Source organism: Psychrobacter sp. PSi21 (assembly GCF_054960615.1).
Genome location: NZ_JBHNYR010000002.1, coordinates 57,672 through 114,322, shown reverse-complemented (window position 1 = coordinate 114,322; position 56,651 = coordinate 57,672). Strand labels below are relative to the sequence as shown.

Below are 56,651 nucleotides of genomic sequence, written 5' to 3'. Positions count from 1 at the left end.
CGACTGCCCTTGATTGATTTGTCTCAGAGTCATAAGGGTGACGACCCCATTCAACATGTGTTATCAGACTGTCAAAGCTGGCTGGACGAGGCTTTGATTTATGGCGAGCAGCGCCTGCCTAATAGTTTTTGGCAAACGCAGCGCCAGCTTATTGCACGAGCGCAGCAGGCAGGACTGAAGCAGCTGGCCAATAGCTTACAGAGGATTGATGACTCAACTGCAACTGTCTCTATGGCCGAGCCTCTATTGATGCTCGTGATACAACTGGCAGTTATGGATGAGGTGACAACAGTGGCATCTTACGAATAGACCATGCGGTGATGCTTTGATATACATACGACAATGGATGATTGGAATTTGACGCATTTTTACATGTAAGCCTACCCCTCATAAGTCCCCCTCTCTGTAACTTGCCAGCACGTGCGGCCATAAAAAAAGCCTTTTAAACGATAGGTGTCATCGTTTAAAAGGCGGCTGGCGGGTACGGTTTAGAGATAACCGTAGTCGCGCATCTAATCTAGTCTAGTCTTCTATGGCATCTGGCTCAAACAGACCTTTCTTCATACGCAGTTTTACCCACAGTGCGGCTATCACACCGATCACCACCAAGATACCACCAAAGACGGTGAAAATTTGCGAGGCCATTTCAGGCGTTGGTGAGCTATTGATGATGACATAGACCATCGCGATGATGCCCAATACCTGCGGTACTGGATAAAACGGTGTCTTATAAGGACGCGTACGGTTCGGTGCACGGCGACGCAAGACGATCACATCGATATGCGCAATGATATATGCCAGCAAATAACTGAGCGTGGCAGCAATCAGGAGCACAATCACATAATCAATGCTGAGCGCCAAGAAAGGAATCATGATCAAAACGGCCATCAGTAATATCGCCACCCATGGCGCGCCAAATAGGTTGACGTGTTTTAAGATAGGGAACGATTGGTTTTGTTCTGCCATACCGTATAGCATACGTGGCAAGGCCGCCAAGATGGTATTGGCACTACTAAAGGTCGCTGCCAGTGCCATTACCGCCGCAATCATCATACCCGTTGGACCAAATACCGCGATGGCATAGTCGATATACGGTACATCAGAAGTCGTCAACGTCTCAGCACTTAGGAAGTGTGTCGCACCAATGATAAAGATGACATACATCACAAAGATGAAGGTCACTGCGATATGCATCGAAGCGGGAATATTTTTGGTTGGGTTTTTGACCTCGTTAATCATCGGACAAATGAACTCTGCACCAACGAATAGCCACATAGATAGGGCGATCAGGCTAATAAAGCTGCCATTGGTCACGCCTTCCATCCCAAAGCTGACTTGCGTGCCAGTGATTTCAGGAATCGGGACCAAGTCGAAAATGGAGACGATACCAATCATTAATATGGCGCCCACCATAACCACAACAATGACATTTTGCACCTTAGCAAAGATATTCGCACCACATAAGTTGGTGATACATAACAGCACCAAGATTAATAGTGCAAAAAACTTGGGCGGCATGACATCTGGAAAGACCGCCTCAAGTATGGCATCGACCAAAAACAGCTCGACCGTCATACCCAATATGTCAACCAAAATGTAGCCGGCATAGACGGAGATGATGGCTGGAAAATGGCCAATGGCTTTTTGGGTGTAGGTGGCCAGTGTCCCCTCTTCTGGAAACATCAGCGATAATTCAGAAAAACTCATGGCATTAAAATGCGCGATAATCAGGCCGGCTACCATAGCGGCAATAAAGGCACTGCCGCCGATACCGATACCTTGTAGTCCAGAAATCATGGCGCCTTGAGCCACGACCAAACCCACACAAATTGAAATCATAGAGAGTAGGCCAATTTTTTTGGCGGTACTCAGATGTGAGTTGGTGCTGCCGACCTCGGCGGTGGTGTCAGTAGTATCTGTCATAATGGGGCCCTTTGGTTAACATAAAGGTGTTGTGAATACAAAATCCTGTTTGTTTGGTGTGTCCTACATTTCACATCTAGCAACCACAATGAATCAGGGCACACTCATAAAATCTCTTAAACCGTCATTAAGACTTAGCAATCTGCATCGTCTGTATCGAGGTAAACTCCTTTAACCCAACCTCACCAAAGGCCACGCCAAATCCTGAGTCTTTGACACCGCCAAAGGGTGCATTGGGCTGTACCATGGCATGATTGTTGATCCACACTGTGCCGCACTCCAAACGGGCCGCAATTTTTTGTGCGGCTTCAATGTCGGTTGACCAAACTGAGCCGCCAAGACCGACTGATAAACGGTTGGCACTGGCAATGGCCTCTTCGACATCGCTAAACTTGATAATCGGTAAAATAGGCCCAAACTGCTCCTCATCCACCAAACGCGCCCCATCTTTGATGTTGTTGACCAAAGTAATAGGATAAAAATAGCCCGTCTCATCCATCACCTCACCACCGCATAAGAAATTTGCCCCATTGTCTTTGGCATCTTGCGCCAGCGTTTTGACAATCTCTAGCTGCTTTTCGTTCTGTAGTGGGCCAAAGTCGGTATCAGCATCCATACCATTGCCTGTTTTCATGCTGCCAGCGATGTTGGTTAATGCCTCACACAACTGGTCATGTACCGCGTCATGCACATAAAGACGTTTTAGAGCCGCACAGGTCTGGCCATTATTGATAAAAGAGGTGGCGAAAATCTTGCCTGCAACCGCTTCAATATCAGCATCAGCGAGTACGATACCGGCATCGTTACCACCCAGCTCTAATGTCAAGCGCGTTAGGTTGTCAGCGGCGCTTTTCATGATGGCTTTGCCTGTTGGTGTGGATCCTGTAAAGACGATTTTGGCGATGTCTTCATGTGCCGACATCGCACTGCCAATCTCGCCAGCCCCAGCAACCACGTTGAGCACCCCTTTTGGCAAAATGTTTTTGGCAATTTTGCCAAAATACAAGGTGGTCAAAGGGGTCATCTCAGACGGTTTAATCACCACTGTATTGCCTGTCAGCAACGCAGGGATCACATGCCAAATGCCAATGAGCAGTGGATAGTTCCACGGGGTGATCGAACCCACCACGCCAAGGGCTTTGCGGTGGGTAGTGATTTGTACCGTCTCATCGTCTTGGATAATCTCTGGTAGCAGCTCCATCTCAGCGGTAGCGCGTATCCATGCGAGTGTGCCGCCAAACTCAAAACCTGCCCCTAGACCAGCAAAGCCATTGATCGGCTTTCCTTGCTCTTTACTCAGTAGCCGCACAAAAGCATCGCTTTTGGCTTCAAGCGCATCAGCAAGCTGTAACAATTGCTCGCGTCGCTCGGCGTATGTGAGTGCCGACCAAGCAGGAAATGCCGCCTTAGCAGCAGCGACAGCGGTATTTAACTGCTCAACACTGCCCTTTGGGCAGCCCGCAACCACAGACTTGTCGGCGGGATTGATGACATCAAAGTACTCAGTGGCTGCGACTTTTTCGCCATCGATAATTAAACTAAATTTTTGCATGGTACAAATCCTTATGATCAAAATTACGGTAATTGACAGACGTTTGTAGAATGCTGTTATAGGCAGCAGTCACAACGTGAGGCGGTGTTATTGACACGGAGGTATAAGCGGTGGCACCAGTGGCACCATCGGCCTGATCGACAGAGGCTAATGCACGAGGTATGCTGATTGTAAACAGTGATGTATCAATCAGGCGAACAACAGCTGCGCCTATCAGATCGCTATCTACCCCATCGTCAAGCGCGAATGGGTGAAGCCGGGTGCATTTTTGGCCATGCCTGCCTCTTGCCGTTTGGATGATGCCATGAGCGACAAAGACGTGCGCAAAGTCATGGACAGCATCGGTCTATATACCGCGTGGTATGAGGAATTACCGAAGCCTGCGCACAACCACATCCCATTGGTCGGTATGCGCTTTATGGACATGATTGAAGAAGGCTTAATGACCATGGACGAGCTAGAAGACCTTGGTGAAATCGTCTCTGGTGTCACCCCTGGTCGCCAAAATGATGAGGAGATCGTGGTGATGTCGGTTGGCGGTATGCCTGTTGAAGATGTGGCATGGGCCACCGTGGTCTATCGTAATGCACTAGAGCGCGGCATCGGCGTCAAGCTCAACCTATGGGACACGCCCGTACTGCGTTAATCCGTTACCCCATCTGCGTTGACGTTCTTAAAATGAACGTTAATGACAGTGATGCTAATGACGTTAGTGACATACACACCTATTGATACCTGCTGCTCCTCATGGCTGAACCCCTTATGGTTGGGTGGCAGGTACTACCCCCTTTATCACCTACCTCCTTTCCTTTTCCATTAACCCCTTTACTAATGATAAGAGTGTTTATATGACGACCGTAACCAAAGTAACCACAGGCTCGCCACTAGAAGAAAAAACCAGCTATTCACGTCTGGTCTGTGTCGATAACCTCATCTTTGTCTCAAATACCGCTGGGCGCTGTCCTGAGACCAAAGAGATCTCTGAGAACCTAGAAGAGCAGACATTGCAGGTATTCGACAATATCGAACGCGCCCTAAAAGCCGTTGATGCGTCACTGGCTGATGTGGTCATGACCCGTGTGTTTATCCAAGACCCTAAAGATGCGATGACCGTGATGACTATTTTTGGCGAAAAGTTCAAAGGCATCAGTCCTGCGACCACCGTCAGCTGCCCACCGCTCAGCTCTAATTCTTATAAAGTAGAGATTGAAGTGACCGCGCATAAAGGCGTGTCTAAAGTAGAAAGCAAGACGATCAACATCGGTCAAGCATAATCAGTAGCGACAGCGACAAGGAGTAGCGTTTTTATGGCACCTATCATCAACCCCATTAACAATCTGGAAACCGTATTGCCGATGTCCACCACGGTGGTCATCATTGGTGGCGGTATTGTGGGCCTTACTGCCGCGTTGACCCTTGCTGAACGCAACGTACCCGTTGTGGTACTAGAAAAAGGGCGCATTGCGGGTGAGCAATCCTCGCGCAATCTGGGCTGGGTGCGTAAAACCAATCGCCATCATAACGACATCCCTTTAGCACTCGCCGCAGACAGACTGTGGGAGGAGATGCCTGAGCGAACCAATGCCGATGTGGGCTACAAATGGCCGCGCCGAACCCACAATGGCGGCAAGCGCGATTGCCAATGCTGCCATTGCCAAAGGCGCGGTGATCCTCGAAAACTGTGCAGCACGGACTTTATCGACCGAAGGTAGGCGTGTCACAGGGGTGGTCACGGAGCAAGGCGAAATCGCCTGTCAAGAAGTGCTACTGACAGGAGCGCTGTGGTCACGCCGCTTCTTGGGCAATATGGGCATCAAACTGCCTACTCTACCTGTCATCTGCTCGGTACTTAAAACCAAGCCGATGGATATCGACTTCCATCCCGCCGTGGGCGCGGCTGACTTCTCATTCAGACGTCATGTGGATGGCAGCTATATCATTACCCAGCGCGGCAAGTTGGATGCGCCTATCACGCTTGACCACATTTTGATTGGTATGAAGTTTTTACCGATGCTAAAAGGTCAGCACAACTTCTTAAAAATCGGTGTGGGTAAGTACTTTTGGACCGATTTGATGATGTCACGCTCATGGAATAAAGACAGCGTCACGCCTTTTGAAAAGATACGTACCATGGATCCCAAAGTCAGTGAGGTGCTGAACCAAGCGGCATTAAGCAACTTACGCGCGGCGTGGCCTGATTTTGAAAAGGCGGAGATTGAGTCGCAGTGGAGCGGTATGATTGACATCACCCCCGACTCCAATCCCGTTATCGATCGTGTTGAGCAGATTGAAGGCTTGACCATTGCCACAGGGTTCTCAGGACACGGCTTTGGCACCTCGCCTGCCGCAGGCCAGTTGGCAGCAGACTTGGTCACACGTAGTGAAACACCACTCATTGACCCTAGCCCTTATCGGTTCTCACGGTTTTAAGCAAATAAGCCCAATAAAAAAGACACGGTAATCCGTGTTTTTTTTGTCTTTAGCTAATAAGTAAAAAGTTATGGTTTACACTTTACAAGCAGTACTGGCTGCTTGGGTTTCTTTATAGACGGCTTGTGCGTCATGACCGAGCGCTGTCACCTCGTCCAGATATTGCTGAGTACCTTGTAATAAAATACCGCGCCATGCTGGATTATTAAGCGGGTCTGGAATGTCGATCACCTCTTGTCCCAAGTCTTTGGCATGTTGCAGCGCCGCTTGGTCTTCTTTATCGAGTACCTCCCCTGCTTTTTTGGCCATCATCATGCCCGAGTTGTCATCCAGTACTTTTTTTAAGTCATCAGGTAGATTCTGATACTTTTGCTTGTTCATGGTCACCAGTGCCGCTGAACTATAAAACGGAATATTGGTATGGTATTGCACCAACTCATCAATTTTAAAGGTGTCTACTGCGCCCCAAGGCAAGCTTAGACCATCGATGACGCCGCGCTGCAGCGAGGTGTAAACGTCGTTAACAGGCAGACCAATAGGCGATGCGCCCATCTCTTCCATCAGGCTGGCAGCGACCACAGAGGGATGGCGCATGCGCAATCCTTTCATGTCTTCAGGCTTGCGAATGGGAGTATTGGTGGTGTGTAATGCACCAGGGCCTGCGCCATAGGCAAACAGCAAATGCGAGTCTTCGTATTCGCTGGCAATCGCGCCATTGTCATACAGGGTTTGTACGATACAGCCCATTTGCGTGGCTGAGCTTGAGATGCCGGGTAGCTCTGCGATTTGGGTTAAGGGAAAGCGGCCACTGGTAAACCCATGCGCCTGAGAGCCAATATCGACAATACCTTTGACGGTAGCGTCATAGGTTGCGGCAGGGTCGCTAAGGACCGCTGAGGGGTAGAGTTCGATTTTAAGCCGCCCGTTTGAGTCGGCTTCTATTTTTTTGGCCCATGGCTCGAATACGTCGGTATTCATGTTGGAGGTGGCAGGCCAGTAATAAGAAAATCGTAAGGTGGTGGTGTCTTGAGAGGCAGATGGGCTATCGGCAGCGTCATTGGCTTGGTTCGAACATCCTAGTAGACCAAAGCTTGTCAGCATCGATACTGCAAAAAATATAGTCCATTTCATTTTATTTAATTCCTTTTATTAATAACATTAAAAGCTGTGCACCTTGAGGCGTCACAGCTTTTCTTTCTCTATAAAAAACAGACTGCTACTTTTCTCTAGAATATAAATGACGTAACGTGTCCTTCATCTCGTTATAGTTATCGGCCCCCACACGATCAGCCAGATCTTTCTTATATTGTTTTTCGACCGCCAGCAGCTTACAGGCCACTTGTACCCCTGCCTCAGTCAGTTTTACGGTGTCGCCATCACATTGTACGTGTGCGCCCATGCTGTTCATCGCGTCCGACAAGGCACGCGTGGGCTGCATGACAAATGAACCTAACGTATCCAGCTCTAATGGGTTGCCATCGGCAAGACAGGCGTAAATGCGCCATACTTCAGGGCTGACGCCTGCCGCTTCGTTCAGACGGTCGTAGAACACTTGGCTGAGCTGGTTATACGAGGCTCTGAGCAAGTATAGGATGTGGTCTTCTAAGAATTCGTGCTGTCTTAATGCCTCAACTTGCTGGGTATTTGACACGTCATAATAAGGGCTGGCTTGTGAGTATGAGCCTTGAGAAAACACGAGTGGACGGGCATTGGGGGTCACGTTGTAATCGACCACTTCGCCGACCATAATCAAATGATCGCCGCCTTCGTACACATTCCAGTTTTTACACTGTAGCTGGGTCAAGGCTTCGGGGATTAAGGGGGCATCACCCAGACCATTGGTATAGTCAATACCGCCAAACTTGTCTTGACCGCGACCAGCAAAACGGTTTGAAATCGGAATCTGCTTATCGCTTAAAATGTTGACTGCGAAGTATTCACAGCTTTTAAACGCCTCTAGGCTGTGTGCGCCTTTGTCAATGCTCCACAAAATCAGCGTTGGGCTGATAGAGACGGTGTTAAAGCTGCTGGCAGTCACGCCAATCGGCTCACCGTCTGCGGTGCGGGTGGTGATAACGGTAACGCCTGTTGGAAACTGGCTAAACACTTGGCGCAGTTCTTTGGTATCAAAATTTGACATATCATTCTCCTTATTTAACGAAACAGATTCACTAAAGGTAAAGGGAGGAGGCACGCCGCCGCATACATTTTTATGATGGACGCATGCGCCATCAACCATCCCTCTGCTGTCCATAGCAATCAAATACTTACTGCGCGCCCTGCTCTATTGATAAAGGCGCGCTCAACCAATCAGATATCAAGCACCAATACGGGTGATTTAGAGCGTGAGCAGCAGACAGCAATCTGATCGTTGTCCTTTTTTTCATCATCGGTTAAAAATTGATCGCGGTGGTCAGGCTCACCTTCTAACACATCGACGATACACGTGCCGCAAATGCCTTGCTCACAAGACACTTCAACCTTGATGCCTTCAGCAGCTAGCGCTTGTACAATGCTTTGACCACTGGCGATAGGAATGGTTTTGCCGCTTTGCTCAGCAACCACGGTAAAGCCTTCGCCAGAGCTGTCCACTTCAACATTAAAGTATTCAAAATGAATCTGATTGTCTTGAAAGCCAAGCTCGCGTGCGCTGCTCATGATCCAGTCCATAAAGCCTGACGGACCACAGGTATAGATGTGCGTGCCCGCGTCAGGCGCACCAAAATCAGTCGCTGGATTGAGACGTTGCTCATCACCCAAGTCATCGCAGTGCACTTGTAAGGCATCGCCAAAGTCGCGTTGCAATTCGTCTAAGAACGCCACTTCTTTGTGCGAGCGTACGCAGTAGTGCAAGGTAAATGACTTGCCAGCGGCTTTGAGCGCATAGGCCATGGCAATCATGGGCGTGATGCCGATGCCGCCGCCTGCCAAAATGCTGTGCTCAGCAGTCATATCAAGCGGAAATAAATTGTTGGGGACACTGATGGTGACGGTATCGCCCACTTTGAGTTGGTCGTGGATGGCAATCGAGCCGCCACGAGATTTTGGGTCTTTTAGTATCCCTAAGCGATAAAACGCGGTCTCGCCAGGGACGCTACACAGCGAATATTGACGGATGGTGTCGTCATTAACATGCACGCTGATGTGCGCGCCTGCTTCAAAGGCAGGTAATGGTGAGCCATCGATAGTGGTTAGCGTTAAGGACACCACATCAGAAGACATCATTTGTCTTTCGGTAATGGTCGCTTGGATTAAGTTGTTCATAATTGATACTCCTGTCAAAAATCAGATTGCAGCGCTCAGCGTCCGTTGCCAACACCAATCACACCACTTGCAGAAATCGTCTTTTTAATGCGTAGCAGCTTTTGACCATTAGCCGTGGGTTTAGATCTATACAGCAAATATGGACACTCAAGAGATTTCTGTCATACAAGGCTTGAGTGCCCTATTGCCAACCGCATTTAACGCATTGACAAGCCGCCATTGGCATCCCATGTGGCACCAGTGACGCCAAAGGCTTGACGATCGACCAGTTGGGCGACCATCGAGCCGATAAAATCAGGGCTACCAAGGGCTTTTACGGGAATCACATTGTCAAGCAAATGCGCCAATTTCTCAGGCGACACCAGCTCACGCACAATGGGCAAATCCATTGGGCCGGGCGCGACGGTATTCACCGTGACGCCTTTGGCCGCCAGATGACCAGCGAACACTTTGGTCATGGTGATGATGCCACCTTTACTTGAGGCATAGTGCACCCCTGACGCTGTGCCGCCATTTTGACCCGCAAGCGAGGCCATATTGACGATGCGGCCGTAATTTTGCTCGGCAAAATAGGCACCAAATACTTGGCAACCAAACAAGGTGCCGCGCAAGTTGACGCTCAATACTTTGTCAAACTCTTCAGCGGTCACGTCCATGACCGGCGTGGTCAGTGTCATGGCTGCATTGTTTACCAGACCCTGCACGCTGCCAAAATGCGCCTCAATATCAGACAGTGCCTGCTCAAAGTCGGCCTTTTTGGTCACATCCAGCTTAAAGCCTGCGGCGATAGTGCTGTCGTCACTCAGACCTTTGGCGGCAGCTTCTGCCTTGTCTTTACTGATGTCAGTGATGGCGACACGAAAGTTGTTGGCAATCAAGGCCTTGGCGATACACTCGCCGAGCCCTTGACCTGCGCCTGTGATTACGATGACATCTTTCATAGTGGTGCGCTCCTAACCGATACGGTGAATTAAAGGATGTAGCTGATGGTACGTAGGTAGTCTTCAGCGTTGATCAGCTTGACCACTTTTTGCGCGATGGCAAAGCTGTCACCGTTGGCAACCAGCTTGTACTCAACCGTGGCAACGTATTGCTTCATGACGCCAAGGCGGCTTTCGTTAATCAATAACGCACAGCGCGCTTCGATCACATTTCTGTCGGTTTGGCTGTCCGCTTGATTGACGCGCAGTCGTGAGGTCAGGCGAATGGTGCCGCCATTACTCTCGACCGATACCGACTCGCCGCTGAGCAAACGCGCCACACGCATTCTGCGCATATCAGCATCATCGTAAGCGTAGTTGAGGCGGTTGCCATAATTGTCATCTGAGGTCTCAATCGGCACCACGTAATAGCCATCGTCTTGCCATAGGGTGAGCCACTCATCGTATTGCTTGGCATCTAGCAAGTCATTTTCGTAATCAATAAAGGCCGCAACGTTTACATATAATTCGTTATTCATCATTACTTTCCTTGTTCCCATTCGCCCATCATTTTTGCCCACTGCTGGTAAGCGGCTTTCATACCAATCTCTGAACACACTGTGCTGTAGTCATTGCCCAGCTCGTTCTTTTGCACCATTCCTTGACCACGGTTGACTAAGATCCACTCATTGGTGCCACTGCCTGAGCCTTTTTGTACACGCTCCCACGCTTCAGAGTCATCAGGTGTACCAAAGCCCATGGGCCCTTGGAAATGCTCATGCAAACGGATACGGGTTTTGTTAAAGGCGTCTGGTGCACCATCACCACCGATGGCAATGTGCTGAATTTCGGTTTCATTCACATTGATGGGCGCCAATACACGGAAGAATGCCATAGAGCACGCCACGTTCGGGAAGAGGTTGAGGTTAAAGCCTGAGCCTGCGGCAGCACGAACCAAACGGCGAACCTTGTCGTCATTATGACCTTCGGCGCGTAGCTCAGCAGCCAGCGCTTCAAAACGCGCAGGAATTGGGTCGTCTAGGTTTTCTTCCAAATCGACCAGTTCAGGAATCATCACCATCACACTGTGACCATTGCCCAAGTCTTCGACAAAACCATCGCCTTCTAAGAAGTCAAAAATCTCAGCGGTGTCACCATCAAGTGATGAGATGAATGATTTGTGAATGATGGGGAAATGATAGGCATCGGTGGTGTTCTCAAGCTGGATTTTCCAGTTGCCTGGGAAGCGGAAACGGTGCTCGCCCAAAGTCTTGATGGGATAGCCGCCGCCTTGTTTCATAAACAAGTCCATCCATTTTTTGGCACCGCCTAAGAAGTCTTCTAGCGGCTCGATATCATCGTTAAAGGTCGCAAAAATCATGCCGTTATACGATTCCATACGCAGGCTGATCAGCGGTAGCTCTTCTTTATCGACAACGTCCTCATATGGGCCTGCAATCGGAATGGCGCGCAAGGTGCCGTCTTGACCATAGCCCCAGCCGTGATAAGGGCACACAAAGCTACGCGCATTGCCTTTGTGCTTTTCACAAATGGTGGCGCCGCGGTGACGGCAGCGATTGACCAGTACGTGAATGTTCATTTTGCGGTCACGTGAGACGATGACCGAGTGGCGACCGATACGCGCGGTTTTGTAATCGCCCTTGTTGGCGATCTCGCTTTCATGGCCAACCCATACCCACGTCTTATCAAAGATGGCGTCCATCTCTTCATTAAAGACCTGCTCGTCGGTATACATCTCAGACAATACTTTGTCGCCTTCTGGGGCTACAAATTCATTCATCGGAATACGTTGTTTGTTTAACATAGGGATTTCTCCTTGATATTTTTGTTGGTCATTTCATGCTCACTTTGGGGTGGGCAGTTCCTTATCCACATCCCAAGGGGTGTCAACAGGACGATTAAACAGACTGTGGGTTTGAAAGTGCTGAATCTTCCACTGCTCGCCCTCAAGGGCAAAGCTGACCGTCAGGCGGGCGCTGCTCAGTTGCGAGCGGCCGTCCTGAAAGGTGGCGGTTTGCAGCAGCAGCCAAGACCCTTCAGCCGTTTGTTCTGATACGTCAATCAACTCATTGGTCAGATAGTGCGAGTTCAACACAAAATGCGCAGGCGGCAGCGTGTACTTTTCAAACATCTTAGTAATCGCTTCTTTGCCCTCGTATGCACCAAAGGTTTTTACATAGCGTTTGCCAACACCCTGCCAAACCGCATCGGCGGTAAACAGCTCCATGAGTACCGACAAGTCAAAGCCTGTGTCGAGTACATCACACAGCGCCATATAGCGCTGCATACATCTACGGACTTCTTTTTCTTGCTCTAGCACCCAGATCCGCTTACTGAGGCTGGCTACGGTTGGTTTTGTCATCATCATGCCTATATGGGTTAAAAATTTATTCAGGAACGACCAGTTTGCGGCCGATACGGGCTTCTACTTTGCAGTATTTCCACAGCTTGTACGTGCCATCGCCGACAGGGATGGTTCTAAAGAAATTACAAGCAGCAATGATGGTTTCGATATCTGGCACGTCAGCCATGATATAAGCCATCCACGGCGCAGATGCGGCAGCGCCAACTTGCAGACGGTCATCATCCATAATGCCCAAAATATCAACGCCGGGCAGCTCATCGACGTTTTGCATCATTTGGCTAAACGCCTGCCACACGTCTTTCATTTCAGCGGCGGGCGCGTCCATAAAGTTTTGGTTGATGCCGATGCAGAATAAGACGCGGTGTGTATCTAACTTTTCCATGGGAGTATCCTTTTTTGTTTGGTGTAATGGGTTCGTTGTGGTTGGTGGATGAAGTACAAACGAGGGTTTGCGTTATAAATAGCCAGGGTATGGCTCGTGACCAAAGGCCATCGCCCCTGCATTTCTGAACGTCACTTCGCCCATAAAGGCATGCTGGCCGACCAGTGACGCATCGCGATAAATGCGCGTCATGGCATGACAGTTATCTGCACTGGTCATCCCCATCAGCTTATATACGGTCTTGACGACGTCCACGCAGGTATGGGTCAGATGCGAGGTGGACAGACGCAATAGGTTGATTTCTTCATCACTTGGGGTGCCGCCTGCGACGATGGTCGCCCACGCATCATCAGTGGCTTCGTAGAAAAAGGCTTTACTGGCATGCATTTGCGCTTCGGCTTTACCAATAGCGATTTGCACATATTCGCGTTCACCGATATTGGGTGCGCCCGTCACCGATTTACGCCCAGCGGCTTCAGCGGTGATGATTCGTAAGGCTTCACGCGCCATGCCCAAGGTGGTGACGGCCAAGACTTGAGCAGCCAAAGACAGTGAGGGGTAGTTAAATAGTGGTTCGGTCAAGTTGAGCTTGCCGCCACGGATGAGCGTCCATTCGCTAGGGACTTTTACATCATCAACGACCACATCATGACTGCCTGTAGCGCGCATACCAATCATGTCCCACGTCTCATCAATGGTGACTTGATCTACTGGCATGACCGCGATGCGTGGTAGTGCTCCGTCGGTATCAGGCTTAATGCCCACGCCGATTAACGACGCGCCCATACAACCACTGGCAAACTTCCAGCGACCAGACACCACATAGTGATCATCGACTGCTTGCGCAGGGGATACTGGGAAGATGGCACCCGCAAACACCACATCAGGGGTATCTGCCCAGAGTTTATCAATGGTCTCTAACGGTAAGCCGCCCAAGTAAAATGGGTTCATACCAAAGCTTGCCACCCACGCCGCTGACCCATCCGCCATGGCAATGGTTTCAATCAGGCGCAAAAAATCGGTTGGGCTGCGCTCATCGCCACCAAAACGCTTGGGGATAAAGGCGCGGTAGACACCAAGGTCTTTAAAGCGCTCAATAATGTCTTGATCAATATGGCGCTGTGCTTCAAAGTCGTCGGCGCGCTGGCGAATGTCATCGAGCAGTGCTGGAAGATCGGGATGCTCGGTAAGTGGTCTGAGGTCGGTCATAGAAACTCCCTTTTCATTTAGGTATCAGTAATAGTTACAGTTCAAATCGCGTGTTTTACCGCATGTTTTAAGTCGCATTTTGGGTCAGTAACGCCGCCAAATGCTCGGCGAATGCGCATAAAAAAGCATCATCACCCTTGCGAGCGACCAGTTGTAGACTGATTGGAAAGTCATAGTTAGAAGCACAAGGTATCGCGTAGGCTGGATGACCTGAGAGATTAAACGGACGTACCAACTTTGAGATGGTCACATCGTTTTTACCCGCTAGCGCCTCGTCTATGGTCATCGGTGCATGTGGCAGTGTGGGTAGCGCCAGCACACGCGTCGTTGCCAATGCCTGATCCACTTGCGCGCTAAAAGCAGCACGGATGTCTTCAGCGTGTGCCACCTCGGTATCCGTGGTATGGCTGGCTTTTTCAAGGCGCGTGGCGACATCGTTCCCCAGCTTGCCTGTGGCATAAAAATCTTTGCAGGCCAACCATGTTTCGCGGTTGATGACACTCAGTCCTGCTTGGAAAGCGGCATCAAGATCAGGCAGTGTCACAGCGGTTAATTGAATAGACGGACACGCCGTCAGCGCCCCTTTAATCACTTCACTGATGCGCGCGTCGGCGTCAGCCTCTACCCAGCCCAGCGTGATGGCGTCTTGTGCTAAAAAAGCAGTCTCTTCTTCGCTAATCGTGCCCAACGTCGGCGCAATCGCCTGCATGGTGGTGGTAATGTGCTCAGGCGACTTGGCAAAAACGCCCACACAATCTAATGAGGTATCGGTCGGCCATACTCCATCGCGGCTGACCAAACCAAAAGTTGGCTTGATGCCATAGACATCGCAGCAGGCGGCAGGCATGCGTACAGAGCCACCTGTATCGGTGCCGATAGCGACATCGACTTGAGCGCCTGCCACCGCGGTCGCTGATCCGCAAGATGAACCGCCTGGAATCAATTTAGGATATAATGGGTTGATGGGTGTGCTATAACTACGATTTACCCCAGTCATACCAAAGGCAAGCTCATGCATGACCGTTTTGCCAACCATAGAAAAATGGTGTTTCTTTAGGAGGTCAACCACGGTGGCATCGTTCTTGGCAGGTAGTGCGTCAGCGCAAGCGTCGCTGCCCAACTGGGTAGGTACGCCTGCGACATCAATACTGTCTTTGATCGCGACGGTCAGCTGACCGTTATTTGGCGTAGAAAATGTGACTGTGAAATCGTTCATCTTGAATCCCTTCAAATATATCGCTTGAATTCAAGTATCTTTAAATTTAGTTGAAATGTCAAATAATTTGACTATATTTATTTTTATATGCGTAAAAAATAGAAACCAAAACCAAGATAAGAACTATAGGAAAAGCAATGAATACTGATAAATCTCAATATATTCCAAACAGCAATAAATTCAATCACGTTAAGTATCCATTTTATTGGGTTGCACGTATTGAATCACTCTATAACAATGAAATGGAAAAAACCCTAAAACCTATGGGTATGGATTCGTCGCGCTGGCGCGTGGGTCTACTGCTGCGCGAGCATGACGTGCTCACCATCTCAGAGATTTCTAACGAAGCCTTAATGAAAATTCCGACCACCACCAAAATCGTGCAGCGCATGGAAAAAGAAGGCTTGGTTCGGGTGTTTAAGCAAGAAAGTGACGGTCGCGTGCGACTGGTTGAGCTGACCAAACAAGGCAAAGATCAAGTCAATATGGTCGTCAAAAAAACCGCTCCAATGCTTGAAACACTGTTTGCTAAATTTTCAGCAGAAGAGTTAGAGACGTTTTTTATATTGAGTAAAAAATTGTTTGATAATTTGTCAGAAAATGCAGAAGAATAAAAATATATTTTTAATGTATCAATAAATAAAAAACAATATTAAGAGTAAAAAACCTCATAGATATAGTAAATGAATTTATTATATCTATGAGGTTTTTATAAAAAAAAAGAATGCTTAACTGTTTTTATATCAAATAATATAAACAGCTGCTGGTGATAAATGGAATTTTTAAGTAAGTAGCCATGCTATCCAATTAAAAACGTGAGCACGTACCCATTATGATGGTGCTGCACAGGCCGCGCTCGCCTCTTGCGCTTTTTGATATACATCTTGGGCATCGAGCCCCATGGCACTGACATCCGCTAAGTATTTTTTGGTACCCGCTTCTAAAGGTACTTTCCACTGCGGATCGTTTAGTGGATCAGGAATATCCACCATCACATCGCCTCTCGCCTCAGCCTCACTTCGATATTTCGCTGCTTCAGTATCGAAGACATTGGCTGCCGTTTCAGCCATCGCCATACCAGCATTGTCATCCATGACTTTTTTAAGATCATCAGGCAGTTGGTTGTATTTGTCTTGGTTCATGGTCACAACGAGCGCTGAGCTATAAAACGGCATATTGGTGTGGGTTTTGACAATGTCTGTCAATTTAAACGACCCTGTGGGGCTCCAAGGAAATGCCATGCCATCAATGACGCCGCGCTGCAATGAGGTATACAGGTCGGTTGCCGGCAAGCCGACAGGCGCGCCGCCAGCCGCTTCAATAATATCGCCGCCAATGGCAGACGGACGGCGAATACGCATGCCTTTTAGATCCGCAGGGGTGCGTATGGGCGTTTCAACCGTATGCAAGGTGGCAGGCTCACTACCAATCATAAACAGTAAATGGGTGTCTTCGTACTCACTTGCAATCACCCCATCATCATAAAGCGTTTGCAGTATGCAGCTCATTTGATCAGCGGAGCTCGACAGACCGGGCAGCTCTGCGATTTGGGTTAATGGAAACCGCCCATTGACGTAGCCCTGTACCTGCACACCCAAATCCACAGTCCCCTTAGCGACGGCATCATAAGTCACATCAGGCTTGCTCAGCGTTGCTGATGGATAAATCTCAATTTTGAGTCGTCCATTTGACTCTTCTTCAATCTTTTTAGCCCATGGCACAAACGCATCAGTATGCATCACCGCTGAGGTAGGCCATAAATGAGAGAATCGTAGCGTGGTGACGTCGCTTGCATTGCTAGCGGTGCTATCTTCTGTTGAACAGGCACTTAAACCCAGCATGGCGACGAGTGCGGCTGCGAGCGCAAAGGGCGTTTTCATCATAGAATCCTTTCTCAGTGTGTTGACAGCTCATGCGCTACGTAAGCATAAAAGAAGTAGGCATAAGAGACATAAACAAAGCATACCGATCATCATTCGATCTCATTTGTCTCAATCTGCAGTGTAAGTTGCTATAAAACACCCAAATTAATAAACAAAAGTTCTATAAAAAAAAGATCATGAATGATCGAGTCTTTATTATTAAGAGGCATTCCTATCTTGCTTTCATAATAAATACTTTACTTTTCAAATAAATTTAGCAGCCACTGACCTGCTTGTCAATTGCTAAAACCACAAAAGCGACTAAAAATATTGAAATGTCAACTTTTATCGGTAATATGTTTAATAAAATCAGTGCTTTGGGGTGAAAATATTTTATTTTTATGGTTAGATTGGCAAAATGTCGGCTCGGCTGCATCCGTTTTATTCTATTAGCGCAGTATACTTTTAAGGTAATTAGTATGCTGGTACAGTCAGTCGTATATCAGGACAGCATCAGCATCAATTGCACTTATCCTATTGTCTGCGCTATCGTGATGGTCAGTTACGCTGATGTAAAAGCCGTATAAATACCTTATAAACACAGCCAAGATATACGGCTTTATGCGGTGAGACTAAATAGACTCCCGCTTATGGACCACGTTTTCTTCCTCGTAAATTTGATACACCACGTCTAATAACGTGGTTAGTAATGCGGATTTGTCAAAGTGTCTGACATTCATAATCACAGGTGAAGTCAACAGGCCGTCCTCGAAAGGGAGGTACCCCACCTCTTTTTCCCGTAGGTGCTCAAGCGATTTGGGCACAATCGTAATGCCAACGCCTGCCGCGACCAAACCTAATGCCACATGCAGCTCACTAACCTCGGAAAACGACGTCAGCTCAATATTGCGCGCTTCAAATAATCCCAAAATATAATCAATAAAGCTGGGTCTGGGCGTCTTTGGATACAGTTGTAAGTTTTCATTGACCAAGTCTGCAATGCCAACCGCGCCGCGCTGCTGCATCAGGGAATGATCTAAAGGCACCGCGACCACCAAACTCTCTTCTCGTAGCACGATGCGCCTGACAGAGGCGTCATCGAATAGCAACCTACCAAAGCCCACATCGATGGTGCCATTGGTCAACGCTTGTGTTTGCTGCCACGAGTTCAGCTCATGCAGCTTGATTTGGATGTTGGGATAGACTTTACGAAAACGGGCAATCACCCGAGGCAATGTGCCGTAGAGTACAGAGGCCACAAAGCCAATGGATATGGAGCCATCAAAGCTCGCCTGACGCATGGTCATTTTTTGCAAGTTATCAGACTTTCTGATGATTTGTAGCGCATGTTCATAAAAGAAGATGCCCGCTTCGGTTAGCTTTAATGGCCGCTGGTCACGGTCGATCAGTACCACGCCCAGCTCTTCCTCTAACTGTTTGATCTGGCGGCTGAGCGGTGGCTGTGAGATATATAAGCGCTCTGCCGCTTTGTTAAAGCTTCTCTCTTCTGCCACCGCAATAAAATAGCGCAAGTGTCTGAGTTCCATATGATGCTCCTTTAAGGTTTTTCATTATTGTGCGATGACAACCAGTTGACGAGGTTGTTTAATCGTCTCCTTTGTCTAGTATACCTAAAAGGTATCAAATTGCATTATATTAGGTCTTAGACAAAATGAATCACAAATCCTATAGTAAATAACGTATTTAAGGGATTAATGACACAGGATAACCATAAAAATGATCCGTTCCATTCAAACATTACTGGTTCCGATACCGACGATTAGAACGCATAAATTGGCGTGCACGGTGATGAAAGAGCAAACATTAGTTCTTGTTCATATTCGGACAGAAGATGGTTATGACGGCTGGGGAGAAGCCACAACAATCGGTGGTTTGAACTATGCCGAAGAAAGCCCGCACAGCATCAAAACCAATATTGATACCTACTTCACACCCCTGCTGATTAAAGAAGCGCCCGCCTCAACTGCCAAAGCCATGCAGCTGCTAAACAAACACATCAGCGGCAATCGCTTTGCCAAATGCGCGATAGAAACCGCACTGCTTGATATCGAAGGCAAGCGTTTGGGCGTGCCTGTGAGTGAACTTTTGGGCGGGCGTGTTCGTGATGAGCTCGGTGTTGCATGGACACTGGCCAGTGGTAATACCGACAAAGACATCGCTGAAGCCAAACAGATGATTGAGCAAAAAAAGCACCGTATTTTTAAGCTAAAAATCGGCGGCAACCCGATTGATCAAGACCTTGCTCATGTCTTAGCGATCAAACAAGCGCTACCTGACTGCCGTATTACCGTTGATGTGAACCAAGCATGGACAGAGCTTGAGGCCATTAAAGGCATCAAACGCTTGCAAGCGGGCGATATTGATTTGATTGAGCAGCCCATCTCCATGCGTAACAAAGCAGGGTTAAAACGCTTAAAAGACACCTTTGATGTGGCCATCATGGCAGATGAGATCGTCCAAGACCCACAGAATGCCTTTCATCTGGCAGCGGAGCACTGCGCTGATGTGTTCGCGGTCAAAATCAACCAATCGGGCGGACTCAAGGCAGGCTGCCTGATCGGGCAGTTGGCGCAGTTGGCAGGCATTGATTTGTATGGCGGCACCATGCTTGAGGGCCCGATCGGCACCGCGGCGTCTGCGCATGTGTTCTCAACCTTCCCAAGCCTGAACTTTGATACCGAATTGTTTGGCCCGCTGTTACTGACCGACGATATTTTGGTGCAGCCACTCGACTACCAAAACTTTAATTTGACCGTACCGACCGCAGCAGGACTCGGTATCGAGGTAGACCAAGACAAGGTGTACCACTACGCTAAACAGCAGCAGGCATAAGACAGATAACGCCCACGTCCTTATCGCATCATCAGATAAGGCGCCGGCATTGATGAGAATGATGCAACACACTCAAGAATAAGGAGAGAGTTATGTTATACCACGTACGTATGGACGTCCTGATACCTACAGATATGGACGCTGACAAAGTCGCTGAGCTAAAGGCGACGGAAAAAGCGCTGTCGCAAGAGCTACAGAATCAAGGTAAATGGCGACATATCTGGCGTCTGGCAGGCGAGTATTCGAATTTTAGTATCTTTGATGTCGAGAGTAACGAAGAGCTGCATGACATCATGATGTCACTGCCCCTCTACCCGTACATGAACGTCCAAGTGACACCACTACTGCGTCACCCCTCATCAGTGCGTAGTGATGACAGCTAAATAGTGACCGCCAGATGAGGTAGTCCGAGTCGTTAGTCCGAACCATAATTTAGTTCGAATGAACGTTAAGCAATATCGCAGAACCCTAGAAAATTTTGAATAGTCCTCAACAAGGAGAGAGACATGGAACACAAAAAAATTGAAGCATTGGCCGAAAAATTCGTCAAAGGCAAAATCGACTTTCCTGAGCAAGTCAACCCGCGCGTGCAAGAGATCACCTTGCGTCTGGTCGGTGATTTGATGAAAGCCATCAATGATCTACATATCACCGCTGATGAATACTGGAGCGGCGTCGCTTATATTGGTGACTTGGGTAAAGAGGCAGGATTGCTATCGCCCGGTCTGGGACTCGATCACTTCATGGATTTGATGATTGAAGAAGACATGAAAGAGGCGGGATTAGAAGGCGGTACATTACGAACCATCGAAGGCCCATTGTACGTGGCAGGCGCGCCTGAAAGCACAGGCTTTGCACGCCTAGATGACGGCACCGACGACAAAGAAAGCACCGTACTGTTTATGCAAGGTACCGTTTATGATGACGCTGGCAAACCACTGCCTAACGCCAAAGTAGAAGTGTGGCATGCCAACAGCCTTGGCAACTATTCTTTCTTTGATGAGTCGCAGTCTGAGTTTAACCTACGCCGCACCATTATCACAGACGAAAACGGCCAGTACAGCTTTCGCAGCATCGTCCCACTCGGCTACTCGGTGCCCCCTGAAGGCATGACGCAAAAAGTACTGGGTGCGCTTGGTCGCCATGGTAACAGACCTGCCCACGTGCATTTCTTTGTGAGCGCGGATGGTATACGCAAACTGACCACACAGATTAATATCGATGGTGACGAGTACCTATGGGATGACTTTGCATTTGCCAGCCGTGAAGGCTTGGTGCCCGAGCTGACCATGATCGAAGATGCGGACAAACTGGCTGAAAAAGGACTGGATAAGCCTTACGCTTCGATTGATTTTGACTTTCATCTGCTAAAAGACACTCAGCCTGAAGTACAAGGCAGCGATGTGGATCGCCGCCGCGCCCAAGGCTAAGGGTTAACGGCAATACCCATGACCATTAAAAGCGTCTGGTCGGCAAAAGCCAAACGCTTTTAATATCGCTACCCTTCACGATTGAGTGCTACTTAATCGGGCTACTCGTACTTTATCCCGCCTAAACATGCCTTTATGCATTGGCAACTCAGCCCACTCGTTATGACACCTTTTTTCTACCTCACTTACAGACAAGGACGTTTTATGAAAACCGTATTGAATAAGGTTGTTTCATTATCCGCATTGATGGCTTTGAGCTTACCATTTATCGCCCATGCCTCTGACTCGCAATATGTCCCTGGTCTTGAAGGTATCAAGGGCAGTGTCTACCGCCACCGGGCGTGTATCATCGTGTTTATTTGGCCAATTATAGCGCAGATGAGAACGAGGCTGCGCCTCCAGGCAGTGACGTTGATGTGACCGCTTTGATCAATCGCGTTTTGTGGGTCACGCCGCAAAAGATTTTGGGTGGTGATCTCTTATTCGACGCCAACATTCCCATCGTAAAGACCGATATTGAGATCAAAGGTCAGGTACAGGACGATCGCACGGGACTGGCTAATATTTATGCTGGTAGTTATCTGACGTGGCACGGCGATCGTTGGGATACGATTGCGGGTGCAGGCTGGTACTTTGGTGACAGCGGTGATGCTGAAGTCAGAAGAATTGCCAGTCCTGCAAAAGATTATGACTCTTTGTCGTTCACCTTAGGCGGTAACGTCAAGCTGAACAAAGCCGCTGATATTGATTTTAGTGCGTTAGGGACGTATGAGATTCCTCAAGAAGATGGCTTTGATGAAGAGCTGATGATTGAGTGGGGTCTGAGCAAAAGCTTTGGCATGCTTGACGTGGGTCTGGTCGGTTATAATACCTTTGAGACAGGCGCAGGTAATGAAAAACGCAACGCGGTCGGTATATCAACCGCTTACTTCTCACCAGATCTATTGCTCGGCGGTGACGTTGGCGTCTATAAGGAATACTCGAACGAAAATACCTTTGAGGGTAACCTTATCAGAGGCTCATTGACCAAAGTGTTTTAAGACTGTTGATATGGGATGAAAGTTGCGTTGATCGCATTTAGCAAGTGCCCAAGCTCTGCTGGCAATCTGTTCTTTTTACATGCAACCCCCTTGACGGTCAGCCAAGGGGGTTTTATTGCCTTACTCACTACTCACTACTCACTATGTTATTTAACCCAGCACCGCCATTTCCTGCTGACTAAAAAACGAAGCGCCGTCTGGTAGCTCTGGCAATCGAAGGGTGTTTGCCGTCATGCGTACCTTACCGCTTAGCGCCCCACTGACCAGTATTCTCTCATGTCTACTGGGTAGCGGGTTTGGGGATAGTGCGTGTGCGTCTTCTGCGTTATAAACAGAGATAAATAAATATCTGGGCAAGTCACTATGATTCGGCCCTGATGAATGCAGTAACCTACTGTGCATAAAGCAAATAGACCCCGCTTTGCCAATACAGGGCACAAATTGTTGGCACTTCTCTGCTTCTATGTCATCACTCACCTTACCGACAAACTTTCCATTGTTCCAATGGGAAAACAGCTCACCTTTATGGCTGCCGGGTACAACCAGCAATGGGCCGTTGTCCATCGTCACCTCACCAATCATCAGCAGTGCCGTGAGCATGTCATCATTGGTATGCGGCGTAAATGGAAAGTCCTGATGCCATTTAACCGTGGTCGAGGTGTTGGGTAGCTTGGCGTTGATCTTGCTGTGGTGAAAGCAGGTACCCTGCCCGCCTATGAGCGCACTCGCCATCTCAGACATCGTGGATTTGAGCGCCATATCGGCAAAGGCCTCAGATATTTCCGTCGGTGAGGTGACCCGTCTTAAAGATGGGTTTTTGGCACTATGGTCTTTTGGATCGATATCAAACCGTGCTCTACCATCGAACGTTGACCCCCACGCTTCGCTGTGTCCTTTACTGTCATCCACCCAAGCCTGTATTTGCTTTAGTAATTCAGCGAGCGCCTTGGGGTCAATGGCATCGTCGACCACCAAATAGCCATCATCATGATACTGCTGGATTTGTTTGCTGGTTAACATATGCCGCCCCTTCCCTTCTTGTGTCTTGTTTGACCATCACGGTTTGGCTATCAGTTCATGACCTTGTCGATATCAGCTTGGCTCGGTACGGTTAGGCCATAAACGCTCAGGATTTTTTCTAAGTCGCCAGAGGCTTTCATTTGCTCGATGCCGTCTGAGATGATTTGATAGGTTTCGGTATCGCCTTTTTTGACACCCACACCGCCGACAATAGGCGCTATCTCTTGGGTTGAGGTGATTTTGACGCGGTCACCGAGCTTATCAGCGGCAGCTTGCATCACCGCGGCATCATCATACTGAATATCGACCGCTCTTGATAATAAGGCTTGAGAGGTTTGCGGTGAGGTTTCGTATTCACGAATTTCGATAGCGCCTTGGTTTTGTTCCACACATTTGGCTGATATTTTCCCCAGCTGATTGACAAACTCTGTCCCTTTCATCGCCCCTACTTTTTGACCACACAAGTCATCAGCACCTTGTGGTGCCATGTCTGAGTCGCCGCGCACCAATAGTGAGATGTCGGTTTTGTAATACGGAATCATATCAATCTGCGCCAAGCGATCTTTGGTGATGTACATTGATGAGTACAGCACATCAAACTTGTCTCCTTTTAACCCAGGAATCAGGTTTGCCCAGCGGGTATCTTCCCATTTTGGTGTGATCTCACCGTTGATCTCGGCGACTTTGGCCATAATTTCCACATCTACCCCGCCTGGATTGCCCTGCTCGTCCAGATACTCGTAAGGAGGAAAGGTCATATCAGACCCTACGGTAAACACGCGCTTTTCAGACCCTGCCTCGGCACTGGCGCTATCGGTAGTAGCAGCGCTGCTCTCTTGACTGCTGACAGGCGCTTCGCTCGAACAGGCATTTAATACCAAGCCTGCCGCAGCAGAAAGTAACATCAGTTTTAATGGCTTCATCGTAGTCATTCCTAGTGGGTTTTTGAGGGTAAACAACGCTATCAAAGGCGCTGACAACATCTTTATTGCTTAGCTCAGTTATACTAAATACGAGCTATTAAAAGCAATTTTGAAAAACCTACCCACTACTACTGCAAATCCTATTTAAAAAAATCGCTTTGTTTTCAATGCGCTGTGTATAGTAATTATTTTACATACTTACGATACATACTAAGGTGATTTATGAGCGATTTAAAAAATGACATGCAAAACCATGAGGCGCGGACGCGTATGGATCTTGCGGCTTGTTTTCGTTGGTTTGCACGGTTAAATATGCATGAGGCGGTTGCCAATCATTTTAGTGCGTCGGTATCTGAAGATGGCAGTCAGTTTTTGATCAATCCCAAATGGCAACATTTCTCCACCATCAAGGCGAGTGATTTGATCTTGTTAGATAGCAATAATCCTGACAGTGAGCTGTTGGCAAAAATTGACCCCACTGCATGGGCCATACACAGCCAAATCCATCTCTTGCGCCCAGATATCACATGCGTGCTGCATTTGCATCCGATTTATACCACTACCATCTCGACGCTAAAAGATCCGACCATCAAACCGATTGACCAAAACACGGCGCGTTATTTTAATCGGGTGACCTACGACACCTGCTATCAAGGTATGGCGGATACGCATGCAGAAGGCAAAAGACTTGCCAGCCTGCTTAATAACCACAGTCGTCTGCTGATGGGCAATCATGGGGTGCTGATCGGCTCGCACAGCATCGGTGTGGCGTTTGATGACATGTACACCATTGAGCGCGCCTGCCAAGTGCTCACAACCGCTTACGCGACCAATCAGCCATTGCGCCTTATCCCCGATGACGTCGCAGAAAAGACGGCTCAAGACTGGGAGTCTATTGAGGACTTTAGCGAAGCACATTTAGAAGAGATTAAAAGGCTACTGCTGATACAAGAGCCTGATTTTATTGAATAATTTTTAATCTATTTTTAGTAAAACTCTATTTGTCCAGCCCATCCATACTTGTCTGATAAAAAATACAATGCTAAAGAAAAAGCCCTTATATACGATGATATAAGGGCTTTTTTAGCGACTCTAATTAATATAAAAACTGATCTATGAAAATCAGTCATTACTTTTAATTGATATTTTGTACAAACTGATTAAAGCGCTCGTTGGTACTGTTTCTAAGCGCCTCAGGTGATCCTTGCTCAACAATATGACCCCCTTCCATGAAGATAACACGGTCGGAAATATCAAAAGCAAAGCTCATTTCGTGCGTGACAATAATCATGGTCAGCCCTTCTTTGGCAAGCTGCTCCATTACTTTTAATACTTCGCTGACTAACTCAGGATCTAAGGCAGACGTTGGTTCATCAAACAAGATAATAGAAGGTTCCATCGCGAGCGCACGGGCAATCGCTACCCGCTGCTGCTGACCACCTGAGAGCTGATGCGGGTATTTTTTTGCATGGGCCTTCATACCGACTTTGTCTAGCATCGCAATTGCGGTCAGCTGATTGATGCCTTTGTCATACACCTTGTGGTACTGAGGTGCCAGCATGATATTTTCTAAAACAGTCTTATGCGGGAACAAATTAAAATTCTGAAATACCATGCCGATATTTATAATTTGTTCTCTAAAGGGCTTGGATTTATCGGTTAGAACAGTATCTTTTAAAAACGGATTACCCATTAAATTAACCGTGCCTTTATTAAGCGCTTCCAAGCTGTTTAAGGTACGAATAAAGGTGGTTTTCCCTGAGCCTGATGGGCCAATGATAGACACCACCTCACCCCATTTTACCTTTAAATCGATACCTTTGAGCACATGATGCTCACCATAGGATTTGTGAATATTGATAGCCTCAAGCGCGTAGTCGCCTTTTCGTTCTGAATTAATGTCTTTGTAATTATTCAGTGATTTATTGGCGCTGATATTACCGACCAACTCGCCTTCTTTTAAGATACCGGGCTTGCGTTGCGTGATATCGATAAATTTCTCAAAGCGCTGAATCAAAAAGCCAAAAACAGTGACAATCAAAATGTAGTAAAACGCGACCGCCAGCATGGTCTCAAGCACCAAGAAGTTTTGGGCATACAAACGCTGTCCGACCAATAGGATCTCAGTCAAAGAGATCACCGATACCAGTGAGGTGAGTTTGACGATAACCACGAACTCATTGCTCAGTGTAGGCAGCGCGATTCTTAACGCTTGCGGCACCACGATCAGTCGCTGAATCCCCATTGGTTTGATACCTAACGCCTTGCCTGCCTCTATCTGCGCTTGATGAACTGAGCTCAAGCCGCCGCGATGAATCTCAGCGATATAGGCGGTCTCACATAAGGTTAAGGCAATCAGACCAGACATAAACGATGAAGACAGGATCACGCTGGTCTGTGGAAACACCTGCGGCATACTGTAGATAAAGATGAGGAGTACCAGTAAAGGGATACTGCGAAACAGCCATATATAGGCGCGGCTTAATAATGAGACGGGTTTGAGTTTGGATTTTTTGCCCAGTGCCATCACAAAGCCAAGGACGATGCCCAAAACCCATACCAACACGCTAAGTTCAATAACGGTCAAGGTGGCTTGCCAAAAATTCGTGTCTTTTAGCAAGCTAAAAGTATATGCCCAATCAAATCGCATAATCTGTCCTCTAAAATTCGTTAAGGAGTAAAGCTATAACAACGTCGCAACCAGCTGGTCTAAAAAGTGGCAACAAGCGTTTAATTGGCTAATAGCAATGTATTCGTTGGGTTTGTGGGCAACCTCGATAGAGCCTGGGCCACAAACCAAAATGGGCGAGTCAAAACATTGTTGGAACAAGCCTGCCTCTGTGCCAAAGGAGAGTTTGGTAGTGTTGGACTGTGGCAATAACGCCTGAATGCTTTTGACGGCTGGCTGCGTGTGATGGGTCATGAGTCCAGGGTACTGGTTGATGTCTTGCAGCTCATAACGACCGCTAGCATCTTTTGCCGCAAAATCTTTTAAGATCTGTGTTTGAATCGCGGCACTACTGTCTTCTGCGACATTGCGAATTTCATAATCGAGCTGGCACAGATTGGGCACGACATTTAACGCGGTACCGCCGTGAATCTTGCCCACATGAATGGTTGAATACGGAATGTCATAGCCTGTATCCTGATGCCCGTCTTTGGCAATCATCTGCTGACTGTCAATCAGGCTTTGTACAAAGGCACTAGCCGCGTGGATGGCATTGGCATAGTGTGGCGCTAGCGCAGAATGCCCCTCTGTACCGTGAAAGCTCACTTGAAACACGGCTTTGCCTTTATGACTGGTTGCCACGTCCATCAAGGTCGGCTCACCTATGATCACCACTCTGGGCGGTACAATTAAGCGGCTCAGCTGGGTTAAGATATGCCTAACCCCCACGCAGCCGATCTCTTCGTCATAGGACAGGCACAAATGCAGCGGATAGGTTAAGGGCATGCCCGCAGCCTTTTTCATCATGACCAGCGCGCAGGCAATAAAGCCTTTCATATCGGCACTGCCGCGACCATACACATGGTCGTTTTTAATAACGGCGGTAAACGGGTTGGTGTCCCAGTCTTGACCTTCGACAGGCACCACATCGGTATGCCCCGATAGCAACACGCCAGCGCTGTCTTTAGGGCCTGTGCTGATAAACAGGTTGGCTTTGTTCTGCGCGTCGTTATAGTTGGTGGTGATGTCGATATTGTCGTGGTCTAGATAGTGTTTGACGTAGTCGATCAGCGGTAGGTTGCTCTTATAAGAGGTGGTGTCAAACGAGATGAGCTGCTCTAACACGGCTAGGCATTCTGAGTGGTGTGGCATCCGCTGTCCTTATTCTTTTTGGTTCTTGATATGCGCTTCAGAAAAGTATGAAACGCTCATGCCGGGTATGTACTGATTGGAGATAAAGGCTTGGCAGCGACTACAAAACGCTTGCTGAGCATTGGTCAATGTGGCGTTTTTGGGCGTGGCAATGCCAATTTTCATCGGCCGTGTATCGCCAGATATCCTGACCATGACCAGTTTTTTGCCGTCGTTAGACAAGTTGGTTTTTGGACGGACGTTTAAGATGGTGTAGCCAATGTTGTTCCCCACCATGGAGCGAATCACATCGACATACTTACAAGTGTCGATGATGTTGGGCTTTAGGTTTTTTTTGCGAAACAAAGACAAAAAGTAGTCATTACTGTAGGGCATATCGAGCAGGATCATCGGATATTCGGTCAGCTCTTCTAATGTCACCGCCTTGTGTTTGGCCAGTGGGTGCGTCTCAGCCAACAACACATACGGCGGTAAATCGGCCAATGGCGTAAAGTTAATGACATTCTCATCGATATGTAAGTCATAGAGTAAGGCCAGATCTAGTGTGTTGTTGGTCAGCTCTTGCACTAAATTGTGATGGTCATTGATCACTGCTTCCAACTCAATTTGCTTGTACAAGTTGGCAAACCCGTGGATGATCTCAGCATAAATAGACGGGGCAAATGCTGAAAAACAGCCGACCTTGATCTTGCCGCGCATGATCCCTGTGAAGTCAGCTGACATCGAGTACAGATCAGAGGACTGCGCCAAAATTACTTTACAGGCGTTCTTTACCTGCTCGCCAATTTCCGTCAACAACAAGCCTTTAGCATGTTGGCGAATGAACAGCTGAACATGCAGCTCTTCTTCCATATGCGCAATCGCCGCCGATATCGAGGGCGATGAAATATGGATTTTTTCCGACGCAATGATGATGCTGCCGCTTTCTGCGGTGGTGACGAAATATTCCATCTGGCGTAACGTAATTCGACTTAACACGATAGATCCTTTTGATAAATGGCAGTTTATAGGTCTCCAGGCACGCCGTAGCTTGGTGAAATGGTGGGATTTAAGGCGCGGACGATATAGTCGTCCAATTGTGGCTCATAGATGTGCCACAATTGCTGCAAGTCCTCTATGGGCGTGTCTGACCAGTCCACCCGTAGATCGACAATCGGCCATGTGGCTTTGTCTACCACCAGTAACCCTGCAGAGTGCACGTCCCCTTCTTCACCACCAGCGTGATAACCCGATACTAAGCTCTCAAGCAATCTGCTGGCAAGAGATCCCTCGCTTTGCTCAAACGCCATCAGCATTTTTTCAGGGACACTACGATTCGCTAACATATTGCCAGCACAGGCGGCATATCTACCTTGCGCCGTCGCGAACGTCCCTAGCGTATGCTCACCGCTAAACACAAACGGCGTATCAGTCACATTCAGCGCCATCAGCTGCCGATACTCGATAAACTCAGTGCTCTTGACCAGCTCATGACCGGCATCGGTCGGGGCGACGTTGTATTGCATCATCTCAAGCAAGATTTGCGATAAGTTAGGGTCAGTGATGTTTTGACTGGCAACCACGCCAACCCCTGCCTTGGCACGGATACATCTAGAAGCCACGGCGGGTGATGAAGAGCTGACTGCCGCGCCCAGCTGTCCTGTCTTTTTGCAGCGCGCAATAATAGAAAATGTCATCGTATATCCTTAGTCTAATTATGGATTTAAATCACAGCGGTCGCATCGATCTCAACCAGCCATTCAGGACGTGCCAGCGCAGAGACCACGATGCCTGTCGATACAGGATAGACGCCCTTGAGCCAGCGCCCGACCACACGGTAGACGTCTTCGCGGTATCTAGGGTCTATGATATAGATGGTGATTTTGCAGATGTCGGTCAGCTCACCGCCTGCCTCTTTGAGCAGCATGCTGATGTTGTGCATCGCTTGCTCGGTTTGGCCTTTGACATCACCCACGCACACGCTCTCACTGGTGTTTAAGTCTTGGCCGATCTGTCCGCGCAAAAACACGATACTGCCTTTGGCAACGACCGCTTGGCACAGATCATTGTCGATATTTTGCTCAGGGTAAGTCTCTTGGGTATTAAAGGTGCGAATACGGGTATGCTTTACGGGTGTCATGGTTGACCTCTTATCAGTCTTCATTAGGATGTGCTATCGCCTTACAAACAGTATGTCGCAAATCAAATTCAAGGCAAATTAGCATTTCCGTTGCAGTGATTAGGCTCAGCCATATCAGAGTGATTCGGTTTTTTTGAGGTAGCTATTCAGGACATACGATTGTCATTCTCGATACAGAAAAATTACTATGATTTGGGTGGATATGACCTTGATAGAAGACACAGCGATAGCGAGGCATATCTTCAAAAACGTGGGTATTCAACACATTAATTTTTATGCAGAGAGAATGGTCATATGGCAATCGATAATAAAAGTGTAGACACGCTGGTTGTGGGGTCAGGTCAGGCAGGTATTGCGATGAGCGAGCATTTGGGCCATCTCGGTATTGAACACGTCGTCTTAGAAAAAGACAGAATCGCTGAGGCTTGGCGCACGCGTCGTTGGGATTCGTTGGTTGCCAACGGCCCTTGCTGGCATGATAAATTTCCCAATATGGATTTTCCTCATGACCCAGACAGCTTTGTGCCGCATGGGGAGGTGGCTAAGTATTTTGAAAATTATGCCAAGATGATTGACGCACCGATTGAGACGGGCGTCGAAGTACAAAACATCGTCAAAAACAAGCACAAAAAAGGCTTTAGCGTCAGTACCAATAAGGGCACGCTGCTGGCGAACAATATCGTAGTCGCCACAGGGCCGTTTCAAAAACCCCTTATCCCCAAAATCGCCCCACAAGATACCAGCCTGTATCAAATACATTCAGATCACTATAAAAATCCCGAGCAGCTGCCTGAGGGTGCGGTGCTGATTGTCGGTGCTGGCTCGTCAGGGGTGCAAATCGCCTCAGAGCTCAACAGTGCAGGTAAAAAGGTATACTTATCCGTCGGCCCGCATGAGCGTCCGCCGCGCAAATACAGAGACAGAGACAATGTGTGGTGGCTGGGGGTTTTGGGCACATGGCATGAGACCACACCGCCGCAACGACCGATTAAAGGCTTTGCCGTAAGCGGTATGAATGGCGGACAGAGTGTTGATTTTAGAAAAATGGGACATGAGGGCATTCATCTGGTCGGCATGACCAAAGCATTCACTGACAGTACCGTGTCGTTTAATGATGATTTGGTAGACAATATCGTCAGTGCTGAACAAAGCTACTTGGACAATCTTGAAGAAATGGACCGATATATTGACAATAACGGTCTGGATTTGCCCAAAGAGCCTGAGGCCAAGGTGTTTATAGAAATGCCTGAGTGTATGACCGCGCCCATTGACGCGCTCGATTTTGAAAAAGACAACATCACCAGTATCATTTGGGCATCAGGCTTTGGCTATGATTATCACTGGCTCGATTTTGATATCTTTGCGGACAATGGCGCGCCCATACACAACAGAGGCATCACCAGTGAGCCGGGGCTTTATTTTGTTGGGTTGCCGTATTTATCGGGCAAAGGCTCTAGCTTTATCTGGGGCGTGTGGCATGACGCCAAGCGCATCGCCGAATATATCGACATCCAAAGACACTATCAGCGTTATCAAACTCCGGCTAATAGCCCCACAAAATCATAACACCTTTCGACATGATAGAGGCTGCTTGTCGGTGTCCCGCCAGCATACAGGCCGTCATGGTGGTTACTCTTGGGCTACTTACAGCGCTTAGCGAGCCGCCAACTGCTGAGTAAGTAGCGTCTCAATGTCTGACTTTAGTACCTGATCATCACTCTTATTGGCGCTGCGTTTTGCCTCTTGTAGATTTAAGATAGCAGCGTCAATCTGTCCCAGTTCCAGCTGTAGTACCGCCATCGAAAACGCGATAGAAGCCATGTGATCTTTGGCATTGATGGCGGTGGCTTTGGTGAGCGCTTTTTCATAGCCTGCGATGGCGTCAGCGCGCGATTCTGTAAAATCGGCTAACGTCTCCCACTGCTCGGGATGGTCTTTATCTGTGCCTTCGTTGGCGGTGCAGATGGTCTGCAGTACGGCATAATGGGCATCAAACGCCTCTTGGTCACCGCGGCGGTCAGCCTCTAACAGCTTTTCGGCCAAGCTATAGACAGACTTATATATTTTGGTATTGATCATAACCAGCTCCCCCTTCTCTACTGCGCGTGGTCAACAGCATAAAGGTATGTATTAATAAAGGTGATAACAGGGCTGCCATCATAGTGAATCGTGATAAAAATAGATACCACGCTTTGATCAAGATAATCACTTTTATGTGATAAAAAAATCATTCGTAAGTATTCGAAATTTTGTCATATCTGACGAGCCCTATTTTTTGGAAAAAATAGCTGACTGGCATAAGATATGAGGTATGATAAAGACTTTACCTTACTAGAGTTTATTAATTTTAAGAAATAAAGGTTTTCATCGGGAGCAAAGTACCATGAGCAAAGCGTTAGATGTTTATTCTGGCTTACTAGATTTATCAAGTCAGAATAATGGTTTTTACTACAAAGATTTCATACAAGATGATAGGATTTATAGAGTTTTTGATTACCATCTTGTTTCTTGGTCAGGGTTTCAGAAGCCTTATGCCAAACACTGCCGAGGTATTACGTACGATATAACAGCCCCAGAAAACCCAGTACTTGTATCACTGCCAATGGATAAGTTTTTTAATTATACCGAAGGAGGTATTGACCATAGCAATAGTGAGCTTCTTTTTTATATGGAAAAGCTCGATGGTAGTCTTGTCTCATCCTATCTTCATAATGGCAAACTGCAATTAAAAACCAAAAGCAGTCTGTTTAGTGACCAGGCAACCGCTGCCATGAACTGGCTTTCTTTGCCTGAAAATGCAGATTACTACAACTTTGTAGTGCTTACTACCGAGCGTAATCAAACCGTTAATTTTGAATGGGTATCACCAAATAACCGTATTGTTGTGCCCTATCAAGAAGAAAAACTCACGATAATCAATATTCGGGATATGAATACCTTTGAAACCTCTTATCCAACTGAGCACCCCTACTATGTGAAAAATGTGGTGCCAGAAGAGGCTAATATAGAAAAAGTTGTTCAGGCTACTTACGATAATAAGCAGGGTGAAGGCATCGTATTGGTGCTTAAATCAAGTGATGATACGATCTATCATGTCAAAGTCAAAACTCATTTGTACACTCAACTCCACGGATTGAACGATAGCATCAATAACCCAGCTAAGTTGGCAGAGCTGATTATTGATGGCAGTATTGATGATATGCGTCAGAAGTTTATCGGACAATCTGAAATCTTAAAAATTATTGATGCATCCGAATCGAAAGTTGTTCCCATTTATAATAATTTAATTAAGGAGACGGAAGCCTTTTATGATGAGTATAAACACCTAGATCGTAAGTCTTATGCGCAAAACGCACATGCTGAGCTAGGTAAAAAAATGGTCTTGGCAATGGGGTTATATCTTGGTGCAGAACCAAAATATAAAGAATTCAGTCTTAAAAATTTAAAATACATATATGATATATAGTAACTTTAAGATCGCAACGACTAGGCACCCTACTTGTTTGCCGCAAGGGTGCCCAGTCACCTATTAATCAAAAGCCTGCAAAAACGCATCATCTGGCATGAGTGGCTGCTGATCGGTTTGCGCCGTCACAATAAGCCCCTCACCCCATACAAACAGCATATCGGCCTTTTGCTGAGCCTGACTCTCTCCTACTTGTTCAAAGTGTTGTAGCAACCATTGCCTGACTTCACCTTTGTGCTGCTTGGCGATTTGATGTGGTACGCTGTCGGCTGATGAATACTCGGCGCAGGCATTGATAAACATGCAGCCATAAAAATCTGCTGATGCCGTCCATTGCCGCAAAAAAGACAAATAACACTGCACCACCTCGATTGAGGCACTGATTTGGCATTGATTAAAATGATCGGTCAACTGGCTCATAAACATCTGATGGCGATAGCCGAGCACTGCCTCGATCAAGCCTTCTTTGTTGCCAAAATGCGCATACAGCGTTCGCTTGGTTGTACCTGCCTGCTTGGCTAACAGCTCGACCCCGCTATCATGAAAGCCCTGCTGATAAAACAGCTCATAACTCTTTTTTAATATGATATCTCGCACTGACATGAGCGTCACTCCTGCTCTTTTAGTTCTACGGGAAAATAATCATGGTATCTAAGTATACTGTTCGGTATACTTAAGAATATATACCGAACAGTATATCATTTATGGTGCATTTTTAGGGTTGGTTAATAACAGGAGTAAACATGTCAGTATTTTTGAACCAGCACACGTTAAGCGGTCACACCAGTCAATGTCCCAAAAGACTGCCATTAGCCATGATAATGGTAGCATGGCTGGGTGGCACCATCGCAACGGCAACGCTGGCGCTATTGGGCAGCGGGATTGCCACGACAATGATCTTAGGCTCGTTTGGTGCCAGTTGCCTGCTGATCTTTGCTTACCCTGCGAGCCCTTTTGCCCAGCCTAGAAACGTCATCGGTGGGCACTTTGTCGCGACTTTGACAGGGCTAGTATTTATGACGCTATTTGGGGTGCATTGGTGGAGTATGGCGACAGCGGTCGGTACCGCCATTGCGCTCATGCTGCTATGTAGGATGCCGCACCCACCTGCGGGCTCCAATCCTTTAATTGTCATGCTGGGCGCCGTAAAGTGGAATTTTTTGATCACCCCTACCTTGCTTGGTGCTATCGTTTTGGTGCTGGTAGCGCTTGTTTACAACAACCTAGGTAAAGACAGACAATATCCAACCTATTGGTGGTAAAAGCCCGCTGTGAGTAAAGACATAGCAGGCTGGCAAGTATTGTCAATTATTCAAATAATCACCCAACCACGCCAAAAAATCATCGCTGGTTGTCGATACATTCAAACGCAGATGCGTTGAGGCGCGCGCATCTGGATAAAACAGTTGTCCGGGTGCCACCAGCCAGCCGTCTTTATAAGCATCTAACGCCAGCTGGCTGGTATCTTGCTGAGTATCTACCCACACAAACAGTCCCGCTTGCGTATGCTCAGGATAGACAAGGCCAATCTCTGGTAATGCGCGCCTCAGTCTTTGATGAGCACCATATAAGTGCTGGTGGACTTTTTTAATTTGCCTGCGATACTCGCCGTGTGTCCACAAATGATGAATCACGCGCTCACCAAATTCTGGCGTATTCATATTACTTAAGGTCTTGATACGCAGTACCTCATCAATGAAATCATCTGGGCAGACCAATAGGCCGACGCGCCAGCCTGAAGCCATCGATTTTGAAAACCCAGTGGCATAAAACACCCGCTCGAACTGATCAAGACTGCCATAACGTAGCACCTGACCACCCGGTACAAAAGCCGCGTATAAATCATCCTCAAAAATATACGCATCGTATTTATGAATGAGATTGAGCACTTGATGCGCACGCGCAGGATGCAGATTGTATGAGGTTGGGTTGTGTAGCACGCTATTGGTCAAATACAGCTTTGGATGATGCGTGGCAAACAGCTTTTGCATGTGCTCAATGTCAGGCCCTTGATGATCGCGCTGGACAGCGACGACATTCAGCCCTTGTTGTTGTAAGCAACTTGACAACCAAAACCAACCCGGCCCATCAACCACCACGGTATCACCGACATCAGTGAGCAGCTGCGCAACCATAGTGACCGCTTGCGATATACCTGCTGTGGTGATGACATTGTCCGCATGAGTTTGCATGCCCAAAGTATGCAACTGCTGAACCAATTGCTGGCGCAGGGGCAGATAGCCTTGCACCTCGCCATAGTCATAGATAAAGCCGTCTGCTTGCTGGGTGACCTGCCGTATCGCCCATTCCATCTTATCATTACGTACCCAATCTCTAGGTAAGGTGCCCACCCCTGGCGAACAGTGGTGCGGTATATTGCTAAATACTTGCTGCACCAGCCAGCGCGTATCGATCACCGGATACTTAGCAACCACTTTATTGTGCTTTGGTTCAGTTACCTTTGCCACCGCATTGACATAGTAACCCGAGCTGGGTTTGGCTGTTAATACATTGGTCGCTACCAGTTGCTCATAGGCCTGCACCACCGTAAAGCTGGATACTTCCAGAAGCGTTGCCAGCTTTCTGACGGAGGGGACGCGCTGATTGGGCAAATAAATTTGCCAGTCAATACGCTGCTGTAGCCACTCAGCGACAGCAGCGGTTTTGGTGAGATTGGGGTTTAGGGTATAGGTTTGAGCCATAATAAGCCACGCTTGTTGTTGTATATAAACAGACACACAGGTCAACTGTCACGGTAATATCGACTATACACTTTGTTCACTGTTAATAGAACTGTATCGGGTCTGTTATGGTCATTTGCACTATAGTTGAGTTCATTGATAACCGTTACAACCACACAATATGGTAACCAGATGAACATCACAACCGGCCTTGAGGGCAACATCTCCGCATTGGCAGTCTTCTTATTGATCAACTCCATCACCCCTGGGCCCAACAATTTAATGCTGCTGCATGGCAGTATCAAGCATGGGTTTTGGGCGTGTCGCTATCATCTATTAGGCATCACTACGGGCATTGCAGTGATGCTGGCACTGAGCTACTGGGGGATGGCGACATTAGTGGTCAGCTTTCCTACCATGATGTTGGCGATCAAGGTACTGGGCACGCTCTATCTGTTATGGCTTACCTATCATATGGCAAAAACGGACTTTACCGCGGTGGTCAGTGAGGCGATGCATGACGAGCAGGCAGCTGGAGCCGCCACCAGTAAAAAACGTATGGGCGAGTTGCCACTCAGCTTTGGACAGGCGTTGCTGTTTCAATGGCTCAACCCAAAGGCTTGGACGATGACGATGGTGGCACCCAGTTTGGCCATGTTTTATGCCAGTAACTCGTGGCTGCACAACCAGCTGCTACTGGTCATGTGTGCCGCCATCAACCTCTTGTCCATCAGCTGCTGGGCGGCAGGCGGTCACTGGTTGCGCGCACTGGTACATTTACCGCGCGTGATGCGGGGTATCCATACGCTAATTATTGTGATGACGCTATATTGCGCCGTCATGCTGTGGCGATAAGTGTCTCGTCCTTGCATATCCATGATTAGCCATACAACTGTTTTAAAAAGGCACGCTTATGACCATAAAAGAACGGATACTCGCCATCGCTATCGTCTTGATTTGGGGCGTTAACTTTGTGGTGATTCGCTGGGGCATTGAAGAGGTACACCCCGTCACCATGACCGCCCTGCGATTTTTATTAACGGCGCTGCCCATGATATTTTTTATTAAAAAACCTGATGTGGCAATGCGTTACGTTGCCACGTATGGCATGCTGTTTGGCGCAGGGGTCTGGGGTGTGGCAAATATAGCGATATTTTTGGGCACGCCAGCAGGCATGGCAGCGCTGTTATTACAGATGAGTCCGTTTTTGACCGTACTGGTCGCGGTTGCCGTTTTTAAAGAAACACTCAGCCCAAGACAAACGATGGGTATCGGGGTGGCTTTACTGGGATTTGCCGTCATCTGCTTGTTTAAGTCAGACCATCTAGACTATACAGGTATCGCTTTGATGCTGCTTGCGGCGCTATTTTGGACGATCTGTAATAGCATAATCAAGATGGCGAAGCCTAAGGCGGTTGTCAGCTTTACCGTCTGGTCGAGCCTGTTTGTTCCGATACCCATGTTGCTTTTATCATGGATATACGCGCTGTTTTTTAATGTTGAATTGACTACGTTGGTGCAACTGCCAAATATAAAAGGCTGGTTGTCTATACTCTTTCAAGCGTTTGTTGTCACTCTGTTTGGCTATGCGATCTGGACCCGCCTGATCAGTCAGCATGGCTTGACCACAGTCACCCCTTACTCCCTATTAGTACCGATCTCAGGCTTATTTTTTGGCTGGTGGTTCTATAATGAGAGACTCTCAATCAGTGAGCTCATCGGTTCAGGATTGGTATTGGTGGGGTTGATCTTGTTAACCGTGACTTTTTCTTATAGACGTAAACAGCCGCGAGGCGATGATGACGTGACTGGTGCAACACGTTAACATCAGCCATAGCTTTATTTGCTTGTATCACGATATAAGGTGGTTTTTGATTCTTCCCTAAAGTCTTCATAAGTGAGATCAGGATCATCACCTTGAGTGGTTGTACTGTTGCTGGCAGGTTGTTGCACATTGGCGCTGCCTGTCACCGCATCGCCACCAGCTGCGGTAGCGTTGCTTTCTTCTGTCCCTGAATTGCCCGTCGCGGTCTCAGATGTACCGTTGCTACTACCTTTATCTGCTGGCATTAACACAAAAAATGCCGCCGCACCGATCAAGCAACCGCACACCAGACCGATGATGAGCAGCTTCATACCGCCTTGCTTGGAGGTTTTTGGTTTTGCTACAGTATTGGGGACTGCAGGCGCGTCTACTTCGCTATCTTGAGCAACGTCGGTGTCTGTTTCGTCCGTCTCGTCTGACATAGTGGCATCAGCTGCTGGCGCCGCGCTCTCTGATGCTTGGTTGTCCTCACTACTGTCTTCACTGTCATCAAGGCTATTATCAAGCTCAAGCGACTCATCATCAGCCACATCGTCTGTATGGTGATCGGTGTGCGCTTGCTGCTCTTCACGCTCTTGCTGCTCAAAATCAGCAAATAAGCGCAGCTCTTCTTCCGTTAATGGCTCATAACCGCCGTCTCTGGCAAAAACATCTGTTGGTGCCTGATTGTCATTACTGTCATTTTTCTTATCTTGACTGCTATCTCCTTCAATCTGCTGCACACGCTTTAAAAAGCGCTGATATATGTCGCTATTGCGGTTCGGCCTACTCAGCCGCGCTTCTTGAGTACCTGCCGTGCCCTGTTGGTTATCAGCACTATCATTATTGTTTGAGTCGTTCATAAAGTACCAAGTCGTGTGTCATGGATAAGATAAGAAGTGGCGATAAAAAGTGCGTTATATTGCGTTATGATACACATACTCGTTACCTAAGCGTAGGAATAATATGCAGGGACAATATAATTGGCAAGTACGTGACCTTCAAGCAAAATTTGTATGGTCAACCATAAATCGTGCTTAAAATATGCACAAAATAGGCCAAGTGGACATTTTTTATGGATCTAAAGCAGCTTAATGCGTTTGTTGCGGTGGCCAATGCGCAAAGTTTTAGCGCCGCCGCTGATATCACAGGATTGTCGCAGCCCAGTCTCAGTCGGCAGCTCAAACAGCTTGAGGATGCCATGGGTGTGGTGCTGATTGATCGCTACCACAGACCACTACAGTTGACTGAGGCGGGCGGGTTTTTTTACGATAAAATAAGCACCATACTGACCGAGATTGACACCGTCACCAGTATGACCCAGCGCCTGTCTGCGCCCAGTAGCGCTTTAAATATTGGTTTTGTGCCGTCGGTACTCTATGGCCTGTTGCCTGAGATCATCGCGACCCTAAAGCAGCAGCATGATGATATCGAAGTCAACCTTAAAGATATCAGCTCTTATCAACAAATTGAAGCCTTAAAAACAGGCGAGATTGATATCGGTTTTGGCCGTTTTGCGCATCAAGACCCATGGGTTCAGCAAATACTACTGCGCCATGAGCGCTATGTTGCGGCGCTACCAAAAGCGCACCCACTGGCGTCGGTAAGCTATCAGCAGCTGCGAGATTTGGCAGGCAACCATTTGATTTTATACCATCAAACCCACTTGCCTGCCCAAATCATGGCACAAGCCCATGATGACACAGACAGCACTTCCCATCATGCCAGCTCAGCAACGCGTACCATCACTGAGCCGCTATTGTATTTGTTTGCGCAATACGGTGTGACGCCGTTAATGACTACTAAGGTCAGTGACTTGCAGGTGGCTTTGGGGTTGGTGGCGGCTGGTGAAGGCATCACGCTGGTCCCTGCCAGCCTACAAAGCGTACGTACGGAACAAATCAGCTACCAACGTTTGATTCATGAAAACGTGACCTCGCCTATTTATCTGCATACTTTAAAAGACATCGTACACCCGCGCGTGCCTGATTTGCTACAGGCCATTTATCAAGTCTATGAGCAGCGCGGTATCACCTATCGTCACCAGCAGTTTACCTAGGGCGTGTCTGCCAACCCGTCGATATGAGGCGGTAAAAAATATTATCGCTTACTCATCCGTTATGATACATTCGGTATCTATTTAGCCACCTGTTAAGACTTGGCTTTTGTGCGACTGTATGATATTAATCAGGCTTAGACTGATAAACAGTCCACACAACATAGCAGGTCATGGATGGCCTGTCTTTTTTATACCGAGGGAGTTATGAGTACACAACAAGCAAACACCGCTGATCGTGCAGACAAAGCACATCCTGACGCGCCAACTGCAGATGCAAATACGAACGCAGCAGCACCAGAAAATGAACGCTTTAACTGGCGTATCTTTGGCCCAGGTATTTTGATGGCGACTGCGGCTATTGGCGGCTCGCATCTGATTTCATCGACGCAGGCAGGTGCCATTTATGGCTGGCAGTTGGCAATCATGATTGTGCTCGCCAACGTCTTTAAATATCCGTTTTTTCGTTTTGCTACCGACTATGTTTATGACACAGGCGAGAGCTTGATTGCAGGCTACGCCAAACGCTCAAAGGTCTATCTTTGGGTATATTTTATCCTCTCTATCCTATCAGCGGTGATCAGTACGGGCGCGGTCTCGCTGATCGCGGCGGTGATTTTGGGCTTTATGCTTCCCGCCTCCCTTGGGCTATCGACGGTGGTTCTCTCTATGATCATCGTTGCAGTCTCTTGGTTCTTTTTGATCGCAGGTCACTATAAGCTGCTCGATGGCGTGACCAAGTGGATTATGATTGCGCTGACAACGGCAACTATCGCGGCGGTCGTCATCGCGGCAGGTAAGCCCACCGTGATGGCAGCAGACTTTATCGCGGTATCGCCTTGGAACTTAGCAACTTTGGGCTTTATCGTGGCGCTTATGGGCTGGATGCCAGCGCCACTTGAGTTTGCCGCCATCACCTCGATGTGGACGTCTGCCAAAGTCAAAACCGATCACACCACCCATAAGCAAGGCTTGTTAGATTTTAATGTCGGTTATGCCGTTTCAGCCATTTTGGCCTTGTTTTTTTTATCGCTAGGCGTGTTTGTCCAGTATGGTTCTGGTCAAGAGATTGAGCTGGTCGGCGGTGCGTATATCGGTCAGCTGATCAATATGTATACCGCCACCATCGGCGAATGGTCGCGATTATTAGTCGCCTTCGTCGCCTTTATGTGCATGTTTGGCACCACCATCACCTGTGCTGATGGCTATGGCCGTGCCAATGCGGAGTGCTGGCGTCTGCTCAAGGGCGAGCGCGAAATCAACAAAAAACAAATCGCCTTTTGGACAACCTATGCCATTGGCGGCGGGCTGGTTATCATCACCTTTTTTACTGGTAAATTAGGCGTGATGCTTAAGTTTGCCATGATATCAGCGTTTGTCTCCGCGCCTATCTTTGGCTGGCTTAACTACTCACTGGTCAAAAAGCATAAGAAATTGTCTGCGGGGATGAATGCCTTATCTATCGCAGGATTGATTTTCTTGGCAGGGTTTGGACTGCTGTTCTTGGCCAATTTGGCAGGTCTGTTTGCTTAGATCTGTTTGCTTGGGCTTAGGTTTTTTAAGCGCCGTTTAAATAAAGCCCTAATAGCTCAGCTATTGGGGCTTTTTGATGAGCGCTACCCAATCGATGACGTGATTGATGGATTGATAGTATGCACACTAATTGTAATTAAATGTAAAAATAAAAGCCCGTGATATTTCGACATTTGAGCAATATGAATAGTTATCTCGCTAATCCTTTATTACTTACATAATGGTATTTATATTATGAATAGATTTAAAATAATTATACAAGTTTATTAGTTATTATAATTAATAAGGCAATCTCTCGACCTTTGCAAGCTTTCATAATTGGGTATAATCGATGACAACAAAGAAAATACTTCCCTCTGAGTCTTTATTATCTATACCTGTTTATAAAAGGATATTCACATGACGTTATCTTCAGCAGGCGCACGCTTTCGCAGTGCACTGAAACAAAAAAACGATAACAACCAACCCTTGCAAATTGCAGGTGCTATTAATGCCTATACGGCGATGATGGCGACGCAAGTTGGACATCAAGCGTTATATTTGTCAGGCGCAGGGGTGGCCAACGCGTCATTTGGTTTGCCTGATCTGGGCATGACCAGTCTTGATAATGTCCTAGAAGATGCACGCCGTATTACTGACGCCGTCGACACGCCGCTCCTCGTTGATATTGACACGGGCTTTGGTGGCGCCTTTAATATTGCTCACACCATCAAAAAAATGGAAAAAGCAGGCGTGGCCGCGGTACATATCGAAGACCAAGTGGCACAAAAGCGCTGTGGTCATCGCCCCAATAAAGAAATCGTCAGCATCTCAGAGATGGTTGATCGTCTAAAAGCGGCATTAGATGCCAAAACGGATCCTGATTTTGTGGTGATGGCACGTACGGATGCGCTATCGGTCGAAGGGCTAGACGCTGCTGTCGAACGTGCGGTTGCCTTTCAAGAAGCTGGCGCGGATATGATTTTCGCAGAAGCGCTGACTGACATTGAGATGTATCGTAAATTTACCGATGTACTCGATATCCCTGTGCTCGCCAACATGACCGAGTTTGGTCAGACCGATCTATATAACACGGATCAATTATATGGCGTGGGCGTTGATATGGTGCTGTATCCGCTATCCGCGTTTCGTGCCATGAATAAAGCGGCATTGAACGTTTATCAACATCTATTAGATGACGGCACGCAAGAAAAAGTCGTCGATACCATGCAGACGCGTATGGATCTCTATGACTTCTTAAACTATCACGAGTTTGAGCAAACCTTAGATAAGCTGTTTGCAGACAATAAATAAGCATAATAAGCAGCACTTTTCACTGTAACAACTTTCACTATAAAAACTTAGTAACACCCTATAAAAAGCGACCCACAAAAGGAATGTAACCATGGCAGCACAAAAAGAACTTTCAGGCGCAGGACTTCGCGGACAAGTTGCTGGTAAAACCGCATTATCAACCGTTGGCAAATCAGGCTCTGGTCTGACCTATCGCGGTTATGATGTGTCAGAGCTGGCGGACAAATGTATTTTTGAAGAAGTGGCCTATTTGCTACTTTATGGCAATCTACCGAATCAAAGCGAATTAGACGCTTATCAAGCCAAACTCAAAAACCTGCGTGGCCTACCGCAAGCATTAAAAGACGTACTTGAGCGTATCCCAAGCGACGCCCATCCAATGGACGTGTTACGTACTGGCTGCTCGATGCTGGGTAACCTTGAGACCGAAACGGACTTTGAACAGCAAAACGATAAAACCGATCGTATGCTAGCGGTATTCCCATCTATTATTAACTACTGGTATCGCTTTAGCCACGACAATGTGCGTATCGAGACCGAAACGGATGACGCGACCATTGGCGGTCATTTCTTGCATCTGCTTAAAGGCGAAAAGCCAAACGAGCTACACGAAAAAGTCATGAACGTGTCACTGATTTTGTATGCAGAGCATGAGTTTAACGCGTCGACCTTTACCGCTCGCGTGTGCGCCTCTACCTTATCTGATATTCACTCTTGTATCACAGGCGCGATTGGCTCGCTACGTGGTCACTTGCATGGCGGCGCGAATGAAGCGGCAATGGATATGATTGAAGAATTCACGTCGCCAGACGATGCTGAAGAAAAAATGATGGGCATGCTGGCACGCAAAGACAAAATCATGGGCTTTGGTCATGCCATCTATAGTGAGTCAGATCCGCGTAATGTCGTGATTAAAGGCTGGGCTGAGAAACTGGCTGCCGATGTGGGCGATGAGGTGCTCTATCCTGTGTCCGTACGCTGTGAAGACGTCATGTGGCGCGAGAAGAAACTCTTCTGTAATGCGGACTTTTTCCATGCATCAGCCTATCACTTTATGGGTATCCCCACCAAGCTGTTCACCCCTATTTTTGTCTGCTCACGTCTGACGGGCTGGGCTTCACACGTGTTTGAGCAACGCGCGGACAACCGCATCATTCGCCCAAGTGCAGAATATACGGGTGAAGAATTGCGTCCTGTGCCTGAGATGAGTGCGCGTGATTAGCGATTTAAAACTAAGAGCATATAATGATAAATAAATTAAAAAAATGGCGAAAAAAGCTTACCTTTCGTAGGATTGCACTAGAGTTATTGTGCGCCTTAGTTGATGAGCTTTTTATTTATTTATTACCACTTGCTCTCATTGCGATTGGTTGCATAGTTTTCGTATTGATCGGTATCTGGATAATGCTACCAATCGTTATTGCTCTAGGAGCATTAGCACACTGGGTATTTAAAAAATATAAGCGTATTTAGCATATGCTAAATACTAGACTTTTTTACAAATCTGCTGCGCTTTGATATTTGAATATTTTTCCTAGTAAAACCTATAAAACTCGTATTGGGTTATGCTAAAAGATGGATTTTTTGACTCCTACCGATACTGAATAATTGATTAAAATTAGCCAACCGCTAAAGGTGACTTATGGACAACACCCTCGTACAACCCATGAATGACGACTTTAAAAAGCCGCTACCAGATACCGATTTGTATTATTTTGACGCGCGTGAAGCCGTTGACAGTATTGAGGCTGGCGCGTATGACAAACTGCCCTTTTGCTCAAAAGTATTGTGTGAAAACCTCGTCCGTCGTTGTCCGCCAGAAGATTTGACGGCGGCGCTCACGCAGCATATTGAGGGCAAGCAAGATCTTGATTTTCCTTGGTACCCAGCCCGCGTCGTCTGTCATGACATTTTGGGTCAGACCGCCTTTGTTGACTTGGCAGGCTTGCGCGATGCCATCGCTGAACAAGGCGGTGATCCGTCCAAAGTAAACCCTATCGTGCCGACCCAGCTTATCGTTGACCATTCATTGGCCGTTGAGCATGCTGGGTTTGAAGACAATGCGTTTGAAAAAAACCGTGCCATTGAAGAGCGCCGTAACGATGACCGCTTTCACTTTATCAACTGGTGTGAGTATGCCTTTGATAATGTCAATGTCGTCCCACCGGGCAATGGCATCATGCACCAAATCAACCTTGAGAAGATGTCACCTGTGGTTCAGGTAGTGAAAGGCCATGACGGTTATGATGTTGCGTTCGCCGATACGTTAGTCGGGACGGACAGTCACACGCCGATGGTTGATGCACTAGGCGTCATCTCAATCGGTGTGGGCGGGCTTGAGGCCGAAAGCGTGATGCTGGGCAACCCATCATACATGCGTCTGCCTGATTACGTTGGGGTCAAACTCACAGGCAAATTGCAAAAAGGCATTACTGGTACAGATTTGGTGCTGGCAATGACCGAGTTTTTGCGTGATGCTGGCGTGGTATCAACCTATATTGAATTCTTCGGTGACGGCGCACGCCAGCTTACAGTTGGTGACCGTGCCTCTATCTCTAATATGACCCCAGAGTACGGCGCAACGGCGGCAATGTTCTATATTGATGAGCAAACTATTGATTATCTACGTCTGACGGGGCGTTCTGAGGCACAAATCAAACTGGTTGAACAGTATGCTAAGCAAACTGGCCTATGGGCCGATGGTATGGAAAAAGTCGAATACGCACGTGTGCTTGAGTTTGATCTGTCCTCAGTGGGTCGCAATATGGCAGGCCCGTCGCGCCCCCACGCCCGTGTATCGACCGATGATTTAGTGGCTAAAGGCATCGCTCATGGCGCTGACGAAAAATTACCTGAACCGAAAGACGGTCTGATGCCAGATGGCGCGGTCATCATCGCCGCGATTACCAGCTGTACCAACACCTCAAACCCGCGCAATATGGTTGCCGCAGGTCTGGTTGCTCGCAATGCCAATGCCAAGGGTTTATTGCGTAAACCGTGGGTGAAGTCATCCTTAGCCCCCGGTTCCAAAACCGTGAAAATGTATCTAGAGGAAGCAGGGCTCATGCCAGAGCTACAAGAGATTGGCTTTGATGTGGTTGGCTTTGCCTGTACCACCTGCAACGGTATGAGCGGCGCGCTGGATCCTGATATCGAGCAAGAAATCATCGATAACGACCTATTTACCACCGCCGTCCTCTCTGGTAACCGTAATTTTGACGGTCGTATCCACCCCTATGCCAAGCAAGCGTTTTTGGCCTCGCCGCCGCTGGTGATTGCCTATGCTATCGCAGGTAACATCCGCTTTGATATTGAAAAAGATGTGTTGGGCCAAGACCAAGATGGCAATGATGTGTATCTTAAAGACATCTGGTTTGATGATGAAGAAGTCGATGCCATCGTTGCCGCTGCCGTTAAGCCTGAACAGTTTAATGCGGTCTATATTCCGATGTTTGATGAAGCCAAAAAGGATGCTGGTGATGCTTTGAGCCCTTTATATAACTGGCGAGAGATGACCACCTATATCCGCCGTCCGCCGTATTGGGAAGGCAAAATGGCTCGGAAAAACAAACTGACAGGTTTGCGTCCGCTTGCCGTATTGGGTGATAACATCACCACCGACCATATGTCACCATCAAACGCTATTTTGGGTACGTCCGCTGCTGGCGAATATTTAGATACCATGGGCTTGCCTGCTGAGGACTATAACTCTTATGCCACCCATCGCGGCGATCATTTAACCGCCCAGCGCGCCACCTTTGCCAATCCTAAACTATTGAACGAAATGGTACGTGATAGCCTTGATAGTAAAAGCGGTGAAGTGATTCAAGGCTCATTGGCGCGCGTCGAGCCAGAAGGTCAAGTCATGCGCATGTGGGAAGCGATTGAAACTTACATGAACCGTGAGCAGCCATTGATTATTATCGCAGGCGACGGCTATGGTCAAGGCTCCAGCCGTGATTGGGCGGCAAAAGGCGTGCGTTTGGCTGGCGTGGAATGTGTTGTCGCGGAAGACTTTGAGCGCATCCATCGTCAAAACTTGGTTGGAATGGGTGCGTTACCTGTACAGTTTGAAAAAGGCACCACTCGCCATACGCTGAATATCGATGGGACAGAAACCTTTGATATCACAGGTGAAGTATCTGCCGGCGGGTTAATGACGTTAGTCATTCATCGCATGGATGGTAGTACCACGGAGACGCCAATCATTTGCCGCCTCGATACGGCTGATGAGGTTAAAATGTACAATGCTGGCGGTATGCTACAACGCTTTGCCAAAGAGTTTATCGAAGGTACGCTAGACATTGTATAAATGTCATGTGTCCTGATTAACCAACACCTATGAAGACGCCGATGTTGTATAGCCTTATATGACATCGGTTTTTATTTGCTTTTGTAGTCTATACGCTGAGCCTTCTCGCTTACATCTAAATATTGAGTTAACTTAATCAATAGCGTAATATGTACTATATATTGTACAAGTTACACAGAATATCATGAAAGGAGTAAGCCATGAGAGTTGTTAGTTTTTCAGAAGCCAGAAAGCATTTAAAATCCGTCCTAGATACGGTAAATGACGATGCCAATGCGACTATTGTTACCCGCCGTGACGCTGATGATGCGGTGGTTATGTCACTTGATTATTATAACAGCCTGATGGAAACTGTCTATTTATTGAAATCTCCTGCCAATGCAGCGCACTTGGCAGAATCTATTGCTCAGTACCAAGCTGGCAAGACCGTCACGCATGAGCTGGTAGATATCACAGATGAAAATGATGGCAGTGATGACAATGCGCTTACAGATGGCGATATTGAGAACGCTTGAATAAGATTTTCAATATATTCAAAGGGTCAGACAATGAGTGAGCAACTAGCATGGACCGATGCGGCGTGGAAAGACTATCTATACTGGCAAACACAAGATAAAAAAACACTCAAGCGTATTAATAAACTCATTACCGACTGTAAGCGTAATCCGTTTGAAGGGATTGGCAAACCTGAACCCCTAAAAGAAAACCTGTCTGGATTTTGGTCAAGACGCATAGATGACGCCAATCGGCTCGTATATGCCGTCGACGATAACTATTTGACCATTATTTCTTGTCGCTATCATTATTAATTAATAAACTAAGCAAACAAATAGCCTTATCAATAACGTATCTCACTGTTATATTTTACTCAACATTTATCAATATTTTGTGCATAATAGCGCTTCTATCTATTGTTATCATTTGTTGAGGATTTTATGGGTTGGTTCAAACTATTCATTGCAGTGAGCGCATTATATTTGGGGCAAAGCTATTATTTACTGTCATCCGATCATATCGAGCAATTCTTAGCGGAGAATAATGCGCTTGCTATGAATGATCCTGTGGCGGCTTGTGACAATTATAGCGATGAGGTGACAGTGATGATTCATCATAATACGCCTCAAGGTACATGGGAAGTCGAGGGCGGTAAGAGTGAGCTGTGCGGCTATATGAAACAATCCCAAGCCGCGTTGGTTGTCATGCAAGCGAGTACATCAGGTTATTTTGACAATGTGGAAGTGACCACAAGCTTTCCTTGGCAAAGTGCCCGCGCCAGTTTTGATGAAATCAATAATGTCAAAATGGGCGCATTGGGTTCAATCAGTAGCAAAACGCATGAAACCTTAAGCATTAAAAGAACACTGACTGGTCTTGAGATAGTGTCTGTCAATTCTACTGGTGGGGCAGATGTAGCGAGATAGTAAAAGCGTTTATTGATGCGACGTTTGTATCTTTTTATAGATCACCTGACAAAAAGGCTATTAACTATGTCGTACGTCTATATCCCAGAAGAAAATCTATCGCTTATCTTAAGAATCGCTGCTAACAATTGTGATTTTCTTACTTTCAGTGATTGGGAGTCAAAAACGATTGCTGACCTTTTATATCAGAGCTTAATAGTTGAAATTTTCAAGTACGATAGCATCAGTTTCTTAACGTTAGACCATATTTCTTCCCCCTACCAATGGCTCTTTTATTATCAACAGTTTGCTAATGCTTGTCGTATTATACACACAATGCCTGAAACCATTGATTTAAGCACTTTGGAATACCTTAATTCTGCTGGTTGGAGTAAAAGCGTAAACACTGACCGTTTAAAAAAAGATGCGGTATTGGCTTTAAACGAACTGGCTAAATTAGCAACGTTTCCTGAGCTAGACAAAGAATGGTTGAAATTATCTGAAACTGTTAAAAATCAAAATATCCATATTATGGAGACCAATAATGCCATGAATCAGAAAAGCATAGGGCTTAATATGAAAAACAAGTCCTTATTCTACACAAATGCCGAAACTGCAAACTGGTATGATATTTTGTCTGTAACACTTTATAGCAATAGTTTTTCAACAGACTTTATAGAATCTGTTGAAAAATTGAATATTCAAGAAACTAACTCGTTTATTGAGGGTAAACCTATGTTAATCGTATCTTCACTCAACAAACATGATTTATGAGCGAAGATCTTATTTAAAATCAATATTTCCATCACAAAAATATTTAAAAGGACTTTAAAGTGTCAAATAATAAAAATACATTCGCCCCCCCAAATATCCGTCCCCGCCACCTATATGCGCGGCGGTACCTCAAAAGGCACGTTCTTTAAATTAACCGATTTACCTGAGCATTGCCAAGTCGCTGGCGAGGCGCGGGATAAGTTTTATATGGAGAGTTGAAAATGGCTTTAATCCAATTAGATTTACCTCATCCAAAAGAATTGCGTGGTGGTTGGGCGGCATTAGCCGCAGTTTATGCTTCGATAGGCTGGTATGATGATGTATACGCTGATCAAAATGACTGGGTCTATCATGATGGTGGCAACTGGGCATGTCTTAGATATATTGATAAAGATAAGCTCATCATCTTTGGATCTGACAAAGAGGGAGACACTTATTTTAGAGATGCAGCAGTATATTTTGAAGTAGAAGAAACTGATCTTTTGAAAGATGCACCTAAATGGTGGGCAACTAATTTAACACCACCACAAGGATATGAGTGGTGCGGTTTTATCTATGGTTGGAATGGAGAAATATGGCAAAGAGCAGAATATGAATTGAACGATAATTTTGAGCTACTTGGACTTTTAAAGGCTTGTAGTATAGGTAGTACTCAAATTATTATAAATACTGCAATGGAAGTTAATGAACCTCTAGTTAGACCAATTGAAGATGATGTCAATACTTTAATCTTTAGCGATGGTGATATTACAGATGAGCTACTATTACCTGTTACACTTAAGGGCAATATTGACGAAGGGGTCACAGCAGGTAGAAAGTTTCTTGATATGAAGATTTAGTATTTGCTTTTTGACTCTTTTAAAACTATAGGTTTAAATGTTTTTCATCCACACTCGAAAGGTTCAATCATACCAGCATTAATCTCTGCTTGAGCAATCAACAGTTGATGCACGAATTCATAAGATAAATCAGGACTATCTTGCATAATCTGCTTAATTTTTACTGAATATTTGTTTCTCGCTTTTTCTAAATCCATATTAAACTCTATTATAATTCGTTTATAGTGCTTTGTAATATCATTAAAATTATAGCCGAATCATATTAAGAATTTTCTCAATATAAATTAGGAATACTATGTCTACTGGTACTTATATTGAAATCATACCTAACGAGCAGCTTTTACAGCTTCAGTCAAACCCAGAACTTATTGAGTTTTTAGAGCAAATAGCTAGTAGCGCAAGCCTGTATGAGTTTTATCGCCTTAAATGTGGTAGCAGGAACGACAAAGAAGAGTACTTCGAGACTATCGAAGAGTTTGATGTAGAGGTAGTCAATGAGCTTGAAGATATAATTAAAAGAGCTGAATACAGTTTGTCAAACGCTAGTTTAAACCACTTAAGTAGTGGTTTTGAATCCACTTATAATTTACACAAACAAGCTTTACCAAAAGCGTTGACTCAGCAAAATATCAACGACGCATCTAAGATAACTAAAATTCTGCTAAGTGCTGAAGAATGGCCAGTAAGTGATAGTGTTAGAGTCTTACCTCATCATAAGTGTATTGAATTAGATTTCATTTTAAGAGACCTTGACGTTGATAGTTTTCAGCCTTTTTACCAATTAGAAAGTCACGAACCGATTCAGGATTGGCAGCAACAAGTCCATGAAGAAATTACTTCATTACTAAATATTATTCATTATGCAGCCAATAACAACGCTTCATTATTGTATTTTTATAGTTAATTACTGAGGCAGTTTACATTTTTAATGTTGTCAGGTTATTCATTAATATTATTTAATTATAAGGATTTTTATAATGACTCAATCAAAACCACACTTCGCCCCCCAAATCTCCATCCCCGCCACCTATATGCGCGGCGGCACTTCAAAAGGCACGTTCTTTAAATTAACCGATTTACCTAAACGTTGCCAAGTCGCTGGCGCGGCGCGCGATAACTTCTTACTGCGCGTTGTCGGTAGCCCAGATCCGTATGGCAAACAAATCGACGGTCTCGGTAATGGCAGCTCTAGCACTTCAAAGACGGTTATTTTATCGACCTCTGACAGCCCAGACCATGATGTGAATTATCTGTTTGGTCAAGTGAATATCGCAAAGCCCATGATTGACTGGGCGGGAAACTGTGGCAACTTAACCGCCGCCGTTGGTGCCTGTGCTATTAACATGGGTCTAGTCAGTGCTGACAAGATTGCTAATAGCATTGATGACAATCAAGATAGCGGTATTTGTGAGGTACGCATTTGGCAAGAGAATATTGGTAAAACTATCATTGCCCATGTGCCCGTCTATAAAGACGCAAATGATAAAGTACACGTTCAAGAAACAGGCGACTTTGAATTAGATGGTGTGACCTTCCCAGCGGCTGAAGTCAAGATTGAATTTATCGACCCTGTAGATGCCACTAGCGAGATGTTTCCCACTGGTAACTTAGTCGATGATTTTGATGTGATGGGTTGCGGCCTAAGCACAGATAGCGTTAAGGCAACCTTTATCAGCGCGGGTATCCCAACCATCTTTATGCGTGCAGAAGATTTGAGCTTTACGGGTACTGAATTGCAAGGTGATATCAATAGCGATAATGAGCTACTTGCCAAACTTGAAAAAATCCGCGCCAAAGGCGGTGTGACGATGGGCGTGTTCAAAGACGTCTCTGAAGCACAAACTAGCCAGCATATTCCGAAAATCGCTTGGGTGGGCGCAGCGCAAAGCTATACGGCATCAAGTGGTAAGTCAGTTGATGCAAGCGACATTGATTTGGTGGTACGTGCCATGAGTATGGGACAGCTGCATCATGCGATGATGGGTACGGCAGCGGTCGCGATTGCGGCAGCAGCGACCACACAAGGTACACTGGTTAACGAGGCCGCTGGTGGTGGTGAGCTGACAGAGGTACGTTTTGGTCATCCATCTGGTACATTGCTGGTCGGCGGTAAGACAGAACAAGTTGACGGTCGCTGGCAAGCCAAAAAGGTCTCAATGAGCCGCTCAGCAAGGCGTATCATGGTTGGTGAGGTATTTGTGCCAGCGGATGCGTTTTAAGCATTTAAAAAATAATGTTTTTGGCAAACACACTCACACTAATAGGTAAATACCATGAACGATAAAGATTTCGATCAACAAATTAGCCCTTTTTTTTGGGTAGAGCATGATGGCAGTGTCTCCGTTTGTTTAAGTGAGGTAGATACTTATAAAACTGAAATCTTTGCTACTCGTGCTGATGAGGGCTTTGAAGGTAATGGCTATGACTGGGGAAGTTTGGCTGATGTATTCTTACAAGAAAAGCATCCTGAATGGGCTAACATCGTTAAATTTGATTCAGAAGGTAGTATGTTTTCGGCTTATTCTTCAGATAAAAAGGTGTTAAAGGACTTTATCATCGCATTCAAACAAGCTTGTGGGGATGATAAACTATTAGTTGATTTACTGTCACGTGCTGAGCTGGATTAGCGGTTGCTAGATACTATCTAAAACCATGCTCAATTAAATATATGTCAACACCTCCCCAGCCGCGCCGTGTTTCCTTAGCCCCGCCACTTAACAAGACTGAGCGGCGGGGGCTGTTACGGGATATTCTTAAAAAACTGGCCGTCTTTGCCGCACCGTATAAGGGGCTGATTGTCCTCACCCTGATGATAAAATCAGTCAGACACTACAGCGCTAAATCGTTATAATGCGCGCTAACCATCCCCTTTTGCTGTTGCCTGAGTTATGAGTGACATATGAGCTGTAAATTTTCGATAAAGACCTTTGATGACTTAACCCGTGTGGACTTGTACCACATCCTAAAAGCGCGCTCGCAAGTATTTGTGGTCGAGCAGCAATGTCCTTACCAAGATATCGATGATCTGGATTTTGATTGTTTGCATCTGGTGGCTCATCAAGATGAGCGCTTGGTTGGCTACTGCCGCATCATTCCTGCCAAATACAACACCATCAAAACTGATCATGACGTGCCGATGGCGGCGATTGGCCGTGTGCTGGTACTGCCTGCGTTTCGCGGCGCGGCCATCGCCCAGAAAATCATGAATGAGGCGATCAAATACTGCCGCAAAAAGTACGGCAAAAAACCCATCGTCATCGCTGCACAAACGTATTTGATGGATTTTTATCAATCACTTGGCTTTGAGCCTGCCAGCGAGCGCTATATGGAGGACAATATCGAGCATATTGTGATGGTATTGCAGCTCAAAAAGCCCAAAGTGAAAAAAGAAGGTGAGACGAGCGTGACCTCTGTGATTTGGCAGGGCTTGCTGCTGATGATCAGCGTATTTTTTGTGCTGGGTGTGCTGTATTTGATGGTATAAAAGATGCGTTGCCTGATAAAAGAACCTATAATGAGCTTTATATTAAACTTAAGTTTGCTTTTAAGGGGTGGCGGTTATGAATAGTTTTTATAAGATTGGCGCGGGTGTGTTACTCATCGCGCAAATGGCAGGCGCGCAGGCAAGTATAGATTTAAGCGCTTATCTACAGCCGATGATGGCAGGGTGTGCGGGTCACCAGTCTTTTGATGATGAGCACGCTTTTACGGACTTGGGCGATGCGCTTAGTCGTAAAGAAGTGGTGTTTACGTATCCCTACACCGATGGCGATGGTAATTCAAAAACCACGACGTATTATTTTGAAGATACAACCGCTTTTGGCTACCCCATCGTCAAGATTGAAGACTTTCACGGGTATGAGTGGGGACATCAAAAGATATTTTTTAAGGACAATAACTTTTTGGCGCTGCGCCCTCAATTTAAGTTGCCCGCCACGGATAAAAAAGGCCATACCAGCAATGGCGATTTGCTGGAAGTATTGAACAACAGCTTTAAAGGCTACTTAACGCAGGATATTGGCTATACAGAATTGACTTTTGACAGACAAGCGCACAGTATCTCGTGCGGTAGTGGCATTTAACCATTAACCATTTAACACACCAGCATCAGCGATTTATTGGCCACTGTTGCTATTTGATATACTCATCACCACGGTATGTTCTCCCCTGCCCAATCGACAAAGCTGCCGCTGTCTGCCGAGCGCATGTTGGCGAGCACGCCGAGTAGCTTTTGGGCGCTATAGGCTGGCGTGAACAGCTTATCCTCTGCCACATTTCCCTGAAACGGCTCAGACAGTCCAGTATCGACAGTGCCTGGTTGCATGACCACCACGCAGGTGTCCTTGAGCGAGCGTCCCCATTCGATACTTAGGTTTTTCATACCCATATTCAGTGCCGCTTTACTCATGCGGTAGCTGTACCAGCCGCCCAGTTGATTGTCCGAGATACTGCCCACTCGCGCTGAGATGGTGGCAAAGACAGCTGGATACTCTTCGCTGCGCTCAGCTTTGGCCAGTAACGGCTTTAAATGCTTGGCAAGTAAGAGGCTGGCGAGCGCATTGATCTGCATGTTTTGCAAAAAAAAGTCCGTTTCGATCTGGCGCAAGGCCTTTTCGGGTTGATGCGCGTCATTGTGCAATAGCCCCGCGCAATTGATGACCCAATCAATATGAGCGCTTTGCTTACCGATCTCTCCAGCGCCTGCTTTGATGCTTTCCTCGCTGCTGATGTCCATCGGTATCCAGTGTACGTTATTGCTTTCAATATTGCCGCTTTCATCGGTCTTAAGTGTCGGCTTACGCTGATGATAGGTGGCAAAAATTTTTCCCTGTGCTTTTTTATCCTGCACGTCGTTATTGGTCAGTAGCGCTTGGATGATGGCGCGGCCAATACCACCGGTACCACCGATGATAAGATAAGTCTTAGTGAGCATAGGTAACTCCTAGTTGTGTGGTTGTTGTATGATCCGCCAAGTAATTCGTTAATATTGTGCTTTGACAGTGGTGATGATTTTATTATCATCCAGTGTGCTGCATAAGCACTACAATAGTCATTTATGATTTTGTCATACTTTCCGTTATGCTTTGACTTTACCATTCTACTTTTATCAATACGGACGCCCCGATTACCATGTTATCACCCCAAGACCAACTCACGGAGCTTGTGCGCACGCTTGAAGATCAGGATCATGTCTTCGCCACAGATCCGCTACTCATTACCGAAAAACTGCAACACGAGGATGGCACACCGATACAAAAGCTGCACCGCCGCGCCTCCCGTATTGATAGTAATGGGGCGCTTGCGCGCGTGCTTGGCAAGATAGACACGCGTATCAAAGGCATCATGGTAATGATGAGTGTGGTCTGGTGTGTGTCGGGGTTCTTAGGGCTGTTTACGCTATTGCAGGCCAATGTGGTCAACTTCTTTTATGTACTGGTATGTTTGCTTGGTTTTCATACCGTGATGCTGGTTGGCTGGCTGGTGATGAGCCTGATACCGCGCTCGCAAGCCTCACCCAGCTGGTTTGCCACCATTGTCAGCCCCAGCCATCTGATCCGTGGTAAAGATGATGTGACGCAAGCGGCTGTGGCGCTATATGAACGCCAACTTGAACACAGTGGTATGCGCTGGTATTTGGGCAGATTTAGCCACCAATTGTGGCTCGCGACATTAACTGGCATGCTGTGTGCGATCATCTTTTTATTGATCGTGCGCCAATACAGCTTTAGCTGGGAGTCGACCCTGCTATCGGACTCGGCCTTGATGGGTCTCACACAGGTACTCGGTTGGTTACCGAGCATGGTGGGCTTTACCGTACCAGACAATGAGGCCATTGTACAAAGTCGCTTGGTGACCGAGGCTCTGCCTTTATCGGTCGCGCGTCAGTGGGCAAGCCTATTGGTTGGCAGCTTGCTGATGTATGGTATTGTCCCGCGTGCGCTGGCATGGGCCTTTTGTGCGCTGATGTTTCGCCGCAAAAAAATGCGGTTGGATATCAAACAACCTTATTATCAAAAAACACTGCAGTTTTGGCAGCGTCAGGTTGTCGATGTTGATGACTTTACTGAAACGGTGGCACCCGTAGCGCCAAAAGCAACGGTCAGCCGAGCCAAAAAACTGGTGGCGCTGCTTGAGTATCCGACT

General features: G+C 46.9%; 61 protein-coding genes and 1 pseudogene (2 of these 62 cut by a window edge). 35 read left to right on the top strand and 27 right to left on the bottom strand.

What is annotated here, in order from left to right:
* A protein-coding gene (locus ACFI32_RS02525; RefSeq protein ID WP_462624927.1) for a hypothetical protein crosses the window boundary here: on the top strand, window positions 1-309 show its final stretch. 2,169 nt of this gene lie to the left of the window's left edge; 309 of the gene's 2,478 nt are visible here — the last part of the coding sequence; its start codon lies off the left edge, out of view; its stop codon occupies window positions 307-309.
* 213 nt (window positions 310-522) lie between these two features.
* On the opposite strand, the gene ACFI32_RS02520 is transcribed toward ACFI32_RS02525, so the two are convergent.
* Entirely contained in the window at window positions 523-1,923 is a 1,401-nt protein-coding gene (locus ACFI32_RS02520; RefSeq protein WP_462624926.1) for an APC family permease, read from the bottom strand.
* A gap of 127 nt (window positions 1,924-2,050) precedes the next feature.
* Window positions 2,051-3,475 (bottom strand): aldehyde dehydrogenase family protein, encoded by a 1,425-nt coding sequence (locus tag ACFI32_RS02515; RefSeq protein WP_462624925.1) that lies wholly within the window; start codon window positions 3,473-3,475, stop codon window positions 2,051-2,053.
* A 184-nt stretch (window positions 3,476-3,659) separates the two neighbouring features.
* On the opposite strand from ACFI32_RS02515, the gene ACFI32_RS02510 reads away from it, so the two are divergent.
* From ACFI32_RS02510 to ACFI32_RS02495, 4 genes are all read left to right on the top strand, one after another.
* Entirely contained in the window at window positions 3,660-4,121 is a 462-nt protein-coding gene (locus ACFI32_RS02510) for a Rossmann-fold NAD(P)-binding domain-containing protein (RefSeq protein ID WP_462624997.1), read from the top strand.
* A 202-nt stretch (window positions 4,122-4,323) separates the two neighbouring features.
* Window positions 4,324-4,749 (top strand): RidA family protein, encoded by a 426-nt coding sequence (locus tag ACFI32_RS02505; RefSeq protein WP_462624924.1) that lies wholly within the window; start codon window positions 4,324-4,326, stop codon window positions 4,747-4,749.
* Between the two features lie 33 nt (window positions 4,750-4,782).
* Window positions 4,783-5,187 (top strand): FAD-dependent oxidoreductase, encoded by a 405-nt coding sequence (locus ACFI32_RS02500; protein WP_462624923.1) that lies wholly within the window; start codon window positions 4,783-4,785, stop codon window positions 5,185-5,187.
* Complete coding sequence (locus ACFI32_RS02495) at window positions 5,096-5,905, top strand: NAD(P)/FAD-dependent oxidoreductase (protein WP_462624995.1); 810 nt, start codon at window positions 5,096-5,098, stop codon at window positions 5,903-5,905. Before ACFI32_RS02500 ends, ACFI32_RS02495 begins: the two co-directional genes overlap by 92 nt.
* A gap of 75 nt (window positions 5,906-5,980) precedes the next feature.
* Here the strand turns inward: ACFI32_RS02495 and ACFI32_RS02490 are convergent, their stop codons facing one another.
* The 10 genes from ACFI32_RS02490 to ACFI32_RS02445 all read right to left on the bottom strand — a co-directional run bounded on the left by ACFI32_RS02490 (window position 5,981) and on the right by ACFI32_RS02445 (window position 15,282).
* Window positions 5,981-7,036 carry a TRAP transporter substrate-binding protein gene (locus ACFI32_RS02490; RefSeq protein WP_462624922.1) on the bottom strand — a complete coding sequence of 352 codons (1,056 nt, stop codon included), beginning with the start codon at window positions 7,034-7,036 and terminating at the stop codon, window positions 5,981-5,983.
* 85 nt (window positions 7,037-7,121) lie between these two features.
* Window positions 7,122-8,045: a flavin reductase gene (locus ACFI32_RS02485; protein WP_462624921.1), complete on the bottom strand. Its 924-nt coding sequence runs from the start codon at window positions 8,043-8,045 to the stop codon at window positions 7,122-7,124.
* A gap of 170 nt (window positions 8,046-8,215) precedes the next feature.
* Window positions 8,216-9,169 carry a PDR/VanB family oxidoreductase gene (locus ACFI32_RS02480; RefSeq protein ID WP_462624920.1) on the bottom strand — a complete coding sequence of 318 codons (954 nt, stop codon included), beginning with the start codon at window positions 9,167-9,169 and terminating at the stop codon, window positions 8,216-8,218.
* Window positions 9,170-9,366: 197 nt separating this feature from the next.
* A complete protein-coding gene (locus ACFI32_RS02475) occupies window positions 9,367-10,110 on the bottom strand; it encodes an SDR family NAD(P)-dependent oxidoreductase (RefSeq protein ID WP_462624919.1) in 744 nt (247 codons plus the stop codon).
* A gap of 29 nt (window positions 10,111-10,139) precedes the next feature.
* Entirely contained in the window at window positions 10,140-10,628 is a 489-nt protein-coding gene (locus ACFI32_RS02470) for an aromatic-ring-hydroxylating dioxygenase subunit beta (protein WP_462624918.1), read from the bottom strand.
* Window positions 10,629-10,630: 2 nt separating this feature from the next.
* Window positions 10,631-11,914, bottom strand: coding sequence for an aromatic ring-hydroxylating oxygenase subunit alpha (locus ACFI32_RS02465; RefSeq protein WP_462624917.1), 1,284 nt, complete (start codon window positions 11,912-11,914; stop codon window positions 10,631-10,633).
* A gap of 39 nt (window positions 11,915-11,953) precedes the next feature.
* Complete coding sequence (locus tag ACFI32_RS02460; RefSeq protein ID WP_462624916.1) at window positions 11,954-12,472, bottom strand: nuclear transport factor 2 family protein; 519 nt, start codon at window positions 12,470-12,472, stop codon at window positions 11,954-11,956.
* Between the two features lie 25 nt (window positions 12,473-12,497).
* On the bottom strand, window positions 12,498-12,857 hold the full coding sequence (locus ACFI32_RS02455) for an IacB protein (RefSeq protein WP_462624915.1): 360 nt from the start codon (window positions 12,855-12,857) through the stop codon (window positions 12,498-12,500).
* Window positions 12,858-12,929: 72 nt separating this feature from the next.
* Window positions 12,930-14,066 (bottom strand): acyl-CoA dehydrogenase family protein, encoded by a 1,137-nt coding sequence (locus ACFI32_RS02450; protein ID WP_462624914.1) that lies wholly within the window; start codon window positions 14,064-14,066, stop codon window positions 12,930-12,932.
* 67 nt (window positions 14,067-14,133) lie between these two features.
* On the bottom strand, window positions 14,134-15,282 hold the full coding sequence (locus ACFI32_RS02445; protein WP_462624913.1) for an amidase: 1,149 nt from the start codon (window positions 15,280-15,282) through the stop codon (window positions 14,134-14,136).
* A gap of 137 nt (window positions 15,283-15,419) precedes the next feature.
* Here ACFI32_RS02445 and ACFI32_RS02440 point away from each other — a divergent pair, with 137 nt between their 5' ends.
* On the top strand, window positions 15,420-15,896 hold the full coding sequence (locus tag ACFI32_RS02440; RefSeq protein WP_462624912.1) for a MarR family winged helix-turn-helix transcriptional regulator: 477 nt from the start codon (window positions 15,420-15,422) through the stop codon (window positions 15,894-15,896).
* A 216-nt stretch (window positions 15,897-16,112) separates the two neighbouring features.
* On the opposite strand, the gene ACFI32_RS02435 is transcribed toward ACFI32_RS02440, so the two are convergent.
* A complete protein-coding gene (locus tag ACFI32_RS02435; RefSeq protein ID WP_462624911.1) occupies window positions 16,113-17,162 on the bottom strand; it encodes a TRAP transporter substrate-binding protein in 1,050 nt (349 codons plus the stop codon).
* Window positions 17,163-17,776: 614 nt separating this feature from the next.
* On the bottom strand, window positions 17,777-18,691 hold the full coding sequence (locus ACFI32_RS02430) for a LysR family transcriptional regulator (RefSeq protein ID WP_462624910.1): 915 nt from the start codon (window positions 18,689-18,691) through the stop codon (window positions 17,777-17,779).
* 190 nt (window positions 18,692-18,881) lie between these two features.
* Here ACFI32_RS02430 and ACFI32_RS02425 point away from each other — a divergent pair, with 190 nt between their 5' ends.
* The 5 genes from ACFI32_RS02425 to ACFI32_RS02405 all read left to right on the top strand — a co-directional run bounded on the left by ACFI32_RS02425 (window position 18,882) and on the right by ACFI32_RS02405 (window position 22,467).
* Window positions 18,882-19,997, top strand: coding sequence for a muconate/chloromuconate family cycloisomerase (locus ACFI32_RS02425; RefSeq protein ID WP_462624909.1), 1,116 nt, complete (start codon window positions 18,882-18,884; stop codon window positions 19,995-19,997).
* A 92-nt stretch (window positions 19,998-20,089) separates the two neighbouring features.
* Window positions 20,090-20,380, top strand: a complete 291-nt coding sequence (gene catC / locus ACFI32_RS02420; RefSeq protein WP_462624908.1) for a muconolactone Delta-isomerase — start codon at window positions 20,090-20,092, stop codon at window positions 20,378-20,380.
* Between the two features lie 123 nt (window positions 20,381-20,503).
* Entirely contained in the window at window positions 20,504-21,427 is a 924-nt protein-coding gene (gene catA, locus ACFI32_RS02415) for a catechol 1,2-dioxygenase (RefSeq protein WP_462624907.1), read from the top strand.
* Window positions 21,428-21,631: 204 nt separating this feature from the next.
* Complete coding sequence (locus tag ACFI32_RS02410; RefSeq protein ID WP_462624906.1) at window positions 21,632-21,847, top strand: hypothetical protein; 216 nt, start codon at window positions 21,632-21,634, stop codon at window positions 21,845-21,847.
* On the top strand, window positions 21,844-22,467 hold the full coding sequence (locus ACFI32_RS02405) for a transporter (protein WP_462624905.1): 624 nt from the start codon (window positions 21,844-21,846) through the stop codon (window positions 22,465-22,467). The genes ACFI32_RS02410 and ACFI32_RS02405 overlap by 4 nt, the downstream gene beginning before the upstream one ends.
* 150 nt (window positions 22,468-22,617) lie before the next feature.
* Here ACFI32_RS02405 and ACFI32_RS02400 read toward each other — a convergent pair whose 3' ends face one another.
* On the bottom strand, window positions 22,618-23,487 hold the full coding sequence (locus ACFI32_RS02400; protein ID WP_462624904.1) for a phytanoyl-CoA dioxygenase family protein: 870 nt from the start codon (window positions 23,485-23,487) through the stop codon (window positions 22,618-22,620).
* A 50-nt stretch (window positions 23,488-23,537) separates the two neighbouring features.
* Window positions 23,538-24,410 (bottom strand): transporter substrate-binding domain-containing protein, encoded by an 873-nt coding sequence (locus tag ACFI32_RS02395; protein ID WP_462624903.1) that lies wholly within the window; start codon window positions 24,408-24,410, stop codon window positions 23,538-23,540.
* A 222-nt stretch (window positions 24,411-24,632) separates the two neighbouring features.
* Here ACFI32_RS02395 and ACFI32_RS02390 point away from each other — a divergent pair, with 222 nt between their 5' ends.
* Window positions 24,633-25,382 carry a class II aldolase/adducin family protein gene (locus ACFI32_RS02390; RefSeq protein WP_462624902.1) on the top strand — a complete coding sequence of 250 codons (750 nt, stop codon included), beginning with the start codon at window positions 24,633-24,635 and terminating at the stop codon, window positions 25,380-25,382.
* 163 nt (window positions 25,383-25,545) lie between these two features.
* Here the strand turns inward: ACFI32_RS02390 and ACFI32_RS02385 are convergent, their stop codons facing one another.
* Genes ACFI32_RS02385 through ACFI32_RS02365 form a run of 5 tightly spaced genes read right to left on the bottom strand, consistent with a single transcriptional unit; the run spans window position 25,546 to window position 30,349 of the window.
* Window positions 25,546-27,060 (bottom strand): amino acid ABC transporter permease/ATP-binding protein, encoded by a 1,515-nt coding sequence (locus ACFI32_RS02385; protein WP_462624901.1) that lies wholly within the window; start codon window positions 27,058-27,060, stop codon window positions 25,546-25,548.
* A gap of 33 nt (window positions 27,061-27,093) precedes the next feature.
* The gene (gene argE, locus ACFI32_RS02380; RefSeq protein WP_462624900.1) at window positions 27,094-28,230 is read right to left on the bottom strand and encodes an acetylornithine deacetylase; all 1,137 of its coding nucleotides are present in this window, start codon (window positions 28,228-28,230) and stop codon (window positions 27,094-27,096) included.
* Between the two features lie 9 nt (window positions 28,231-28,239).
* The gene (locus ACFI32_RS02375) at window positions 28,240-29,208 is read right to left on the bottom strand and encodes a LysR family transcriptional regulator (protein WP_462624899.1); all 969 of its coding nucleotides are present in this window, start codon (window positions 29,206-29,208) and stop codon (window positions 28,240-28,242) included.
* 26 nt (window positions 29,209-29,234) lie between these two features.
* Window positions 29,235-29,906, bottom strand: a complete 672-nt coding sequence (locus ACFI32_RS02370; protein WP_462624898.1) for a DUF1028 domain-containing protein — start codon at window positions 29,904-29,906, stop codon at window positions 29,235-29,237.
* 26 nt (window positions 29,907-29,932) lie between these two features.
* The gene (locus ACFI32_RS02365) at window positions 29,933-30,349 is read right to left on the bottom strand and encodes a RidA family protein (protein WP_462624897.1); all 417 of its coding nucleotides are present in this window, start codon (window positions 30,347-30,349) and stop codon (window positions 29,933-29,935) included.
* Between the two features lie 294 nt (window positions 30,350-30,643).
* Between ACFI32_RS02365 and ACFI32_RS02360 the strand changes: the two genes are divergently transcribed.
* On the top strand, window positions 30,644-31,915 hold the full coding sequence (locus ACFI32_RS02360; protein ID WP_462624896.1) for a flavin-containing monooxygenase: 1,272 nt from the start codon (window positions 30,644-30,646) through the stop codon (window positions 31,913-31,915).
* 87 nt (window positions 31,916-32,002) lie between these two features.
* On the opposite strand, the gene ACFI32_RS02355 is transcribed toward ACFI32_RS02360, so the two are convergent.
* Window positions 32,003-32,428: a tetratricopeptide repeat protein gene (locus ACFI32_RS02355; RefSeq protein ID WP_462624895.1), complete on the bottom strand. Its 426-nt coding sequence runs from the start codon at window positions 32,426-32,428 to the stop codon at window positions 32,003-32,005.
* Between the two features lie 304 nt (window positions 32,429-32,732).
* Between ACFI32_RS02355 and ACFI32_RS02350 the strand changes: the two genes are divergently transcribed.
* A complete protein-coding gene (locus ACFI32_RS02350; RefSeq protein WP_462624894.1) occupies window positions 32,733-33,815 on the top strand; it encodes an RNA ligase in 1,083 nt (360 codons plus the stop codon).
* Between the two features lie 63 nt (window positions 33,816-33,878).
* Here the strand turns inward: ACFI32_RS02350 and ACFI32_RS02345 are convergent, their stop codons facing one another.
* Window positions 33,879-34,418 carry a TetR/AcrR family transcriptional regulator gene (locus ACFI32_RS02345; RefSeq protein WP_462624893.1) on the bottom strand — a complete coding sequence of 180 codons (540 nt, stop codon included), beginning with the start codon at window positions 34,416-34,418 and terminating at the stop codon, window positions 33,879-33,881.
* Window positions 34,419-34,558: 140 nt separating this feature from the next.
* On the opposite strand from ACFI32_RS02345, the gene ACFI32_RS02340 reads away from it, so the two are divergent.
* Complete coding sequence (locus ACFI32_RS02340; protein ID WP_462624892.1) at window positions 34,559-35,077, top strand: HPP family protein; 519 nt, start codon at window positions 34,559-34,561, stop codon at window positions 35,075-35,077.
* A 42-nt stretch (window positions 35,078-35,119) separates the two neighbouring features.
* On the opposite strand, the gene ACFI32_RS02335 is transcribed toward ACFI32_RS02340, so the two are convergent.
* Window positions 35,120-36,517: an aminotransferase-like domain-containing protein gene (locus ACFI32_RS02335; protein WP_462624891.1), complete on the bottom strand. Its 1,398-nt coding sequence runs from the start codon at window positions 36,515-36,517 to the stop codon at window positions 35,120-35,122.
* A gap of 171 nt (window positions 36,518-36,688) precedes the next feature.
* Between ACFI32_RS02335 and ACFI32_RS02330 the strand changes: the two genes are divergently transcribed.
* On the top strand, window positions 36,689-37,351 hold the full coding sequence (locus tag ACFI32_RS02330; protein ID WP_462624890.1) for a LysE family translocator: 663 nt from the start codon (window positions 36,689-36,691) through the stop codon (window positions 37,349-37,351).
* 58 nt (window positions 37,352-37,409) lie between these two features.
* On the top strand, window positions 37,410-38,321 hold the full coding sequence (locus ACFI32_RS02325) for an EamA family transporter (RefSeq protein WP_462624889.1): 912 nt from the start codon (window positions 37,410-37,412) through the stop codon (window positions 38,319-38,321).
* 14 nt (window positions 38,322-38,335) lie between these two features.
* On the opposite strand, the gene ACFI32_RS02320 is transcribed toward ACFI32_RS02325, so the two are convergent.
* Window positions 38,336-39,163, bottom strand: a complete 828-nt coding sequence (locus ACFI32_RS02320; RefSeq protein ID WP_462624888.1) for a hypothetical protein — start codon at window positions 39,161-39,163, stop codon at window positions 38,336-38,338.
* A 212-nt stretch (window positions 39,164-39,375) separates the two neighbouring features.
* On the opposite strand from ACFI32_RS02320, the gene ACFI32_RS02315 reads away from it, so the two are divergent.
* The 12 genes and pseudogenes from ACFI32_RS02315 (at window position 39,376) to ACFI32_RS02260 (ending at window position 50,507) form a co-directional block, all read left to right on the top strand.
* Entirely contained in the window at window positions 39,376-40,359 is a 984-nt protein-coding gene (locus ACFI32_RS02315) for a LysR family transcriptional regulator (protein WP_462624887.1), read from the top strand.
* Window positions 40,360-40,701: 342 nt separating this feature from the next.
* Window positions 40,702-41,889: an NRAMP family divalent metal transporter gene (locus ACFI32_RS02310; RefSeq protein ID WP_462624994.1), complete on the top strand. Its 1,188-nt coding sequence runs from the start codon at window positions 40,702-40,704 to the stop codon at window positions 41,887-41,889.
* A gap of 399 nt (window positions 41,890-42,288) precedes the next feature.
* A complete protein-coding gene (prpB, locus tag ACFI32_RS02305) occupies window positions 42,289-43,182 on the top strand; it encodes a methylisocitrate lyase (RefSeq protein WP_462624886.1) in 894 nt (297 codons plus the stop codon).
* 91 nt (window positions 43,183-43,273) lie between these two features.
* The gene (gene prpC, locus ACFI32_RS02300) at window positions 43,274-44,404 is read left to right on the top strand and encodes a bifunctional 2-methylcitrate synthase/citrate synthase (RefSeq protein ID WP_462624885.1); all 1,131 of its coding nucleotides are present in this window, start codon (window positions 43,274-43,276) and stop codon (window positions 44,402-44,404) included.
* A gap of 23 nt (window positions 44,405-44,427) precedes the next feature.
* Window positions 44,428-44,655 (top strand): hypothetical protein, encoded by a 228-nt coding sequence (locus tag ACFI32_RS02295; RefSeq protein WP_462624884.1) that lies wholly within the window; start codon window positions 44,428-44,430, stop codon window positions 44,653-44,655.
* Window positions 44,656-44,824: 169 nt separating this feature from the next.
* The gene (gene acnD, locus ACFI32_RS02290) at window positions 44,825-47,494 is read left to right on the top strand and encodes a Fe/S-dependent 2-methylisocitrate dehydratase AcnD (protein WP_462624883.1); all 2,670 of its coding nucleotides are present in this window, start codon (window positions 44,825-44,827) and stop codon (window positions 47,492-47,494) included.
* A gap of 200 nt (window positions 47,495-47,694) precedes the next feature.
* Window positions 47,695-48,009 (top strand): type II toxin-antitoxin system Phd/YefM family antitoxin, encoded by a 315-nt coding sequence (locus ACFI32_RS02285; RefSeq protein ID WP_462624882.1) that lies wholly within the window; start codon window positions 47,695-47,697, stop codon window positions 48,007-48,009.
* 33 nt (window positions 48,010-48,042) lie between these two features.
* Entirely contained in the window at window positions 48,043-48,303 is a 261-nt protein-coding gene (locus ACFI32_RS02280; RefSeq protein WP_075107120.1) for a Txe/YoeB family addiction module toxin, read from the top strand.
* A gap of 126 nt (window positions 48,304-48,429) precedes the next feature.
* Complete coding sequence (locus ACFI32_RS02275) at window positions 48,430-48,915, top strand: hypothetical protein (RefSeq protein ID WP_462624881.1); 486 nt, start codon at window positions 48,430-48,432, stop codon at window positions 48,913-48,915.
* 66 nt (window positions 48,916-48,981) lie between these two features.
* The gene (locus ACFI32_RS02270; RefSeq protein WP_462624880.1) at window positions 48,982-49,668 is read left to right on the top strand and encodes a hypothetical protein; all 687 of its coding nucleotides are present in this window, start codon (window positions 48,982-48,984) and stop codon (window positions 49,666-49,668) included.
* A gap of 75 nt (window positions 49,669-49,743) precedes the next feature.
* Window positions 49,744-49,878 (top strand): annotated as a pseudogene (locus ACFI32_RS02265) (PrpF domain-containing protein); the annotation flags it as partial.
* Between the two features lie 11 nt (window positions 49,879-49,889).
* Window positions 49,890-50,507, top strand: a complete 618-nt coding sequence (locus ACFI32_RS02260; protein WP_462624879.1) for a hypothetical protein — start codon at window positions 49,890-49,892, stop codon at window positions 50,505-50,507.
* A gap of 44 nt (window positions 50,508-50,551) precedes the next feature.
* Here the strand turns inward: ACFI32_RS02260 and ACFI32_RS02255 are convergent, their stop codons facing one another.
* Complete coding sequence (locus ACFI32_RS02255) at window positions 50,552-50,704, bottom strand: hypothetical protein (RefSeq protein WP_462624878.1); 153 nt, start codon at window positions 50,702-50,704, stop codon at window positions 50,552-50,554.
* A gap of 98 nt (window positions 50,705-50,802) precedes the next feature.
* Between ACFI32_RS02255 and ACFI32_RS02250 the strand changes: the two genes are divergently transcribed.
* From ACFI32_RS02250 to ACFI32_RS02230, 5 genes are all read left to right on the top strand, one after another.
* Window positions 50,803-51,411, top strand: a complete 609-nt coding sequence (locus ACFI32_RS02250) for a hypothetical protein (RefSeq protein WP_462624877.1) — start codon at window positions 50,803-50,805, stop codon at window positions 51,409-51,411.
* A gap of 73 nt (window positions 51,412-51,484) precedes the next feature.
* On the top strand, window positions 51,485-52,726 hold the full coding sequence (gene prpF / locus ACFI32_RS02245) for a 2-methylaconitate cis-trans isomerase PrpF (RefSeq protein ID WP_462624876.1): 1,242 nt from the start codon (window positions 51,485-51,487) through the stop codon (window positions 52,724-52,726).
* 54 nt (window positions 52,727-52,780) lie between these two features.
* Window positions 52,781-53,134 carry an Imm51 family immunity protein gene (locus tag ACFI32_RS02240; RefSeq protein WP_462624875.1) on the top strand — a complete coding sequence of 118 codons (354 nt, stop codon included), beginning with the start codon at window positions 52,781-52,783 and terminating at the stop codon, window positions 53,132-53,134.
* A gap of 272 nt (window positions 53,135-53,406) precedes the next feature.
* Window positions 53,407-53,991, top strand: coding sequence for a GNAT family N-acetyltransferase (locus ACFI32_RS02235; RefSeq protein ID WP_462624874.1), 585 nt, complete (start codon window positions 53,407-53,409; stop codon window positions 53,989-53,991).
* 76 nt (window positions 53,992-54,067) lie between these two features.
* Window positions 54,068-54,589, top strand: coding sequence for a hypothetical protein (locus ACFI32_RS02230; protein WP_462624873.1), 522 nt, complete (start codon window positions 54,068-54,070; stop codon window positions 54,587-54,589).
* Window positions 54,590-54,654: 65 nt separating this feature from the next.
* Here the strand turns inward: ACFI32_RS02230 and ACFI32_RS02225 are convergent, their stop codons facing one another.
* Window positions 54,655-55,440 carry an SDR family oxidoreductase gene (locus tag ACFI32_RS02225; RefSeq protein WP_462624872.1) on the bottom strand — a complete coding sequence of 262 codons (786 nt, stop codon included), beginning with the start codon at window positions 55,438-55,440 and terminating at the stop codon, window positions 54,655-54,657.
* A 197-nt stretch (window positions 55,441-55,637) separates the two neighbouring features.
* Here ACFI32_RS02225 and ACFI32_RS02220 point away from each other — a divergent pair, with 197 nt between their 5' ends.
* Window positions 55,638-56,651 carry the 5' portion of a DUF2868 domain-containing protein gene (locus ACFI32_RS02220; protein WP_462624871.1) on the top strand. Its footprint extends 330 nt past the window's final position, so 1,014 of the gene's 1,344 nt are visible here — the first part of the coding sequence; the start codon lies at window positions 55,638-55,640; its stop codon lies off the right edge, out of view.

Coding starts and splice junctions, on each gene's coding strand:
- ACFI32_RS02520 (WP_462624926.1), bottom strand. CDS start 1,923: ATGACAGATACTACTGACACCACCGCCGAGGTCGGCAGCACCAACTCA.
- ACFI32_RS02515 (WP_462624925.1), bottom strand. CDS start 3,475: ATGCAAAAATTTAGTTTAATTATCGATGGCGAAAAAGTCGCAGCCACT.
- ACFI32_RS02505 (WP_462624924.1), top strand. CDS start 4,324: ATGACGACCGTAACCAAAGTAACCACAGGCTCGCCACTAGAAGAAAAA.
- ACFI32_RS02500 (WP_462624923.1), top strand. CDS start 4,783: ATGGCACCTATCATCAACCCCATTAACAATCTGGAAACCGTATTGCCG.
- ACFI32_RS02495 (WP_462624995.1), top strand. CDS start 5,096: ATGGCGGCAAGCGCGATTGCCAATGCTGCCATTGCCAAAGGCGCGGTG.
- ACFI32_RS02490 (WP_462624922.1), bottom strand. CDS start 7,036: ATGAAATGGACTATATTTTTTGCAGTATCGATGCTGACAAGCTTTGGT.
- ACFI32_RS02485 (WP_462624921.1), bottom strand. CDS start 8,045: ATGTCAAATTTTGATACCAAAGAACTGCGCCAAGTGTTTAGCCAGTTT.
- ACFI32_RS02480 (WP_462624920.1), bottom strand. CDS start 9,169: ATGAACAACTTAATCCAAGCGACCATTACCGAAAGACAAATGATGTCT.
- ACFI32_RS02475 (WP_462624919.1), bottom strand. CDS start 10,110: ATGAAAGATGTCATCGTAATCACAGGCGCAGGTCAAGGGCTCGGCGAG.
- ACFI32_RS02470 (WP_462624918.1), bottom strand. CDS start 10,628: ATGAATAACGAATTATATGTAAACGTTGCGGCCTTTATTGATTACGAA.
- ACFI32_RS02465 (WP_462624917.1), bottom strand. CDS start 11,914: ATGTTAAACAAACAACGTATTCCGATGAATGAATTTGTAGCCCCAGAA.
- ACFI32_RS02460 (WP_462624916.1), bottom strand. CDS start 12,472: ATGACAAAACCAACCGTAGCCAGCCTCAGTAAGCGGATCTGGGTGCTA.
- ACFI32_RS02455 (WP_462624915.1), bottom strand. CDS start 12,857: ATGGAAAAGTTAGATACACACCGCGTCTTATTCTGCATCGGCATCAAC.
- ACFI32_RS02450 (WP_462624914.1), bottom strand. CDS start 14,066: ATGACCGACCTCAGACCACTTACCGAGCATCCCGATCTTCCAGCACTG.
- ACFI32_RS02445 (WP_462624913.1), bottom strand. CDS start 15,282: ATGAACGATTTCACAGTCACATTTTCTACGCCAAATAACGGTCAGCTG.
- ACFI32_RS02440 (WP_462624912.1), top strand. CDS start 15,420: ATGAATACTGATAAATCTCAATATATTCCAAACAGCAATAAATTCAAT.
- ACFI32_RS02435 (WP_462624911.1), bottom strand. CDS start 17,162: ATGAAAACGCCCTTTGCGCTCGCAGCCGCACTCGTCGCCATGCTGGGT.
- ACFI32_RS02430 (WP_462624910.1), bottom strand. CDS start 18,691: ATGGAACTCAGACACTTGCGCTATTTTATTGCGGTGGCAGAAGAGAGA.
- ACFI32_RS02425 (WP_462624909.1), top strand. CDS start 18,882: ATGATCCGTTCCATTCAAACATTACTGGTTCCGATACCGACGATTAGA.
- catC (WP_462624908.1), top strand. CDS start 20,090: ATGTTATACCACGTACGTATGGACGTCCTGATACCTACAGATATGGAC.
- catA (WP_462624907.1), top strand. CDS start 20,504: ATGGAACACAAAAAAATTGAAGCATTGGCCGAAAAATTCGTCAAAGGC.
- ACFI32_RS02410 (WP_462624906.1), top strand. CDS start 21,632: ATGAAAACCGTATTGAATAAGGTTGTTTCATTATCCGCATTGATGGCT.
- ACFI32_RS02400 (WP_462624904.1), bottom strand. CDS start 23,487: ATGTTAACCAGCAAACAAATCCAGCAGTATCATGATGATGGCTATTTG.
- ACFI32_RS02395 (WP_462624903.1), bottom strand. CDS start 24,410: ATGAAGCCATTAAAACTGATGTTACTTTCTGCTGCGGCAGGCTTGGTA.
- ACFI32_RS02390 (WP_462624902.1), top strand. CDS start 24,633: ATGAGCGATTTAAAAAATGACATGCAAAACCATGAGGCGCGGACGCGT.
- ACFI32_RS02385 (WP_462624901.1), bottom strand. CDS start 27,060: ATGCGATTTGATTGGGCATATACTTTTAGCTTGCTAAAAGACACGAAT.
- argE (WP_462624900.1), bottom strand. CDS start 28,230: ATGCCACACCACTCAGAATGCCTAGCCGTGTTAGAGCAGCTCATCTCG.
- ACFI32_RS02370 (WP_462624898.1), bottom strand. CDS start 29,906: ATGACATTTTCTATTATTGCGCGCTGCAAAAAGACAGGACAGCTGGGC.
- ACFI32_RS02365 (WP_462624897.1), bottom strand. CDS start 30,349: ATGACACCCGTAAAGCATACCCGTATTCGCACCTTTAATACCCAAGAG.
- ACFI32_RS02360 (WP_462624896.1), top strand. CDS start 30,644: ATGGCAATCGATAATAAAAGTGTAGACACGCTGGTTGTGGGGTCAGGT.
- ACFI32_RS02355 (WP_462624895.1), bottom strand. CDS start 32,428: ATGATCAATACCAAAATATATAAGTCTGTCTATAGCTTGGCCGAAAAG.
- ACFI32_RS02350 (WP_462624894.1), top strand. CDS start 32,733: ATGAGCAAAGCGTTAGATGTTTATTCTGGCTTACTAGATTTATCAAGT.
- ACFI32_RS02345 (WP_462624893.1), bottom strand. CDS start 34,418: ATGTCAGTGCGAGATATCATATTAAAAAAGAGTTATGAGCTGTTTTAT.
- ACFI32_RS02340 (WP_462624892.1), top strand. CDS start 34,559: ATGTCAGTATTTTTGAACCAGCACACGTTAAGCGGTCACACCAGTCAA.
- ACFI32_RS02335 (WP_462624891.1), bottom strand. CDS start 36,517: ATGGCTCAAACCTATACCCTAAACCCCAATCTCACCAAAACCGCTGCT.
- ACFI32_RS02330 (WP_462624890.1), top strand. CDS start 36,689: ATGAACATCACAACCGGCCTTGAGGGCAACATCTCCGCATTGGCAGTC.
- ACFI32_RS02325 (WP_462624889.1), top strand. CDS start 37,410: ATGACCATAAAAGAACGGATACTCGCCATCGCTATCGTCTTGATTTGG.
- ACFI32_RS02320 (WP_462624888.1), bottom strand. CDS start 39,163: ATGAACGACTCAAACAATAATGATAGTGCTGATAACCAACAGGGCACG.
- ACFI32_RS02315 (WP_462624887.1), top strand. CDS start 39,376: ATGGATCTAAAGCAGCTTAATGCGTTTGTTGCGGTGGCCAATGCGCAA.
- ACFI32_RS02310 (WP_462624994.1), top strand. CDS start 40,702: ATGGCGACTGCGGCTATTGGCGGCTCGCATCTGATTTCATCGACGCAG.
- prpB (WP_462624886.1), top strand. CDS start 42,289: ATGACGTTATCTTCAGCAGGCGCACGCTTTCGCAGTGCACTGAAACAA.
- prpC (WP_462624885.1), top strand. CDS start 43,274: ATGGCAGCACAAAAAGAACTTTCAGGCGCAGGACTTCGCGGACAAGTT.
- ACFI32_RS02295 (WP_462624884.1), top strand. CDS start 44,428: ATGATAAATAAATTAAAAAAATGGCGAAAAAAGCTTACCTTTCGTAGG.
- acnD (WP_462624883.1), top strand. CDS start 44,825: ATGGACAACACCCTCGTACAACCCATGAATGACGACTTTAAAAAGCCG.
- ACFI32_RS02285 (WP_462624882.1), top strand. CDS start 47,695: ATGAGAGTTGTTAGTTTTTCAGAAGCCAGAAAGCATTTAAAATCCGTC.
- ACFI32_RS02280 (WP_075107120.1), top strand. CDS start 48,043: ATGAGTGAGCAACTAGCATGGACCGATGCGGCGTGGAAAGACTATCTA.
- ACFI32_RS02275 (WP_462624881.1), top strand. CDS start 48,430: ATGGGTTGGTTCAAACTATTCATTGCAGTGAGCGCATTATATTTGGGG.
- ACFI32_RS02270 (WP_462624880.1), top strand. CDS start 48,982: ATGTCGTACGTCTATATCCCAGAAGAAAATCTATCGCTTATCTTAAGA.
- ACFI32_RS02260 (WP_462624879.1), top strand. CDS start 49,890: ATGGCTTTAATCCAATTAGATTTACCTCATCCAAAAGAATTGCGTGGT.
- ACFI32_RS02255 (WP_462624878.1), bottom strand. CDS start 50,704: ATGGATTTAGAAAAAGCGAGAAACAAATATTCAGTAAAAATTAAGCAG.
- ACFI32_RS02250 (WP_462624877.1), top strand. CDS start 50,803: ATGTCTACTGGTACTTATATTGAAATCATACCTAACGAGCAGCTTTTA.
- prpF (WP_462624876.1), top strand. CDS start 51,485: ATGACTCAATCAAAACCACACTTCGCCCCCCAAATCTCCATCCCCGCC.
- ACFI32_RS02240 (WP_462624875.1), top strand. CDS start 52,781: ATGAACGATAAAGATTTCGATCAACAAATTAGCCCTTTTTTTTGGGTA.
- ACFI32_RS02235 (WP_462624874.1), top strand. CDS start 53,407: ATGAGCTGTAAATTTTCGATAAAGACCTTTGATGACTTAACCCGTGTG.
- ACFI32_RS02230 (WP_462624873.1), top strand. CDS start 54,068: ATGAATAGTTTTTATAAGATTGGCGCGGGTGTGTTACTCATCGCGCAA.
- ACFI32_RS02225 (WP_462624872.1), bottom strand. CDS start 55,440: ATGCTCACTAAGACTTATCTTATCATCGGTGGTACCGGTGGTATTGGC.